At 60.9% G+C, this 55,477-nt stretch carries 55 protein-coding genes, 2 tRNA genes and 2 pseudogenes; 31 read left to right on the top strand and 28 right to left on the bottom strand.

Annotated elements, in window-relative coordinates; all coding sequences use genetic code 11:
• The first annotated feature begins 40 nt into the window (after nt 1–40).
• Complete coding sequence (gene csrA / locus ABIE20_RS19940; protein WP_010223936.1) at nt 41–238, top strand: carbon storage regulator CsrA; 198 nt, start codon at nt 41–43, stop codon at nt 236–238.
• A 78-nt stretch (nt 239–316) separates the two neighbouring features.
• On the opposite strand, the gene ABIE20_RS19935 is transcribed toward csrA, so the two are convergent.
• From ABIE20_RS19935 to ABIE20_RS19925, 3 genes are read right to left on the bottom strand one after another with little or no spacing between them, the layout of a single operon-like run.
• Nucleotides 317–688 carry a response regulator gene (locus ABIE20_RS19935; protein WP_429506781.1) on the bottom strand — a complete coding sequence of 124 codons (372 nt, stop codon included), beginning with the start codon at nt 686–688 and terminating at the stop codon, nt 317–319.
• Nucleotides 689–707: 19 nt separating this feature from the next.
• Nucleotides 708–2,153, bottom strand: a complete 1,446-nt coding sequence (locus tag ABIE20_RS19930) for an ATPase domain-containing protein (RefSeq protein WP_429506897.1) — start codon at nt 2,151–2,153, stop codon at nt 708–710.
• 1 nt (nt 2,154) lies between these two features.
• The gene (locus ABIE20_RS19925; protein WP_429506779.1) at nt 2,155–3,321 is read right to left on the bottom strand and encodes a two-component system sensor histidine kinase NtrB; all 1,167 of its coding nucleotides are present in this window, start codon (nt 3,319–3,321) and stop codon (nt 2,155–2,157) included.
• A gap of 268 nt (nt 3,322–3,589) precedes the next feature.
• Between ABIE20_RS19925 and ABIE20_RS19920 the strand changes: the two genes are divergently transcribed.
• Complete coding sequence (locus tag ABIE20_RS19920; protein ID WP_429506777.1) at nt 3,590–3,784, top strand: hypothetical protein; 195 nt, start codon at nt 3,590–3,592, stop codon at nt 3,782–3,784.
• Here the strand turns inward: ABIE20_RS19920 and ABIE20_RS19915 are convergent.
• Entirely contained in the window at nt 3,778–4,539 is a 762-nt protein-coding gene (locus tag ABIE20_RS19915) for an AraC family transcriptional regulator (protein ID WP_429506775.1), read from the bottom strand. The two genes, ABIE20_RS19920 and ABIE20_RS19915, sit on opposite strands and share 7 nt — an antisense overlap.
• A 109-nt stretch (nt 4,540–4,648) precedes the next feature.
• Here ABIE20_RS19915 and ABIE20_RS19910 point away from each other — a divergent pair, with 109 nt between their 5' ends.
• The 3 genes from ABIE20_RS19910 to ABIE20_RS19900 all read left to right on the top strand — a co-directional run bounded on the left by ABIE20_RS19910 (nt 4,649) and on the right by ABIE20_RS19900 (nt 6,190).
• The gene (locus tag ABIE20_RS19910; protein WP_429506773.1) at nt 4,649–5,443 is read left to right on the top strand and encodes a sulfite exporter TauE/SafE family protein; all 795 of its coding nucleotides are present in this window, start codon (nt 4,649–4,651) and stop codon (nt 5,441–5,443) included.
• A 103-nt stretch (nt 5,444–5,546) separates the two neighbouring features.
• Nucleotides 5,547–5,631: transfer RNA gene (locus ABIE20_RS19905), tRNA-Leu, on the top strand.
• 145 nt (nt 5,632–5,776) lie between these two features.
• Entirely contained in the window at nt 5,777–6,190 is a 414-nt protein-coding gene (locus ABIE20_RS19900) for a DoxX family protein (RefSeq protein WP_429506771.1), read from the top strand.
• A gap of 39 nt (nt 6,191–6,229) precedes the next feature.
• Here ABIE20_RS19900 and ABIE20_RS19895 read toward each other — a convergent pair whose 3' ends face one another.
• The gene (locus ABIE20_RS19895) at nt 6,230–6,433 is read right to left on the bottom strand and encodes a hypothetical protein (protein WP_429506769.1); all 204 of its coding nucleotides are present in this window, start codon (nt 6,431–6,433) and stop codon (nt 6,230–6,232) included.
• Nucleotides 6,434–6,556: 123 nt separating this feature from the next.
• Between ABIE20_RS19895 and ABIE20_RS19890 the strand changes: the two genes are divergently transcribed.
• Complete coding sequence (locus ABIE20_RS19890) at nt 6,557–6,799, top strand: hypothetical protein (RefSeq protein ID WP_429506767.1); 243 nt, start codon at nt 6,557–6,559, stop codon at nt 6,797–6,799.
• Between the two features lie 62 nt (nt 6,800–6,861).
• Complete coding sequence (locus ABIE20_RS19885) at nt 6,862–7,527, top strand: SOS response-associated peptidase family protein (protein WP_429506765.1); 666 nt, start codon at nt 6,862–6,864, stop codon at nt 7,525–7,527.
• Here the strand turns inward: ABIE20_RS19885 and ABIE20_RS19880 are convergent.
• From ABIE20_RS19880 to ABIE20_RS19870, 3 genes are all read right to left on the bottom strand, one after another.
• Nucleotides 7,491–7,823 (bottom strand): hypothetical protein, encoded by a 333-nt coding sequence (locus ABIE20_RS19880; protein WP_429506763.1) that lies wholly within the window; start codon nt 7,821–7,823, stop codon nt 7,491–7,493. The two genes, ABIE20_RS19885 and ABIE20_RS19880, sit on opposite strands and share 37 nt — an antisense overlap.
• Before the next feature lie 128 nt (nt 7,824–7,951).
• On the bottom strand, nt 7,952–8,239 hold the full coding sequence (locus ABIE20_RS19875; protein ID WP_429506762.1) for a hypothetical protein: 288 nt from the start codon (nt 8,237–8,239) through the stop codon (nt 7,952–7,954).
• Between the two features lie 68 nt (nt 8,240–8,307).
• Nucleotides 8,308–9,483: a zinc-dependent alcohol dehydrogenase gene (locus ABIE20_RS19870; RefSeq protein WP_429506760.1), complete on the bottom strand. Its 1,176-nt coding sequence runs from the start codon at nt 9,481–9,483 to the stop codon at nt 8,308–8,310.
• Between the two features lie 173 nt (nt 9,484–9,656).
• Between ABIE20_RS19870 and ABIE20_RS19865 the strand changes: the two genes are divergently transcribed.
• From ABIE20_RS19865 to ABIE20_RS19850, 4 genes are all read left to right on the top strand, one after another.
• Nucleotides 9,657–10,169 (top strand): CinA family protein, encoded by a 513-nt coding sequence (locus tag ABIE20_RS19865; protein ID WP_429506759.1) that lies wholly within the window; start codon nt 9,657–9,659, stop codon nt 10,167–10,169.
• A complete protein-coding gene (locus ABIE20_RS19860; protein WP_429506757.1) occupies nt 10,166–10,675 on the top strand; it encodes a hypothetical protein in 510 nt (169 codons plus the stop codon). The genes ABIE20_RS19865 and ABIE20_RS19860 overlap by 4 nt, the downstream gene beginning before the upstream one ends.
• A gap of 9 nt (nt 10,676–10,684) precedes the next feature.
• Nucleotides 10,685–11,134, top strand: a complete 450-nt coding sequence (locus ABIE20_RS19855) for a DUF421 domain-containing protein (RefSeq protein ID WP_429506755.1) — start codon at nt 10,685–10,687, stop codon at nt 11,132–11,134.
• Nucleotides 11,135–11,234: 100 nt separating this feature from the next.
• On the top strand, nt 11,235–11,705 hold the full coding sequence (locus tag ABIE20_RS19850) for a hemerythrin domain-containing protein (protein WP_429506753.1): 471 nt from the start codon (nt 11,235–11,237) through the stop codon (nt 11,703–11,705).
• A 116-nt stretch (nt 11,706–11,821) separates the two neighbouring features.
• Here ABIE20_RS19850 and ABIE20_RS19845 read toward each other — a convergent pair whose 3' ends face one another.
• The 4 genes from ABIE20_RS19845 to ABIE20_RS19830 form a co-directional block, all read right to left on the bottom strand.
• On the bottom strand, nt 11,822–13,405 hold the full coding sequence (locus ABIE20_RS19845; RefSeq protein ID WP_429506751.1) for a sensor domain-containing diguanylate cyclase: 1,584 nt from the start codon (nt 13,403–13,405) through the stop codon (nt 11,822–11,824).
• A 131-nt stretch (nt 13,406–13,536) separates the two neighbouring features.
• A complete protein-coding gene (locus ABIE20_RS19840; protein WP_429506750.1) occupies nt 13,537–13,893 on the bottom strand; it encodes an I78 family peptidase inhibitor in 357 nt (118 codons plus the stop codon).
• 61 nt (nt 13,894–13,954) lie between these two features.
• Complete coding sequence (locus tag ABIE20_RS19835; RefSeq protein WP_429506749.1) at nt 13,955–14,398, bottom strand: N-acetyltransferase family protein; 444 nt, start codon at nt 14,396–14,398, stop codon at nt 13,955–13,957.
• Nucleotides 14,399–14,426: 28 nt separating this feature from the next.
• Nucleotides 14,427–14,621: a hypothetical protein gene (locus ABIE20_RS19830; protein WP_429506747.1), complete on the bottom strand. Its 195-nt coding sequence runs from the start codon at nt 14,619–14,621 to the stop codon at nt 14,427–14,429.
• Nucleotides 14,622–14,788: 167 nt separating this feature from the next.
• On the opposite strand from ABIE20_RS19830, the gene ABIE20_RS19825 reads away from it, so the two are divergent.
• Nucleotides 14,789–15,121, top strand: a complete 333-nt coding sequence (locus ABIE20_RS19825; RefSeq protein ID WP_429506746.1) for a YceK/YidQ family lipoprotein — start codon at nt 14,789–14,791, stop codon at nt 15,119–15,121.
• Nucleotides 15,122–15,199: 78 nt separating this feature from the next.
• On the opposite strand, the gene ABIE20_RS19820 is transcribed toward ABIE20_RS19825, so the two are convergent.
• The 3 genes from ABIE20_RS19820 to ABIE20_RS19810 all read right to left on the bottom strand — a co-directional run bounded on the left by ABIE20_RS19820 (nt 15,200) and on the right by ABIE20_RS19810 (nt 16,991).
• Nucleotides 15,200–15,628 carry a hypothetical protein gene (locus ABIE20_RS19820; protein ID WP_429506745.1) on the bottom strand — a complete coding sequence of 143 codons (429 nt, stop codon included), beginning with the start codon at nt 15,626–15,628 and terminating at the stop codon, nt 15,200–15,202.
• 104 nt (nt 15,629–15,732) lie between these two features.
• Nucleotides 15,733–16,584 (bottom strand): phage tail protein, encoded by an 852-nt coding sequence (locus ABIE20_RS19815; protein WP_429506743.1) that lies wholly within the window; start codon nt 16,582–16,584, stop codon nt 15,733–15,735.
• Between the two features lie 233 nt (nt 16,585–16,817).
• A complete protein-coding gene (locus ABIE20_RS19810; RefSeq protein WP_429506742.1) occupies nt 16,818–16,991 on the bottom strand; it encodes a hypothetical protein in 174 nt (57 codons plus the stop codon).
• 420 nt (nt 16,992–17,411) lie between these two features.
• Between ABIE20_RS19810 and ABIE20_RS19805 the strand changes: the two genes are divergently transcribed.
• Entirely contained in the window at nt 17,412–20,261 is a 2,850-nt protein-coding gene (locus ABIE20_RS19805; protein WP_429506740.1) for an HD domain-containing phosphohydrolase, read from the top strand.
• 58 nt (nt 20,262–20,319) lie between these two features.
• Here ABIE20_RS19805 and ABIE20_RS19800 read toward each other — a convergent pair.
• From ABIE20_RS19800 to ABIE20_RS19790, 3 genes and pseudogenes are all read right to left on the bottom strand, one after another.
• A pseudogene (locus ABIE20_RS19800) lies at nt 20,320–20,603 on the bottom strand (cyclase family protein); the annotation flags it as partial.
• A gap of 594 nt (nt 20,604–21,197) precedes the next feature.
• A complete protein-coding gene (locus ABIE20_RS19795; RefSeq protein ID WP_429506739.1) occupies nt 21,198–24,824 on the bottom strand; it encodes a transporter substrate-binding domain-containing protein in 3,627 nt (1,208 codons plus the stop codon).
• Nucleotides 24,825–24,921: 97 nt separating this feature from the next.
• Nucleotides 24,922–26,106, bottom strand: a complete 1,185-nt coding sequence (locus ABIE20_RS19790) for an EAL domain-containing response regulator (RefSeq protein WP_429506737.1) — start codon at nt 26,104–26,106, stop codon at nt 24,922–24,924.
• 210 nt (nt 26,107–26,316) lie between these two features.
• On the opposite strand from ABIE20_RS19790, the gene ABIE20_RS19785 reads away from it, so the two are divergent.
• The 10 genes from ABIE20_RS19785 to ABIE20_RS19740 all read left to right on the top strand — a co-directional run bounded on the left by ABIE20_RS19785 (nt 26,317) and on the right by ABIE20_RS19740 (nt 34,580).
• Entirely contained in the window at nt 26,317–26,943 is a 627-nt protein-coding gene (locus ABIE20_RS19785; RefSeq protein WP_429506736.1) for a response regulator, read from the top strand.
• 175 nt (nt 26,944–27,118) lie between these two features.
• Nucleotides 27,119–27,661: a fimbrial protein gene (locus ABIE20_RS19780; RefSeq protein WP_429506734.1), complete on the top strand. Its 543-nt coding sequence runs from the start codon at nt 27,119–27,121 to the stop codon at nt 27,659–27,661.
• A 70-nt stretch (nt 27,662–27,731) separates the two neighbouring features.
• Nucleotides 27,732–28,283 carry a fimbrial protein gene (locus ABIE20_RS19775; protein WP_429506733.1) on the top strand — a complete coding sequence of 184 codons (552 nt, stop codon included), beginning with the start codon at nt 27,732–27,734 and terminating at the stop codon, nt 28,281–28,283.
• Nucleotides 28,284–28,324: 41 nt separating this feature from the next.
• Nucleotides 28,325–30,814: an outer membrane usher protein gene (locus ABIE20_RS19770; protein ID WP_429506731.1), complete on the top strand. Its 2,490-nt coding sequence runs from the start codon at nt 28,325–28,327 to the stop codon at nt 30,812–30,814.
• A gap of 22 nt (nt 30,815–30,836) precedes the next feature.
• Complete coding sequence (locus ABIE20_RS19765; protein ID WP_429506730.1) at nt 30,837–31,595, top strand: fimbria/pilus periplasmic chaperone; 759 nt, start codon at nt 30,837–30,839, stop codon at nt 31,593–31,595.
• Between the two features lie 86 nt (nt 31,596–31,681).
• On the top strand, nt 31,682–32,200 hold the full coding sequence (locus ABIE20_RS19760) for a fimbrial protein (protein ID WP_429506728.1): 519 nt from the start codon (nt 31,682–31,684) through the stop codon (nt 32,198–32,200).
• A gap of 10 nt (nt 32,201–32,210) precedes the next feature.
• A complete protein-coding gene (locus tag ABIE20_RS19755) occupies nt 32,211–32,693 on the top strand; it encodes a fimbrial protein (RefSeq protein ID WP_429506726.1) in 483 nt (160 codons plus the stop codon).
• A complete protein-coding gene (locus ABIE20_RS19750; RefSeq protein ID WP_429506724.1) occupies nt 32,690–33,190 on the top strand; it encodes a fimbrial protein in 501 nt (166 codons plus the stop codon). The genes ABIE20_RS19755 and ABIE20_RS19750 overlap by 4 nt, the downstream gene beginning before the upstream one ends.
• Nucleotides 33,191–33,198: 8 nt before the next feature.
• Nucleotides 33,199–33,732 (top strand): fimbrial protein, encoded by a 534-nt coding sequence (locus tag ABIE20_RS19745; protein ID WP_429506722.1) that lies wholly within the window; start codon nt 33,199–33,201, stop codon nt 33,730–33,732.
• A 5-nt stretch (nt 33,733–33,737) separates the two neighbouring features.
• Nucleotides 33,738–34,580 (top strand): hypothetical protein, encoded by an 843-nt coding sequence (locus ABIE20_RS19740; protein WP_429506721.1) that lies wholly within the window; start codon nt 33,738–33,740, stop codon nt 34,578–34,580.
• 291 nt (nt 34,581–34,871) lie between these two features.
• Here the strand turns inward: ABIE20_RS19740 and ABIE20_RS19735 are convergent.
• From ABIE20_RS19735 to ABIE20_RS19725, 3 genes and pseudogenes are all read right to left on the bottom strand, one after another.
• Nucleotides 34,872–35,093: pseudogene (locus ABIE20_RS19735) on the bottom strand (lysis protein); the annotation flags it as partial.
• Entirely contained in the window at nt 35,083–35,259 is a 177-nt protein-coding gene (locus tag ABIE20_RS19730; RefSeq protein WP_429506720.1) for a glycoside hydrolase family protein, read from the bottom strand. The gene ABIE20_RS19730 and the pseudogene ABIE20_RS19735, both read right to left, overlap by 11 nt.
• A gap of 43 nt (nt 35,260–35,302) precedes the next feature.
• Nucleotides 35,303–35,376 (bottom strand) — tRNA-Cys (locus ABIE20_RS19725).
• 309 nt (nt 35,377–35,685) lie between these two features.
• Between ABIE20_RS19725 and alkB the strand changes: the two genes are divergently transcribed.
• Together alkB and ABIE20_RS19715 are read left to right on the top strand one after the other, a co-directional pair.
• Nucleotides 35,686–36,342, top strand: coding sequence for a DNA oxidative demethylase AlkB (gene alkB / locus ABIE20_RS19720; RefSeq protein ID WP_429506718.1), 657 nt, complete (start codon nt 35,686–35,688; stop codon nt 36,340–36,342).
• A 99-nt stretch (nt 36,343–36,441) separates the two neighbouring features.
• Complete coding sequence (locus tag ABIE20_RS19715) at nt 36,442–37,719, top strand: bifunctional O-acetylhomoserine aminocarboxypropyltransferase/cysteine synthase (protein WP_429506717.1); 1,278 nt, start codon at nt 36,442–36,444, stop codon at nt 37,717–37,719.
• 71 nt (nt 37,720–37,790) lie between these two features.
• Here the strand turns inward: ABIE20_RS19715 and ABIE20_RS19710 are convergent, their stop codons facing one another.
• Nucleotides 37,791–39,641 carry a polyurethane esterase gene (locus ABIE20_RS19710; protein ID WP_429506715.1) on the bottom strand — a complete coding sequence of 617 codons (1,851 nt, stop codon included), beginning with the start codon at nt 39,639–39,641 and terminating at the stop codon, nt 37,791–37,793.
• A 252-nt stretch (nt 39,642–39,893) separates the two neighbouring features.
• Between ABIE20_RS19710 and ABIE20_RS19705 the strand changes: the two genes are divergently transcribed.
• Nucleotides 39,894–41,834, top strand: a complete 1,941-nt coding sequence (locus tag ABIE20_RS19705; protein ID WP_429506714.1) for a DNA topoisomerase III — start codon at nt 39,894–39,896, stop codon at nt 41,832–41,834.
• A gap of 105 nt (nt 41,835–41,939) precedes the next feature.
• Here ABIE20_RS19705 and ABIE20_RS19700 read toward each other — a convergent pair whose 3' ends face one another.
• The 6 genes from ABIE20_RS19700 to ABIE20_RS19675 all read right to left on the bottom strand — a co-directional run bounded on the left by ABIE20_RS19700 (nt 41,940) and on the right by ABIE20_RS19675 (nt 49,931).
• Complete coding sequence (locus tag ABIE20_RS19700; protein ID WP_429506712.1) at nt 41,940–42,764, bottom strand: class I SAM-dependent methyltransferase; 825 nt, start codon at nt 42,762–42,764, stop codon at nt 41,940–41,942.
• Nucleotides 42,765–42,898: 134 nt separating this feature from the next.
• Nucleotides 42,899–44,992, bottom strand: a complete 2,094-nt coding sequence (locus tag ABIE20_RS19695; RefSeq protein ID WP_429506711.1) for a TonB-dependent siderophore receptor — start codon at nt 44,990–44,992, stop codon at nt 42,899–42,901.
• 103 nt (nt 44,993–45,095) lie between these two features.
• Nucleotides 45,096–46,043: a p-hydroxyphenylacetate 3-hydroxylase reductase component gene (locus ABIE20_RS19690; RefSeq protein ID WP_429506710.1), complete on the bottom strand. Its 948-nt coding sequence runs from the start codon at nt 46,041–46,043 to the stop codon at nt 45,096–45,098.
• A gap of 58 nt (nt 46,044–46,101) precedes the next feature.
• Complete coding sequence (locus ABIE20_RS19685) at nt 46,102–47,271, bottom strand: p-hydroxyphenylacetate 3-hydroxylase oxygenase component (RefSeq protein ID WP_429506708.1); 1,170 nt, start codon at nt 47,269–47,271, stop codon at nt 46,102–46,104.
• Between the two features lie 218 nt (nt 47,272–47,489).
• Entirely contained in the window at nt 47,490–48,902 is a 1,413-nt protein-coding gene (locus ABIE20_RS19680) for a DOPA decarboxylase (protein WP_429506707.1), read from the bottom strand.
• An 84-nt stretch (nt 48,903–48,986) separates the two neighbouring features.
• Nucleotides 48,987–49,931 carry a LysR family transcriptional regulator gene (locus tag ABIE20_RS19675; protein WP_429506705.1) on the bottom strand — a complete coding sequence of 315 codons (945 nt, stop codon included), beginning with the start codon at nt 49,929–49,931 and terminating at the stop codon, nt 48,987–48,989.
• 159 nt (nt 49,932–50,090) lie between these two features.
• Here ABIE20_RS19675 and ABIE20_RS19670 point away from each other — a divergent pair, with 159 nt between their 5' ends.
• The 5 genes from ABIE20_RS19670 to ABIE20_RS19650 form a co-directional block, all read left to right on the top strand.
• The gene (locus ABIE20_RS19670; RefSeq protein ID WP_429506704.1) at nt 50,091–51,578 is read left to right on the top strand and encodes an aldehyde dehydrogenase family protein; all 1,488 of its coding nucleotides are present in this window, start codon (nt 50,091–50,093) and stop codon (nt 51,576–51,578) included.
• 139 nt (nt 51,579–51,717) lie between these two features.
• Nucleotides 51,718–53,151 carry a purine-cytosine permease family protein gene (locus ABIE20_RS19665; RefSeq protein WP_429506702.1) on the top strand — a complete coding sequence of 478 codons (1,434 nt, stop codon included), beginning with the start codon at nt 51,718–51,720 and terminating at the stop codon, nt 53,149–53,151.
• Nucleotides 53,148–53,978, top strand: coding sequence for a nitrilase family protein (locus tag ABIE20_RS19660; protein ID WP_429506701.1), 831 nt, complete (start codon nt 53,148–53,150; stop codon nt 53,976–53,978). Before ABIE20_RS19665 ends, ABIE20_RS19660 begins: the two co-directional genes overlap by 4 nt.
• 196 nt (nt 53,979–54,174) lie before the next feature.
• Nucleotides 54,175–55,038, top strand: a complete 864-nt coding sequence (locus ABIE20_RS19655) for a LysR family transcriptional regulator (RefSeq protein ID WP_429506700.1) — start codon at nt 54,175–54,177, stop codon at nt 55,036–55,038.
• Nucleotides 55,039–55,205: 167 nt separating this feature from the next.
• On the top strand, nt 55,206–55,477 hold a 272-nt coding region (locus ABIE20_RS19650; RefSeq protein ID WP_429506699.1), incomplete at its 3' end, for a contractile injection system protein, VgrG/Pvc8 family.

The raw sequence follows: 55,477 nt of genomic DNA, 5'->3' as shown, positions 1-55,477 counted from the left end.
CCACGCCTGCAAGGCAACTTACGTTACCAAGGAGAAATACATGCTGATACTCACCCGCAAGGTTGGCGAAAGCATCGTCATCAACGATGACATCAAAGTCACCATTCTGGGCGTCAAAGGGATGCAAGTGAGGATCGGCATCGATGCACCTAAAGATGTACAGGTGCACCGCGAGGAGATTTTCAAGCGCATTCAGGCCGGCAGCCCGGCACCGGAAAAAGGAGGCGACGAGCACTAAGTAGCCCCCAGCTGACTCAAGCCGCACGGATGCGCTTGATCCTGCTACTGGCAACCCATCCGGTTGCAGTCACAGGCCTCAAGGCGCCTCGGGCGCGCCGACCAGTTCCTTCACTTTGGCAATCAGTTGCTCGATGTCGAAGGGTTTGTCGAACACGGCAGCGAACAGCCCGGGTTTGTCCCGCCCCTTGTGAGCCTGCGCCCCGCTCATCAATATGATCGGCAACTCCTGTAACTGCGGCTGCGCGCGGATACCGGTGGCCAAAGCCTCGCCATCCATCACCGGCATCATGTAATCGGTGATCACCAGCTCCACCCGCTTCTCTTTGAGCAAATCCAGAGCCTTCTGCCCATTGCCGGCCAGTTCGACGTCGAACCCCTCGTCCTCCAGGGCCCAGCCCAGGATATTGGCGATCAGGTATTCATCGTCGACGACCAGAATGGTACTCATGGTGTTGCCAGCCCCGTGCTCATGATCCAGGCACCTGTGAAGGCGTCCCGGACATCACCCCCGTGGCCTGGGTGAAGGCCTTTCGCAAATCGATACCGTGGTCGCTGATGACCAGCTCCAGCAGCGCCGGGTCGTAATAGCTGTCGCGGACCTTGAGGATCGACAGCAACCGCTTGAGCTCGGAGTCCATCTCGACAAAGCGCATCAGCAGCAGGTTGTCGACGATGCTCGAGAGGTCGGGCGCCGGCGCGTTGATTTCCGAACCGAAGATATCGCGCATCTCCCAGGTCGCCAGGACACTGACATCGCGCGCCCGCAGCTCGCCGGTCAGGGCGCGGAAGAATTCGTTCAGCCGCGTCGGGTTGCTCGCCAGGCGGGTGAACGCGCCGAGGCTGTCAATCAGTACGCGCTTGATGTTGTGCTGCTCGACCCGGCGCAGCAGGCGCATGCCGACATCATCGAGCACACCTTCGGTGGTCGGTTGCCAGGCAATGTGCAAGGCCCCGCCGCGCTCCATGGCGGCGAAGTCGTAGCCCAGGGCGCCGGCCTTGAGACGCAGGCGCTGCGGGGTTTCGTAAAAGCCGAAATGCAGGCCGGGTTCTGCCGCTGTTGCCGCACCGAGAAAGCTCACGCCCAGGGAGGTCTTGCCGATGCCCGACGGCCCCATCACCAGGGTCACCGAGGCCGCCGGCAGGCCACCGCCGAGCATGCGGTCAAATACCGGCACGCCGCTGGGGATGCGGGTCAGCTCGCCGGTGCCGTGACCGGTCGGATGGCTGTACAACGACTCCAGCCGCGGATACACCTGCAGGCCGTCTTCGGTGATTTCACATTCGTGAATACCCGACAACGCGCCACTGCCGCGGGTCTTGCGCAGCTGGATACGGCGCACCGAACGGCTGCCGAGCAACTCGTCGCCCAGTTCTACAACGCCATCGACCATGGTGTGTTCGGGGCTGCCATCCTCCAGCCGCGAGCTGGTCAAGAACAGCACGGTGCAACCGGCGAAGGCGGCGTGGCCATGCAGCTCGGCGATGAACTTCTTGGTGTCCAGCGGCGTTTCCGCGCGCGAGCGGGCATTGAGCAGGCCATCGACGATCAGCAGGCTGGCCTGGTGGCGGCTGATCTCGCCGCGCAGCAGTTTCACCACTTCATCCAGGCCCTCTTGCTCGAGGGTGTCGAAGGCGCTGACGAACTGCAGCTGCGCGCCGATTTTGCCCGGGTCGAAAAAGCTCAAGGTCGACAGGTACTGGAACAAGCGCTCGTGGGATTCGCTCAGCAGCGTCGCCACCAGTACCCTTCCGCCCTGGTTCACATGATTGAAGGCCAGCTGGTTGGCGAGGATGGTCTTGCCCGAACCAGGCCGGCCCTGGACGATATAGGAGGCACCGACCACCAGCCCACCCTTGAGCAGTTCATCGAGCCCAGGGATGCCGGTGGCCAGGCGTTTGAGTTGTTCCACGATGCTATGCACCTCCGCATTCAGGGTAGGGATCGAGGCTTGCGGTGTAGACCGGCAGGTAGACACTCATGCAGGTGCCCTTGCCCGGTTCGCTGCTGACGGTGACCGTGCCGTTGCTCTGCTTGGCGAAACCGTAGACCTGGCTCAGGCCCAGGCCGGTGCCCTTGCCAAAACTCTTGGTGGTGAAAAAAGGCTCGAAAATGCGCGGCAGTATCTTGCTGTCGATACCGCGGCCGGTGTCGTTGACGCTGATGCATACATAGCGCCCGAGCAGCCCGTCTGGACGGCCCTCGAGCGTGCAGTTGCGCGTCTGCATGCTGATCACCCCCTCACCGTCGATGGCATCGCGGGCATTGAAGATCAAGTTGAGCAAGACCATCTGCAACTGCCCGGGGTCGACTTCGACCTCCCACAATTCATCCGCCAGCGCCACTTGCAGCTCCACCGAGCTGGGCAGCGTCTGGCCGAGCAGCAGGCGTGTCGACTCGATCAGTTCGGGTACTTTGACGCGGCCCGACTTGAGTGCCTTGTGGCGAGCGAAACTGAGCAATTGCTGGGTCATCGTGCTGCCGCGCTCACCGGCATCGAGAATGTGTTCGAGCAGGCGCCGGGTACGTTGCGGGTCTCGGCTGTTGAGGGCCAGGCGCGCCGAGCCAATGATGATGGTCAGCAAGTTATTGAAGTCGTGAGCCATGCCCCCGGTCAGTTGGCCGAGGGCTTCGAGCTTTTGCGACTGGAACAGCTGGGCACGTACTTCATCGAGTTGCAGCGCCGCCTCGCGGCGGTCGGTAATGTCCCGGGTGATCTTCGCCAGGCCGACGATCTCGCCGTCCGGCGACCTGATCACATCCAGCGCCACCAGCGCCCAGAACAGCGTGCCGTCCTTGCGCTGGCGCCAGCCTTCGTCCTGCGCCCCGCCAGTGCTCAAGGCCCGCTCAAGCAGCCAGGCTGGCTTGCCATCGGCGCAATCTTCGGGGGTGAAGAACAACGAGAAATGCTTGCCGATCACTTCGTCGGCACGGTAGCCCTTGATCCGTTGAGCGCCTGCATTCCAGGACACCACGTGACCGTCGAGGTCGAGCATGTAGATGGCGTAGTCGACAACGGTTTGCACCAGCTGCTCGAAGCGGCTGGCATGCATGACATGAAGTTCGGAATCGGATGAGACCATGGCTGCCCCACGAAGCCGCAGATGGCTTGTCTGGATATGACAGCATACGCTGGAAGCGATTCCCTGCGCTGGTCTAAAAACTAGCCGGATTCTTCGCGAACCGCCAACTGATCGCGCGCCCGCCGAGAACAGCTCTGAGCGTTTTTTGGATCCAACATTAAACAAGCAATGGCCCAATGACAGCAGTGAATCAATTGCTCTATAGTCGCCCCGCACTTCAGACCTGCCATCTACCTCGAGGGAACGACGCGTGGCCGCAGACCTAAGAATGAAAGCCATACACGACGACCTGCAGGCTGCCGCTGCCGATCTGGAGCGGGTCTCGCTCGACCTGCGCGGGCACGTACTGTACCTGCAGCACTCGATTCACCAGGCCGACGCCGCAGCCGTGCTGGGCAGGATTGCCGGCCTGAGGACCTCGGTGGACGACTTGCGCGGCGTCGCTGATTCGATCAGCTACTGATCACGCAAGCTGCGCGGTGTCTGCCCCAGGGTACGACGGAACATACTGGAAAACGCCGCTGGGCTGTCATAACCAAGGTCCAGGGCAATCCGGGTGATCGCCTCGCCCTGGGCCAGCCTGGCCAGGGCCAGCACCACACAGGCACGCTGGCGCCACTGGCTGAAGCTCATCCCGGTTTCGACTCGAAACCAGCGCCCGAAAGTGCGCAGGCTGACATGCAGTTCACCCGCCCAATGCGCGGGCGACTGGTGCACATCAGGCATGCGCAAAAAAGCCTGGCAACGCATGAGCAGCGCCGGGTCACGCGGCAGCGGGATATGAAACGGCAAGCTGGCCGCTGCCCGCAGCTCATGCAACAGCAGGTTGACCAACGCCCCGTCCCTACCCTGCAGGTCGTACTCCAGCTCCATCTCCACTGCCGCCAGCAGCAGTTGGCGCATCAGCGCTGAAACCTCCAGCACCTGGCACTCGCCCGTCAACATCAGCGCCTCGGCTTCGATGTACAGGCTGCGGGTGCTGACGCCGAGCATCAGCACTTCATGCTCCACCCCCGGGGCTATCCATACCGCGCGTTGCGGCGGCACCACCCAGTCGCCGGCAGGCGTACGCACCTGCATCACCCCGGTCGCGCCGTACAGCAATTGCGCACGCCGATGACTGTGACGCGCCAGAAGAAAGCCGTCGGGGTAATCGGTGCCGATGGCGACCACGGCACGCGGTGTGGCATCGAGCAGGTTGATCGAAACGTTGTACATGGGACAGATCCGTGGCCGATTCACGATCATTATTGACCGTTTTGCTCACGCAGGCCAAAACCCTGGTACTTACCCTGTCGCTCCTGATCAACTGAAGGACGACCTTTCCATGCTCTTTTTGCTCCTGGCCCTGTTCGGCTGCCTGAGCGGCATCACCACCGTGCTGTTCGGCTTTGGTGGCGGCTTCGTCGTCGTGCCGCTGTTGTATCACCTGCTGCGCTCAGATCCTGATACCGGCGGTTCGGCCATGCAGATCGCGGTGGCCACCTCTACCTGCGTGATGATCGTCAGCGCCGCACTGGCCACCCTCAAGCATCGGCGCGCCGGCAATCTCAAGCGTGAATACCTGTGGCCGCTGGCGGCATACATTGCTGTCGGCGCAGTGTTCGGCGCCGCCCTGGTGGGCGCCCTGGCCAGTGAATGGCTGCGCTGGGGGTTTATTTTCTACCTGGCCTTCACCCTGCTCGACTGTCTGCTGCGCAGGGGTTTTCTGCACCACGACGGCCAGGCCCCGGCGCGCCCGCTCGGGCCCATGAAAAGCGTCGGTTGCGGCGTATTGATCGGCACCGTCGCAAGTAGTTTGGGGGTAGGCGGCAGCGTCATGAGCGTGCCGTTGCTGCGCCGCCGCGGGTTGGGCATGACCCAGGCCACGGCCATGGCCAGCCCGCTGACCTTGCCGGTGGCGCTGGCGGCGACAGCGACTTACCTGATGACTGCCAGCCGTGATCTCGGCACGGGGTTTGTCGCTTACGTCGATCTGTCGGCGTTTATTCTGCTGGCCCTGGGCGCCTGGCTCGGCACCCGGCTGGCGGCGCGCTGGATCGGCAGGATCGATGACCGCAAGCACGCGCAGGTCTATCTCGGGCTGCTCGCCCTGGTGCTGCTGAGCATGCTCTGGAGTTAGCCTGAGGCGCCGCCCAGAGCCCTGCGCGCGGTTGACTGGAATATAACGATGGGTTATAAAGCTCGCTTGATTGAGGGAACAAATGCATTTTCCTCAAGCCAGTGCGAGTGTGGTGGAATTGGTATACACAGCAGACTTAAAATCTGCCGGCGTGAGCCTTGCGGGTTCGAGTCCCGCCACTCGCACCATTTTTTGAAAAGGCGCCTTGATGGCGCCTTTTTGCTGCCTGGCGTTTGCCCAGCGCGTCCCTTATGCCCTTTTTGTGCGGGTACAGCCGCAAATCCTTCCGGCAGCTGCTAAGGTAAAATTGCCCAATAACGAAGGAAGGCCGCCATGCGCTATACCCTGTTCGACAACCAGCGCGACGTTATCATCCTGCTGGCGCGGATTCTGCTGATGATCCTGTTCGTGATGTCCGGCTGGAGCAAGCTTACCGGCTTCGAGGGCACGGTCAGCTACCTGGCGTCCCTCGGCGCCCCGGCGCCCACGGTGGCTGCTGCGGTGGCGGTGATCATGGAGTTCTTTGTCGCCATCATCCTCATCCTCGGTTTCTACACCCGCCCGCTGGCGTTCCTGTTTGCCCTGTTCGTGATCGGTACCGCGCTGATCGGCCATCCGTTCTGGACCATGGTCGAGCCGGCAAAAGCGGCCAACACCGTGCAGTTCTTCAAGAATATGAGCATCGTTGGCGGCTTGCTGTTGCTGTCAGTCACCGGTGCCGGGCGCTTCTCGGTAGACGGGCGCTGACCTGAAGCGGCCTCATGGTGTCAGCCCCACGGCTGGCGCCTAGAGGTCGTCGAGGGTATCAACGCCCTCGTCCCAGAAAGCATCGTCATCCCCCGCACCTTCGCGGGTTTCCTCGTCATCGTCATCCTGCGGATCGAACAACGGGTTGACCTCGTCCTGCGGCTCGTAATCGTCTTCGGCAAACTCATGGTCAAGCAGGTGATCATGTTCGGGTTCGTGAATGTCCAGATTGTCGTCGTTCATCTCAGGGTCCTGTAGCATCGGGAACGTGGGGGCGCCTGTATAAGCCCAGAGGTGCGCGCCGTCAATCCCAGCCTGTGCTGGAAGCCCATGCTGAAAAGGGAAGCAACCTGCCAAGGAGCGACAGTGAAATACCTGCTGATCTTCATCGCCAGTTATGGCACCACCTACTTCGTCGTCGGCTCGGTCATCGAGGCCCGGCTGCAGGACCTGGCCGAGCACCTTCGCTACCGCGAACAGGCACCGACCAAGGCCCAGTACCTGCGCGAGGTCAGGCCCAGCGTGCAGCGCTCCAAATTTGAGGCCAGCGCCTGGCTGGGAACCTTGTTGGCCCTGGGCGCATCGTTGTTGGTCTGGTCGCTGAGTTGAACGGCCTCTGCCCGCGCCAACGTCTATCCTCCATCGGTAGGCACCTCGCGGAGCAACACGCCATGTGCGGCAGGTTATCCCAGTACCGTGGCATTCACGATTTTGTCGACGCCCTGGGCATGTCCGACGCCCTGGTCAACAACGTCGGCGATCACCCCCTTGCTCATTACAACGTGGCACCGACCACCGGTGTGGCGCTGCTGCATATCCAGGCAGGTACCCTGCAGGCTGACCTGCTGCCTTGGGGCTGGCGCCCGCACTGGGCCCGGGATCGCGCCGCGCCGATCAATGCGCGGGTGGAGAAGGTCGCCCATGGTCCGTTCTTTCGCGCCATCTGGCCGCAGCGGGCCATCGTGCCGATCGACAACTGGTTCGAATGGGTGGATGAAGGGGCTGCGAAAAAGCAGCCCTACCTGATTCGCCGCAGCGATGGCCGCCCTGCCCTGTGCGCCGCCATCGGCCAGTTCAGCGGCGAGCATGCCGGGTTTGTCATTCTCACGGCAGATAGCGAAGGTGGCCTGCTCGACGTGCACGACCGTCGCCCTATCGTGCTGGCACCGGCTGTCGCCCGGCAATGGCTGGACCCGGCCACCGCTGGCGAGCACGCCGAACAGATGGCCTTGAACCTGGGCGAACCGGCCGCACAGTTCGAGTGGTACCCGGTCAGCGCCGCCGTCGGCAATGTGCGCAATCAGGGCGTCGAGTTAATTACCCGCAAATCGCTGTAGGCATTGCGCGAGGGTAATGCCTGTAGCTCGATGACTTCAGCAGCAATCGCCCGGCAGCGTTTTACGCCCCAGACCATCGCCCGCGTCAGCGTTACTTCGTCGAGACGGTCATGGTATTCCTCGACCACAGGCAGACCGGCACTGGTATAAACCCCGAGAAACAACTGAGTACAACCACTGCGCGAAAGCCGCGCCTTGACATCAAGCGTGATTCCGGACTCCAGCGATTCGATATGCTCCTGGCTGTGCAGTTGGCAGTCTGCCCAGGCCCAATAGTGCGCGCCTCTGTACCTCATTATTATTTTCCTTGGTGAGTCGGCAGCACACGAAAGATATATAAAAAAAGTATGAAACAGAAGAACTCAATTGGCTGTTGAACAGGGAGCAATAGAGCCAGTCGCTATAAAGCGTTAATGCCTGGACTTTACAGTAACGACACATACCAACCCATAAACGCAAGCAGCCCGATGCCCTGCAAAATCAATAGCGTAGCGGCGCCGGCTGGCTTGCCGGCAAGGTACCAGTAAGTGCCGACCAGCGGCAGGCACACACCATTGGTGATACCCAGGGTTAACACTGCAAGTGCGCTGCCCAGGCCGGGAAACGGACCACCTGGGCTGGCCAGGATAACGATGAAAATACCGCCGCCAATTGCCGCAACAATAATGGCCACCGCTGCAAACAAACGTTGCGCCAGAAAAGGGTCGTCCATGATCAATCCTTTGCAGAGTTGAGGCGGGCATCTTACCCATGCGCGACAGCTTTATCACCCACCATTGCTCAACGGGCGCCGGGCACCAGGATGACTTTGCGACAATCCTCCTGCTGCTTGTCGAACAACGTGTAGCCTTGCGCTGCCTCTTCCAGCGGCAAGGTGTGGGTAACAATATCCTGTGGCTGCAGGCGCCCGGCTTCGATATGTTCGAGCAACTCGGGCAGGTAGCGCTGAACATGGGTCTGGCCCATCTTGAAAGTCAGCCCCTTGTCGAAGGCATCGCCAAACAAAAAGCCGTGGATAAACCCGGCATACACTCCCGGCACACTGACTACCCCAGCTCTTCTGACCGCCGCGATGCACTGGCGCAGGGCCTTGCCGCTGCTGCCTTCTATCTTCAGGGTAGTCAGCACGGTTTCGGTGGCACTGCCCTTGGCTTCGAACCCTACCGCATCGATTGCCGCATCCACGCCACGCTTGCCCGGGGTTTGCTGGATGATGCTGTCGGCCGGGTCATCATCCTTGGCAAAGTTGATCGGGACCACGCCATAGGCCTGTTGCGCATAGGCCAGCCGATATTCGCACTCATCGACCATGAAGATGGTCTGGGCGCCGAGCATGCGAGCACACGCCGCGCTGAGCAAGCCGACCGGGCCAGCACCGTAAATGGCCACGCTCGAGCGTTGGCCAATCTCGGCATTGAGTACCGCTTGCCAGGCCGTTGGCAGGATGTCGGATAAAAACAGCACCCTATCGTCACTCAACGCCTGCGGGACCTTGAAAGGCCCGACATTGGCCTTGGGCACGCGCACGTACTCCGCCTGACCACCTGGAATGCCACCGTACAAGTGGCTGTAGCCGAACAGTGCAGCGCCTGGGGGGATGCCCTTTTTGTTGATGATCGCCCCGCGCCCGGTATTGGTGGTTTCGCAGGCGGCGAACAGCTCGTGCTGACAGAAAAAGCAGGCGCCGCAGGCGATCACAAAGGGAATCACCACCCGGTCACCCCGTTGCAGGCCACTGACCTCACTGCCGGTCTCTTCAACGATGCCCATGAACTCATGGCCAAAGATGTCGCCATGCTCGACCGCTGGAATCTTGCCGCGGTACAGGTGCAGGTCCGAGCCGCAAATAGCCGTGGCGGTAACCCTGAGGATCACATCGTCTGCTTGCTCAATGCGAGGATCGTCGACGGTCTCGACCCTGACGTCATGAGCCCCGTGGTAAGTGAGTGCGCGCATGGTGTTCTCCAGAAAAGCCTGCGGGAATCGGATGTCTCTGAACTAGTGAATGTCGCGCTGCTGCACGAGTTCAGATAATCGGCGACGGCGCAGGACCAACGGTGCGCCCAGGCCGATAGAACCTACTGCTCGCCTCAAGGGTCCACCGCATACCAACCCGGCGGGAGTGCGCCATGGACCAGCTCAAGGAACACGTGCAAGGCGTCTGCGATTACCTGCAGGCCCACGGGCTGATGCTCACTACGGCCGAGTCCTGCACCGCCGGTTGCATCGTCGCGCTGCTGTCGCAGATTCCCGGCAGCGGCTGCGTGCTGGAAAGCGGATACGTGGTGTATTCACCCGAGGCCAAGCAGCGCCTGCTCAAGGTCAGCGCGGACACCATCGCCCGCTTCGGCCTGACCAGTGAGGCGGTCGCCCGGGAGATGGCCCTCGGTGCCTTGCGCAACAGCCAGGCCAATAGCGCTGTCGCCACCACAGGCGTCGCCGGCCCCGAGCCCATGGACGGCATCCCGCCGGGTACGGTGTGCCTGGCCTGGGTGTTCGCCGAGGGTGGCGAGCAAGCGGTGTTTACCCGCACGGTGCGCTTTTACGGCGAGCGCGAAGAGGTCATGCAGCAAGCTGCGGTGCACGCCTTGAGCGGCATCGAATACTTTCATCAGCGCTACCAGGAGGGTGAACGCGCATGAGCACATCGGACGAGTTGCACAGCCGTACGGCACCGGTCAATGAAGACATGGCCCTGCAACGCAAGGTCTGGCGCTTCGAACGCGCGGGCTGGTACGCACTGGTGGTGATCATGGTGCTGGCACTGGCGGGGCTGTTCGCCGACGGTCCCTTGAGCAGCCGGCACATCCGCAGCGCCGACGGCCGACTGGACCTTCGCTACGAGCGCTTCAGCCGCAATGGCGCCACCGAAAGCATGCTGCTGCGCGTTCGCGGCGGCGCCGACAGCACAGTCGAGGTGCTGCTCGGTGGCAGCCTGCTCAGCGGCTTGAATATCGAGACCCTGCACCCACAGCCGCTGCGCTCCGCCTCCCAGGGCAAAGCACTGCTGTTGCAGCTGCGGACCGACCATCAGGGCATGGCCACCCTCTACCTGACCCTTCGCAGCAACAACACCGGCAGCTACCGCGGGCACGTGCGCATCGGCCCGAACTCAGCGCTGGACTTTCGCAAGTTCATCTATCCCTAGGGGGCCGCCATGGATTCCGTGTTCCGCGCCGCCGCGATGTACCTGGCCCTGCTGGTGCTGTTCAAGATCGCCGGCCGGCGCTCACTGTCAGACCTGACAACCTTCGACCTGGTGCTGCTGATGATCATCGGCGAGGCTACCCAGCAAGCGTTGCTGGGCGATGACTTCTCGTTCACCAATGCAGTGCTGGTGATCGTCACCTTGATTGCCCTGGACGTCGGCATGTCCCTGGCCAAGCAACGTTCACGCAAGCTGGCGCGGGTGATCGACGGCAATGCCACCCTGGTGGTCGAACATGGGCGGTTCTTGCACCAACGCATGCGTGAAGCACGGTTGACCGAAGAAGACATCCTCGAATCGGCGCGGGCAAACCAGGGCCTGGAGCGGGTCAAGCAAATCAAGTACGCCATCGTCGAACGCAATGGCAAGATCTCGATCATCAGCGAAGAGCCCGGCTGAAAAGTACTGTTCGGCAATCCGGTTGAATCCCTGGCAATGGGCCGAGTCACTACTTACGCAAGGCCCCTTTTCAACCATCCGCTTTATCGAGGATCCACTGATGAATGCCATCGACCTGCTCAAAGCCGACCACCAAACCGTCAAAGCTCTGTTGACGCAATTGAGCGAATCTACCGAGCGCGGCATCAAGAAGCGCTCGGAACTGCTGGCCAAACTGGAAATGGAAGTGGCTGTGCACACCCGCCTTGAAGAGGAGATCCTCTACCCTGCCTACAAGAAAGCCGGCGCCAAGGAGCAGGTGATCATGTACCACGAGGCCAAGGAGGAACACCGCACCGTCGATTCGCTGGTGCTACCCGACCTGAAAGTCACCGACCCCGGCACGCCCGAGTTTTCCGGGCGGGTCAAAGTGCTCAAGGAGCTGCTGGAGCATCACATCGAGGAAGAAGAAACCGAAATGTTCCCGCAAGCCAAGAAGCTGCTCGGCAAGGACGTTCTCGACGCCATGGGCGAGCAAATGGAAATGATGAAAGCTCAGTACAGAAAGGACATGGCCAAGCAAGCGGCCTGAGGTTTCTCCTGACGGGCGTTGTGCTCGTAGCCCGCTTCGGCGGGCTTTTTTGTTGCCCGCATCACGGGCCAGGCCCGCTCCCACAGGGCATCGCGTGCCATGCGCGCGACGGATGGCTAGCTGCTGGCGCTCGCCCGCCATTCGCTCAGGCCATCGATCAGGCACCAGCCATTGCGGCCTTTATCCTTGGCCCGGTACAGCGCCGAATCGGCGGCGCCCATCAGCGTGTCGGCCGCCACCGGCTCTTTGACCGGGTAGCCCAGGGCTATACCGGCACTTGCCGTGACGCGCCCCGTGGGACTTTTCTCATGCTTGATCGCCAGTGAGCGGATGGCCTCGAGGATATCCTCGACAATACTGCTGGCCCCCGCGGCATCGGTGTTGGGCAGCAGCAGGGTGAACTCCTCGCCACCGTAGCGCACGGCCAGATCCCCGGGCCGCTTAAGGCTGCCTTGAATGGCCGCGCCCACCGCTCGCAGGCAATCGTCACCCGCCGGATGCCCATAGTTGTCGTTGAACAGCTTGAAATAATCCAGGTCCATCATCACCAGCGCCAGCGGGTAGCGCTGACGCTTGGCCCGGCGGATTTCTTCCGCCAGGGCATTGTCGAGCCGGCGCCGGTTGCCCAGGCCCGTAAGGCTGTCGCTCAAGGCCAGGTCGCGGACTGTCTGGTGCGCACGGCGCAAGGCCGCCTCCATCACAATGCGCTCGCGCAGTTGCCTGAGCACCAAGGCGCCAAAGCTGCCCAGGCCAACCAGCAGCAACAGCAGGACCACCGCAGTCTTGATCAGGTCTTCCCGCCAGGGGTCGACGATCGATGCCCGCGACAGCCCGACCTCCACCACCAGCGGATAGGCATCCAGGGCTTTGTAGGCATAGAGGCGCTGAGTACCGTCGACCACTGCCGTGGTTTCGACGACACCTTCGGGAGCTAACGGAAGGTAGTCCTGGAAAATCTCGCTGCCGGCCAGGCTGCCGCCAATGACCCGTTCGACAAATGGCCGACGGACCAGGATGGTGCCGTCACGCTTGGCCAGTACCAGCGCGCCACGGTCATCAATCTTGAACGCGCCGTAGAACTCGACGAAGTAATCGACTTTGACGGTGCCCAGCAGCACCCCGAAAAAAGACCCGTCGGGGTTATCGAGGCGCCTGGAGATGGGAATGATCAGATCGCCGGTCGATCGACTTTTGACTACCGCGCCGATGTACACACCGCGACTCTTGTGGGTGCGGTGGTACTCGAAATAATCGCGGTCGGCATTATTGGCATTGGTGGGTGTATCGCTCTTGTCAGTCACAATCCAGTGGCCGTCCGTGCCGTACACGAACAACCCGTGCAACTGCGGCATCAACCTGGCTTGTTGCTTGAGCAGGCGGTGCAGGCGCGGGATGTTCATCCGGGTAAAGCCGTCACCTTCGAGCCGTTCGCCAAGCATGGCGGTGACTACATCGACCTGGCGGATGGCGTCTTCGGCATGTTGGGCAGTGGCGCTGGCAAGGTTGGTCACCGAATCATGGGCGCTGGCGAAGGCGTGCCGGTAGTCACGCCAGATGCGCCAGCCCTCGATGCCGACGAACAACAGCACAACCACCAGCATGAAGCTCAGGATCAAGCGGAACAGCGGTGCCGAACGCCCTTCGCGTGGCGAGAACGACTCAGCGGTTTCTTGCCCGTTCAGGTCATCGGATGGGTGCATACAGGTCCCTGTTCCATAAAACTCCCACCACAGTAATAAACCACCTCCGGACCGACTGATAACGCTTGCCGTTTAACATAGACCACCAAGGCCCGCGCACCTAGCAGCGACGTGCAAAAAGTACTCTGATGCTAGCCACAGAACGCCGAATAGATCCGCTGCTGCTCATTGACCTCAAGGTTCAGCCGATCAGGTACATAACTCAGGTCGCGACCAGGCGTCGACAGCACGCGTACCGAACTCACGCCCGACAGCACCTTGGCAACCAATAATACTTCCTTGCCAACTTCCTGGCCGAACAGGATCTGCACGGGCTCTGACGAGCACGCCTGAACGTCGCTGGTGTAAGCACTGGAGTCTTCGCTGATGGCATCGGCGAGCTCGACGATCACCACGTTGAATACCAGCCAGCCAACCAGCACCAGGGCGAGACCGAGAATGAGGGTGGGGAGCGCATCGAGCACACCCCGTGCTGCACTGTTGTCCATAAAGAGCGCCTTGAAAGCCAGCTCAGACCGATCAGACAAAAGCGAGTTCCCTGGCCGCAGGTCACCGGTGGACGTGTTTGAAATACACCAGTTCCGGGTCGTGGTCGTCGAGGTTCTCGATCACACCGCTGGGCACAAAGCCCGCCTTGAGGATGAGCTTGCGCGAAGCAAGATTGGATTGGTTGGTCGATACGAACAGCTTTGCGGTTCTGCACGCCGCCTCGGCGGCAGCCAGAAGCTGCGTGGCTACGCCCTGGCGTTGATGGTCAGGTGCCACGACCACCAGGCTGACAAAGCCGTTGTCAAAAAAATGGTATGTAAGCACGACGTAGCCGATCACTGTACCTGCGCGCAATGCCACCAAACACTGCTGCTTGCCGACCGACGCTTCAAGCAAATGCCCTCGCTCGGGGTGCGTGCTGGCGTAGGAATCGAATGCGAGCATTGCACTCACATCCTCTAGCGTAGCCGGGCGAATCAACGGGGGATATTGCACGCTGTTCATGTGGCCTCCTGCCTGTCGTTTGCGCTGTTTAACCCTGGCCCAGCAGTGCCGCGTTCGCCTGGCGCACCATCGCGACCCACTCCCCCGGGCTAACCCGACCAGACTGCTCGAGTTGCTGCGCGGCCATCAGCGCCTGATCATACTCTGCTTCCTGCAATCTGCCGTCCCCCAGGAAGCGGGCCCGCCATTCCAGAATCGCCGCCGTCCCTTTGTTCGTCTCCATCCCCGCCCCCAAGTGCACTGAAAACAGGTGCGCGACCGGGTCGCCACCTGAGCGGCGGCGAGATTACAGGAGAACGATAGTTTTGAGAATGCTTCGTAATACCGTTTGTCGTCGAAATTGGCAGGCAACAGCAGTACAATCCTCTCACTTGAGCATGGATGCACATAATGAAATTCGTGAACTTGTTTTTGCTGTCAGTGATGCTGACCGGGTGCGGAACAATCGATACGGTCTTCAGGGATGACCGGGTAACAAGCCAAAAACTTGCCCATTGGCAATCACATTGTGATTCCGTCCCTCGGGTCTACAGCGGCGCTGTGCTGGACTTCTGCGCCCTGCATGCACCGCCCTGGCAGCAAACAGGCCTCGAAGGCCAGCCGTCGACTTCATTGATGCTGCTAGACCTGCTGCTCTCAGCTGTCTCCGACACCCTGGTGCTGCCCTATACGATCTACCTGCAAGACAGGGATGGATCAATTCCGAAGTCGCGGCTGCAGTGAAGCCCCATGCAGACCGTTCTGGTAGGTGAGGCAGCAATTCTACCTCACCCCCCTGAAACCCCATCCAGGGACTATCGGTCACTGCTTCGGTGGTGGACACTCAGCTTGCAGATAAGCCATCGAATACGTGAAATGCCTGTCGAAAGTAAAGGGTGCCGTACCAGGCGCAGTCCATTCGGCGTAATTGCCAGTCATGCTGGCAGGGCTGTCCAGCCTACCCATTGCGATAGTCGCGACATTGCCGATGCGTGAGATAGGAACGCTTCCGTACCAGTGCACATCTTTTTCATTCTTGAACCAGCTGCCCTTCCAGTTTGGCTCACTGGTGGAGTACCAGGTGTTATCGGCTGTGAGGCAGACAGTCTGCACGGTCGCTGCAGCACCACCCGGAACGGTAAATGTCGACATTCGCCAGAGGCCAACCGGCGAACTATCAGCGTGTGCTGCGCCAACAGATCCTGCGGCGAGGCCGAACAAGAGTGCAAAACGCGTAAAGCTTCCCTTCATGATGTTTCTCCATGGATACGTGCGGTTTCGGATTGAGCCCCGGGAATTTGCCGCGTCTGCATGTCGTCGCGAAAAAACGCCAGCGCTCAACCCGAGCAATCTATTCAGTACTTGATGAGTGCGAGCATTGCGACGTTACGTGGACGCGTCACCCCCGAATAGCCACGGTCAAGGCCAACTCCAGGCAAGGGGAAGTTGTTGATCGCATCGGCGCCGCCGATGGTGACGGTTGCGTAGTCGTTGACCTCGTATGGGTCGACGCCCATAGCCACTTGCGAAGCCGCACCGGTTTTCAGTGAAGTACAGGCACTCCAGACGCCGTTAGCCTTGTTGTACTCCGTGGTGTCGTAGGTCTGCAGGGTGCCTTTCTGCCGCGAACCGAACACGCGGCCCGCATCCACCCCTCTGCCGCCGTCAAAGCCGCGGATGAACTCGCCACGCAAGTCAGGCAGTGTGAAGGTAGAGGTACCATCGCCTTCGCCGTAAGTCGTGCCGATGGCGGCAAAAAGCGCCGCATAGGTGCAACGCGATACCGCTGCGCCATCGGCCTTTAGCCAGCCGGCAGGAACGGTATTGGCAGCCGAGTATTTCACATCACCCGGCGCAGCTCCCGACGCGATGGAGATCTGCCCCAGGGTTACTGCGTGATGGCTACGGGTTGCATTGGCGACCTGTTGCGCGCCGCCGTCACAGCTGAGCAATACCCAGCACAACGCGCCGCCATTGAGCAAAGGGCCGATATGCGAGACCAGCGTGACGTTGCCGCCAGCAACGATCTCGTCACCCTGCAGCGGTTGCCCACCCAAACCAAAAATAGGGGCCGCCGCGAGCCCATCAGGGGCATAGGTCGCATCGGCCGGGTTGGTCATCGAGGCGCGAAAATACTGAACCACGCCGTTGGTGGTAGGCAGAGCTGGAAAAGGAAGCGAGTTTGAAGCGGTGTAGATAATTGTCATCTGACTTTCCTTGTTAGTTGACATGAAAAATGGGGACGCGCCTGGCGTTTTTCGCCCTTGCAAGGGCAGCCTTGGCTGCGTCAAAACACTGTATGTACATACAGTATTATTGGCAAGCAAAAAATCACGCGCGCACAAAAAAGCCCCGCAGATGTTGATGTGCAGGGCTTCACTTGATAAATGCGGCAACGCTTGCCAAGGTCGGGGCGCCTTTGCAATGCCCGCTGCCGCCTTTAATTTTTGGGTTGTTCCGCTGGGTCCGCAGGCTTGCTTGGCGAGTCAGGTTGCTGCATCTGTAACGAGGGTTTGCTTCGGTCAGTGTCCTTGTCAATGTGCTTGGGCTCGTCAAAGCACCCCTGGAGCAGGACCAGCGCCGCTGTTGTGACAAATGCTTTGATGATGTTCATCTTCTTACCCTCCGGGCTGAACGCTTGTCGTGCGTGTTACGGCCTGTTGCGACCTGTTGCCGGGTGCGTTCTCGTCAATATCCATGGCGGCTCTCCTTTCTGATGCGCGGGATATCCGTGCTTAAAGTTGAGAGACGGCAAAACAAGGCAAGTGCCACGCAGTGGACGAATGGGCACTTGAGGATAGAACTATCGGAGCGCTATCCGCATGGCCTGAACGGTTGTGAGCTGAGCAACAATGACTTCAAGGCAGACCTGATCTGGCGCGAGCCGCCCAGACCCGGGGCGGCCGCCAGGCTGCTGACGGGAGTCGTCAGGCGCCGAGCCCAGCCTGCGCGGATTAGCAGCTAAGCTTTTCGCGATTGGGCTTCAAGTTCCTGCTACCTGTCGATGAGTGCCAAGAGCGCAAGGTCAACCGCCATGAATGAACAGAGGCGCAGCTTCTCCCTGCAATGGATGGTGGCGCTGGCCATCATGCTGGGGCTGTTGTTGCTCGGTGCAGGCCTCGCCTGGCAGGGCTATCGGGGGATCCAGAAAGCACTGGTGGCAGCCGCGGGCGATTCCGCCCAGCAGCTTGGCAAGACCATCGACGAACGGGCCCGGCGCCTGCTCGACCCGGCGCAGAGCAGCATTCGACTGCTGGCTTTCAACCCGGCCGCAAGCTCCCTGGCCGAGCGCCTGGAGCAGGTACCGCAGTTGATCGACAGCCTCAACGCCAACAAGATGCTCAGCGCCGTTTACATCGGCTACCCCAGCGGCGAATTCCTGCTGGTGCGCCGTTTACGCGATCCGCACCTGCTGCAGCGCTTCAGCGCACCGGCCGGCAGCCGCTACCTGGTACAGAGCGTCAGTAAAGCCGGTGACGGCGCGCTGCAGGGCGAATGGCGTTTCTATGACCAGCAAATGACCCTGCTGCAGACGCAGGCAAAGCCGGACTATCGCTACGACCCGCGTCCGCGCCCCTGGTTCATCAAGGCCTCGGGGCAGTCCAGCACCGTGCTGACCCGGCCCTATGTGTTCTTCACCACCCGCGAGGTCGGCGTCACCCTGGCCCAGCGCAGCATCGACGGCGCAGCGGTTATCGGCATGGATGTCTCGGTCGATGACCTGGCCAGCGAGAGCCGGGACCTGCGCATGACCGCCGGTACCGAGACGGTGGTGATCGACCCGCAGGGCAATGTGGTGGCGTATCCGGATTTGCAGCGGGTTATCGTCCACGAAGCTGAGGCGGTGCGCCTGTCACACATCGCCGAGTTAGGGGTACCCAGCCTTGAACGCTTGTATGCCAATCCGGACCAGGGCGCCGAGCCGCAGCCTTTGCAGGTGCAAGGCAAGACCTGGTACGGCATGCGCATCCCGCTGACGACCCTGGCCGGGCAGGACCTGCAAGTGCTGATCGCGGTACCTGGCAACGAACTGCTTGCCGACGCACGCAAAGTGCTGTGGGAGCAGTTGCTCTGGACAGCCGTACTGATGGCCGTGCTCCTGTTACTGGGGGGCGTGCTTGGCCAGCGCATTGGCCACTCGCTGCACCTGCTGGCCGAACAAGTACGAGGCCTGGCCGGTTTTGATTTCACCCGCGAGGTGGGAGTGGATTCGCAAGTGACCGAGGTGCGTGAGCTGAGTCGAGTGTTGAGCCAGATGTCCGCAACCATCCTCAACTTCCAGGCAATCACCCTCACGCTCAGCCGCGAAAGCCACCTGGAGCGCATGCTCGACGGGGTGCTTAGCCATCTGGTGGACGCCTCAAGAGCAAGCGCTGGCGCGGTCTACCTGTTCGATGCCGAGCATGCGTTACTGCGCCTGGCCGCCTCCTGCCGAAGCGGGGATTACCCTGGCGAGCTGGCGATCGTCGAGGGCGACCATGAGGATCTGCCCGCCACCGTGATGCGCGCCCTGAAGCTGGGCGAACGCAGCCATGCAGTAGTGCTCAGGGACCGCAGCCAGGCGCTGCTCGGCATTCTGCTGTTGCAACTGCACGATGAGCAACCCAGCGAAGGGATTAACCAACCCTTCCGCCGCTTTGTCGAGCAATTGTCCGGCGCTGCAGCTGTGGCCATCGAGACGCGCCAGTTGCTCGAGGCCCAACAACAGCTGCTGGATGCCATGATCAAGCTGCTGGCTGATGCCATCGACGCCAAGAGCCCCTATACCGGCGGCCATTGCGAGCGGGTACCACAACTTGCGCAGATGCTGCTCGACCAGGTCGCGCAGGCCGACAGCGGCCCCTATGCCGATTTCAGCATGACCGAAGCCGAGCGCTATGAGTTCCGCGTCGCCGCCTGGCTTCACGATTGCGGCAAAATCACTAGCCCCGAGCATGTGGTGGACAAGGCGACCAAACTTGAAGCCCTGTACAACCGTATCCACGAGGTGCGCATGCGTTTCGAGGTGCTCTGGCGCGATGCCGAACTCGCGTATTGGCAAGGGATCGCCAACGGCGAACAGCCGCACCTGTTGCAACGAACACTGGAGGACAGCCAGGCCCGATTGCAGGAAGATTTCGCCTTCGTCGCCAGATCCAATATCGGTCGCGAGTTCACGGACGAGGCCGACATCGAGCGATTGCACCAGATTGGCCAGCGCCGCTGGCGACGGCATTTCGACAACCGGCTGGGCATTTCCCGCGACGAAGAAGAACGCTTCAAGGACGTGCCGCCGGCGCAGTTGCCAGTGGACGAGCCACTTCTGGCCGACCGACCCGAGCACCGGCTACCCTGGGGCCTGCGCAAGCCGCCGGTGGTCAAGGGCGACCCGGGCAACCGCTGGGGCTTCGACATGCACCTGCCGGCCAACGCCAGCAACCTGGGCGAACTGTACAACCTGTCGATCCGGCGTGGCACGCTGAACGACGAGGAGCGCTTCAAGATCAACGAACACATCGTGCAGACCATTGTCATGCTCAACGCCCTACCGTTCCCGCGCCACCTCAAGCGCGTACCGGTCATTGCCGGCAACCATCACGAGAAGATGGATGGCAGTGGTTATCCGCGTCGGCTGGGCAAGGATCAGCTGGGCATTGCCGAACGGGTGATGGCGATCGCTGACATTTTCGAAGCACTGACCGCCGCAGACCGACCGTACAAGGCGCCGAAGACCTTGTCAGAGTCGGTGAAGATCATGGTGTCCATGGCCCGCCACAACCACATCGACGGGGAACTGTTGCGGCTGTTCCTCAGTAGCGGGGTCTACCGGCAATATGCCGAGCAGTTCCTGCGGGCCGAGCAGATTGATGAGGTGGATGTGGGGTACTGGTTGGGGCAGATATAGTGGCGCACCACGCTGCCCAGCAGCGCGGGGTGCCTGAAACCGGTGGAACGCAATACCCTCAGTGAATTGGCAAGGCCATTGGGCGCATCGGCGCCGCATCCGCTCCACGCAGTTTCAAAGAGGCTCCCACGAAAGCGAATTGGTAAACCTGGTCCTTGGAAAGCCCTTCCAGATTCACCTGCTCGATAATCGGTGCGCCCTGCATTGCCAACAGATAGGTTTGCAGCGGCAGGTAGTTACCCTCGACCTCCGAAGGAAAGGTCTCAAAACTCAGGTTATCGGCACCGACAACCATCGCGCCGCTGTCCTCACCAGAAATTTCGCAGCATCCAGGCTCAGGCCTGAGATTCGGCCTCCAGGCGCAGGCGTTCGATTTGCCGAATCAGCGGCTCGCCGGCCTCGACAACACCTTCCAGGGTCTTCTTCAAGCTCTACCACTCCAGCCATTGGTCAAGGCAGTATATGCCTCACATAGCCTCCGCTGATGCTCCAACAGAGATTGGGTTCGGATTTCGAATCCGTTTTGGCCACATTTGTAATTTAGGTTATCCAAAAAAAACAATAATATCAGTGGCTTCAACGCAGCTTGACGCAACAGCACTCCACACCATTCGGGGCACCTATTCCCCCAATATTCCCCCAAGATTTCTGCTTGAGCTTTGTCCAAAGCTTCGAACCATCTCGGCTCATATTCAAGCGTTCGTGACGCCTGACAGACCGACTTCGCATCCATTCAAAGCGCCTGACCGGTTCTACCCGATGGTAGCCCCGTCAGTGGCCGCTGTGACTGGAGGGGGTCAAGGAATAGGCGACTCCACTACAGCTGTGGATGAGACGTATACACGCTGCTCAACGTAAAGCAGTTGCCATCGCAAACACTATCAACAGAGACGCCTGATCAAGGCTCATCAAAAGGCTATGATTGTTGGCTCAGCGCTACTTGTAAGTCATAAGCGCCTGCTCCAGGGCATCGATAGCAGCTTGAACCTCTTCCACCGCATGGCTGATCTGGCTCTGATATATCTCCGGTTTACGGCACAAAATCTCCAGTTGATGACAACGTTCAACCAGTTGCTCAGCTGTTACCACCCTTGCAGCGCCCTTTATTCGGTGTGCCAGCTCCGCCAGCTTTTCGAACTGATCTTCCTGCAAAAAGATAGCAAGAGCTTTACGATCCTTACGGTTGTTATTGATCAGCTCGTCAAGAATCTGTCTAAACTTCTCGGGCTCGCTGCTGATCAATATTTCTAAGGGACCAAGATCGACCAAGCTCGTTGAATAAGGCGTAGTCTCTAGTCGTTCCGTATACCGCAAGTCGATCTCAGGGGTTTCGTTCTTAGAGCACTGCAACAAGCGAGCGTCCAATTCATCCAAAGCAATCGGTTTAATAAGACAGTCATTCATGCCAACCTTGAGACAATGCTCTATCTCCTCAGGTTGCGCATCGGCGGTCAACCCTATGATTATGGAAGCTTCCGACCCTTGCTCCTGCTCCACCTGCCGTATTGCCTGGGTTAATTCGGCACCGCTCATTACTGGCATGTGGCAATCGGTGATTACAATATCGAAAGCGTGATCACGCCAGCATTCAAAAGCCAGCTTGCCGTTTTCTGCTTCGCTTACATCGTGACCTAGAAAGTTCAGCTGCTGACGCAGCACTTGTCGATTGACCTGATGATCATCGACTATCAAGACTTGCAAGCGATACCGCTGCTGGATTACCGGCTGCACTGACAACGGTGTCCAATTGACATGCTCAAGGATCTGCAGGTGTAATTCGACTTCGACACGAGTTCCCCTGCCTAAAGCGCTGCTCAGACTCATCTGACCGCCCATCATTTCGCAAAGCGAGCGACTAATCACTAGCCCCAACCCGGTCCCTTCGGTTTGTTGTAGGTTGCGCTGAGCCTGGACAAATGGACGGAATAAGCGTTGCTGATCTTCAGAGCTAATGCCCACCCCCGTGTCTTCGACACTGAGTCTGACCTTGAGCTGGTTTGCTTGGTTCAATATGCCACTGATACTGAGTTTGACTGATCCCGCTTCAGTAAATTTGATTGCGTTGCTGACTAGGTTTGAAAGGATTTGCTTGAATCGCAATGCGTCGATCAGTACATCACAGCTGATACTCGAATCCATATCGAGAATCAGGTTTAAGCGTTTCTGCCTGGCAAGCCCCTCGAACACCCTCGCCACCGACTCAACCAGTTCACGCAGGTTCGCCCGCTTGGGCGACAGACTCAGACGTCCCGACTCGATTCGGGCGATATCGAGGATATCGCCGATTAACTCCAGCAGGCTTTTTGCCGATTTATGAGCGATCTCAATGCTAGCGCGATCGATCGGCTGGCTGTCGGCGCGCTTAAGTGCAAGCTCGAGAATGCCGATCACTGCGTTCATCGGTGTTCGGATTTCGTGACTCATGGTGGCCAGGAAGCTGGTCTTGGCGCGGCTTGCGTCATCCGAATGGGCCTTCGCTTCGCGTAACTGCGCCACCAGCTGGCGGTGCTCTGTGATGTCCAGCCAGCCACAGATGACGCCCTTTGTCACCCCTTTGGAGTCCTGAAACGGTTGCACCCAGTGGTTGATCCACGCCTCCTTGCCCTGGAGCTGCACGGCATGTACCGACTCGATCGTCTGCCCATCGCGCATCGCCTGAAAGTAGTTGCGATGAAAGTCCGGGATGCTCTCGAAGTTTTCCTTCGGTAACTGGCGAACCGTTTTATGCAGCACCTCGTCGGCGCTCAAGCCAACGCTTTTGAGGTAGCTGCGGTTGCACGAAAGCATCCGCCCCTTGGTATCACGGACATAGAGCGGCGGCGGCATGCAGTCGGTTAGGGTCTCGACAAACTGCAACTGATCGTTGAGCATACGTTCGGCCTTGAGCCGGGCCTTGATCTGCCTACGCAGGTAAAACACCCACACCAGCGACAGCAACAGCAACAGCGCTGCAGCGGCGACAATTTCAGTGATCAGGCGCTCGTAATCGACCCAGGTCTGACCACTCATGCCCGGTGGCGAACGCCAGCGGTTGGAAATCGCATTGAGCTCGTCCGGTGCAATGCTCTGCAAGACGGTGTCGATGATCGACTGCAGCTCTACATCACTGCGGCGCATTGCGAAATTGACCGTAGCCGGCCCAACATCCACTATCTGGTTGATGGCAAGTTTGTCGCGGAACAACCGCTCGATGTAATAGCGCGCAGCAGGCAACGCCACCATCGCAGCATCAGCATTGCCTTCATAGAGCATGTTCATTGAATCCAGCGAGCCTCCCGCCTCCACCACCCTGGCTTCGGGGTAACGCTTGCGCAGTTGTTCGATGGCCACATGACCTGTTGGAACCGCCACACGCTTGTCGATCAAATTGCCCAGCTTGCCTTGCCGGTCAATGTTGCTGAGCAATACAAAGGGACTGTTGAGAAGTGGCCGGGAAAAGCGCAGGTATTCCTCGCGCTCGGAGCTAGCCGTCATCAGTGCCAGATCTGCCTTGCCCTTTTGCACCGCTTCGATAATCTGGGGGAAGCCACCACTGCGGGAAACCACTTCAAAATGCAGACCGGTACTGAGCGTAACCACTTCAAGAATATCGGCGATTCCTCCTGAAAACACCCCGCTAGCATCGAAATACGCGCCCGGCGCCAGGTCATCATTGATCACCAGGCGTACCACCGGATGCCGCTGTATCCAGCGTGTTTGCTCTAAGGTGAGGCTAACGGGGTCTTCACTAGGGATGAAGCTGTTGCCCACCCATCGCTTGGCTAAATTGCGCAACTGATCTTCGCCGATGGATGTGAGGGCAACATTGAGAAGCCGTTGCATACGCGTGTTATCGACCTTCAGCGCATAACTGTAGTCGCCCCCGCGAACGTCCGAGAAACGCTCAAAACGGACAAAGTTGTAAAATGCACGATTGATTAGGTAATAGGCGCTGTATAGGTCGTCCAGGTAAACATCCGCCTGCCCAAAGGCGGCAGCGGCAATCGCTTTGTCGTGGTCGGCGTACACCCTAACATCGGCCCGCGGGTAGCGGTGTTTGAGCTCAGCGCTATGCTCATGGGTGATCGCGACACGCAAGCCGGCAAGATCAGGGGGTGAATGCCGGGGTTCGGCACTGCGCTTGAACACCGCCAGCTGGTCCTTGGCGTAGGGAATGCTCAACAGCAGGTCGGGGCGAGGCTCAGTGCTGCCGTGAACACTGATGACATCGACACTACCGGCCTGTAATGCATTGCGCGCGTCCTGCTCATTGGCAAAGGGAACTACCTTCACCTGCAAGCCCAAAAGTTGAGCGACTAGAGCGGTTGCATCGGCGCTGATACCTTCGTACAGGTTATCTTGGGCATAGACTGAAAACGGCGCGGACTCGGTTGCATACACACCAACCTTGAGCTCGGCCTTGTGCCGCAGCCAATGCCAGTCTTCAGTCGAGATCGCCATATCGTGACGATCGATACGCAGCTGGCTGGACAGCACCTGCGGGGCCAAAGGCATGGTGGCAGCCAGCACCGGCAAGCTGCTCAACAGAAGTCCGATGGACAGGCAGAAAGAACGTAGATACATGCGAGATAGAAAACCGAAAGAGCCTGGGGGATCGCCGCTAGTAGCGGCGCAATAGTAGTTCAAAGCGGGTGCCGTCGCTCGTTCATGAGGACCTGCTTCACAACCTGCGCTGCGTGCAGAAGTCGAGGAAGTGGCTTTCCGGCATCGGCCGGGCAAACAAAAACCCTTGGGCAAGGGTGGCGCCCAACTCAATCAGGTGAGCCTGTTGCTCGACGGTCTCTACACCTTCGATAACCAGCGAGATGCCTAGCGCTTGGGCCAGCGCCACCGAACAACTGATGATCGCAGCGCTTTTGGGCTGGCTTTGCAGCTTGCGCACGAACGCCCGGTCAAGCTTGATCTGGCTGAATGGCAACTCACTGAGTCGGTCCAGCGAAGAATAGCCGGCGCCAAAATCATCCATCGCCAAGCCACAACCAAGCATACGCAACCGCACCAGACTCTCTAGGCTGCTGGCCGGTGCACAGATAAGCCCAGACTCGGTGATTTCGAACATCACGCTGGAAGAGGGCACATGCGAACGCTTGATCAGCATCGTGATGCGCTCGGTCAGCGCGATGCAGGCCAGCTGTGATGGATGCAGATTGAACGCCAAGTTGATCACATGCCCCTGCGCAGCCAACTTTTGCTGCAGGGCCAGGCCCTGCTCGAACATCTGCCAGAACAATCGGTTGATCAGGTTGTGCTCTTCCATCACCGGTAAAAAATGAGCGGGCGGCAGCAACCCCCATTGTGGATGGGTCCAGCGCGCCAGCACTTCTGCGCCCGCCAGCAGCTGATCCTTCAGGGTGACCTTGGGTTGGTAATAGGCCTCGAACTCACCGTTGTCCAGGCCCTGCTGCACCTCGCTCAAGGTCGGTAGCTCGGAAGGCGACAACTGCCTGGGGGCGGCGCTGCAGTGTTCCCGGTAGCGTTTGACCACCTGGCTGAACCCCTCGAGATTGAACGGCTTGCCCAGATCGCCCAAAAAGGTCAGCCCCAGGCAGTGAATCATTGCCACCGTGGCCTGGCGCAACACCGGGTCCAGTTCGCTGCACAGCACCACAGCGCCGATTTTGCCGCTGCTACTGGCATGCCGAAGAAACGCCAAGCCGTCCATGCCGGCCATTTTCAGGTCACAGAGGACAATATCCACAGCCTCGCAGGCGGACAGCAAAGCAACCGCCTCATGGCCATCCGCCGCTTGCAGAATGGGCCCCGGCAGCACTTTTTCCAGCGCAGTCACGGTGACCAAGCGCTGGAAGGGTTCATCCTCCAGCACCAGAACAGTCAAGTCTTGCATCGCAGGTTTACACGCACGCAATTGAAGGAGACCCAGTGTGTAAGGCGCACTCCTACACCTCTATGGGAGATTTCCTCTACTCTCTAAGAAATTTCCGAAGCTGAGCTGGCAGCAAGTCCAGCACTGCCCTATACCACTAATGGTGTTAACCTTCTGCCGACAAAGCTGTACCGTTCCGTAACAAGCGCATTCTCAAGGTAAATTCACACTATGCATAGCGTTCTGATAGTTGACGATCATCCGGTCATTCGACTTACCGTCCGGTTCCTGCTGGAAGAGCACGGCATGCGCGTGGTAGGTGAAGCGGACAATGGAGTCGATGCGGTTCAACTGGTACGCGATCTCACCCCGCAAGTGGTCATTCTCGATATCGGTATTCCCAAGCTGGACGGGTTTACCGTTATTTCCCGGATCAAAGCGCTAAAGGTGCGTAGTGAGATACTCATTCTGACCTCACAACATGCCGATTCGGTGTGCCGACGCTGCATCCAGCTAGGTGCTCGTGGTTTCGTCAACAAAGAAGAAGACCTCGGCAGCCTGATTACCGCGATCAAGGCAGTAGATGCCGGCTATAGCTTCTTCCCCACCCTGACGTTTGACAGTGTCAATACTGCCGAACAACTATCAGAGCTTGAGCAGATTCGATCGTTGACCGACCGGGAGGTGACGGTATTGCAGTATCTGGCCCAGGGTTATTCCAACAAACAAATTGGTGACATGCTCTTTCTCAGTAATAAAACTGTCAGCACCTACAAAACCCGTCTACTGCAAAAGCTGGGGGCCGCGTCCTTGGTTGACCTGGCCGAGTTCGCCAAACGCAATGCACTGACGCCCTGATCGGAACTTTACTGATCTGTAGGAAATTTCCTAGGCTGGCGTCGGCAACGTCCTACTCACTTCTTCCCTCTCCACTCCTAAACTAACTCCAGCTCAACGGTACACAGATGCCCGAGCGGAGAGAGTGTTCGATTGAGTCCCTTCAAGCACTTCGCTATCAATCTAGGAGTATGAAATGAAAGTTAGTTCGTTGGCTGGCGCGATGATGGCAGTTGCACTGACAGCCACCTCGGCTGTCAGCTTTGCCAAAGATCAGGGTCACGGTGTTATTACCTTCAAGGGCGCGATTATTGATGCACCGTGTTCCATCGCTCAAGAGTCTCAGTACCAGACCGTCGATATGGATCAGATCGCCAGCGTTGCCCTGAAAAACGGCGGCAAATCTAGCCCGACCACCTTCAAGATCGAATTGCGCGGGTGTGAATTGGATGCCCTTAAGGCCGCTACTGCAACCTTCACTGGCTCGCCTGCGTCCAACCCCGACCTGCTGGCGCTTAAAGGGCAAGCCCAAGGCGCCAGCCTGGCCATTGCCGACCACACCGGCGCGCTAATCAAACTCGGCAGTGCTTCGCCAGCCCAGTCTCTCTCTAACGGAAATACCTACCTGCAGTTCAATGCTTACCTGCAGGGCGACAAAGCCGGCGCGGAAGGAGCAGCTCCTGAAATCGTACCGGGTAACTTTGAGACTTTCGCCAACTTCACCCTCGCCTATCAGTAACGTCGTTCGATACTGAGGTGCCCCACAGTACGCAGTGTCCGCGTACTGTGGGGAGATTGGGGAGGTCTTGATGATTCACTCAACCGCACTGGGGCTGATCTCGCTGATACTGTTCGGACTGGGCGAACCCGCTCAAGCTACTGAACCATTGCGTGGTGATGCGTTTAAAGGGCGCGTGCAGCTGGCTGGAAGTATCGTCGACACCGCTTGCACCATTCGTGTGGGCAATGAAAGCCAGACGATTGCATTCAAACCTATGGCACTTAATGGGTTGGTAAGCGGCAACGCCACATCCCAGCAACCCTTGACCATCTACATTAGTGACTGCATTACATCGGGAAAAAATCATAATAAAACTGATCCTTCACAGCGCTTCAAGCTCACATTCGAAGGACAACCTTATGGCAAATACTTCGGCATTCAAGGCGGCGCAAAAGGTATTGCATTACAAATAAAAGATAACCAAGGGAGATTAATCTCCCCAGGTATGTCACTAGAACATAGCGCACTTTCTATCGACAGTCTAATGCTTGATTATTCAGTCACGATCGTCGGTAGCGGACATGCGCTGGAAGCGGGCGACTATCACGCCACGATCAAGCTGAATATTCAGCACTTCTGAACTGCAATCATTCTCGCAGTTTCGTTCAAGGATTTAGTCACGTGGATCACCGTAAGGTATTGGCTACCACGGCGTTGTGTTTCGTCGCGACGTGGGCAAGTGCGGCCGAAGAATTCCAATTCAACACCGATGTACTGGACCTCAAGGATCGCGAGAACCTTGATCTTGGGGTGTTTGCTTCGGCCAACTTCATCATGCCCGGCCAATACAGCCTGATGGTGCACGTGAACCGCGATACATTGACGGAGTTTAGCGTCGACTATCTTCCGGCCAAAGACGATCCGAAAAGCAGCGTCGCCTGTCTCTCGCCGGCGCTGGTCAATGAACTGGGTCTGAAAGAACAGGTTATCAACTCGCTGACCTGGTGGCACGATGGCGCCTGCCTGGACCTGGCTAGCGTTCCCGGCATGCAGGCCCGAGGAAATCTGGGCACTTCGGCGCTGTACGTGAGCATTCCCCAGGATCAGCTGGAATATACCGCACCGAACTGGGACCCGCCGTCTCGCTGGGACGAAGGCATTTCCGGGGTGCTGTTCGATTACAACTTGAACGCCCAGACCACCGAGCGCGCACGGGGCAAAGGCCGCAGCGACAACCTCAACGGCAACGGTACCGCTGGGATCAACCTCGGCGCCTGGCGCTTGCGCGGCGACTGGCAGACCCAGATGCAACGCAGTGACGACCAGCCGTCACAAAACCAGTTCGCCTGGAGCCGTTTCTATGCGCTACGAGCCGTGCCGTCCCTGCGCTCGAATCTAATCGTTGGCGAAGACTACCTCGATTCCAACCTATTCGGCAGCTTCCGCTACACCGGCGTCAACCTGAGCAGCAACGACAACATGCTGCCCCCCAACTTGAGAGGTTATGCCCCGGAAGTCAGCGGTGTGGCCCGCACCAACGCGCGGGTGGTCATTCGCCAGCAAGGCCGGGTGCTTTATGACACTCAGGTGCCGCCAGGGGCGTTTCGCATCCAGGACCTCAATGACGCGGTCTCTGGCCAGCTTGACGTGCGCGTCGAGGAACAGGATGGCAGCGTCCAGGAGTTTCAGATAGATACCGCCAGCATCCCCTATCTGACCCGTCCGGGCACGGTGCGTTACAAGCTAGCTACCGGCAAACCCTCCGACTGGGAACATCAGCTCGATGGCCCCGCGTTCGCAACCGGCGAATTCTCCTGGGGAGTGAGCAACGGCTGGTCGCTGTATGGCGGCAGCCTCGATGCGAAGGATTATGGATCTCTCGCCGTGGGCGTGGGCCGCGACTTGATGGCCTTCGGTGCGCTGTCGTTCGACGTCACCCAATCACGGGCCACGATCCCGGAGCGCGACACACTCAGTGGTAAGTCCTACCGGGCCAGTTATTCCAAGCGCTTCGACGAATACGATAGCCAGGTCACCTTTGCTGGCTATCGGTTCTCCGAGGAAAACTACATGAGCATGAACGAATTCATCGAAGCCCGGCGGGGCAACCGGCCGTTGAACCAAAGCAAAGAGCTGTACACCGCAACAGTAAGCAAACAGTTTCACGATTCAGCGCTCAGCGTGTACTTCAATTACAACCACCAGACCTACTGGAACAGCCAGGCAAGCGACCGCTACAGCTTGTCAGTGTCGCGGTATTTCGATGTCGGTGGCTTGAAGAACCTCAGTCTGTCGCTGACTGCCTATCAGAACAAGGGCAACGGCACTTCCGATGATGGTGCCTACATGTCGGTCACTATCCCCTGGGACGGCACCGGCTCCTTCAGTTACAGCTCCTCGGTCAATCGCGGCGACACCTCCCATAGCCTTAGCTATTACGACCGCATCGATGACCGCAACCATTACATGCTCAGCGCCGGCAGAGCCACCAACGGTAACAATGTCAGTGGATTCCTTTCCCATGACGGTGATCGAGCACAGATTGTGGCCAGCGCCAGCTACCAGGCCGGCGAGTACTCTTCGGCCGGGCTGTCCCTGCAAGGTGGCGCCACGCTGACCGCTGAAGGCGCGGCCCTGCATCGCAGCAACATAATGGGCGGTACTCGGCTGATGGTCGACACCCAAGGCGTGGCCGACGTCCCGGTGCGAGGTAACGGCGCGATAACCCGAACCAACCGTTACGGCAAGGCCGTGGTGACTGACGTCAACAGCTACTACCGCAACCAGGCCAGCATCGTGCTGGACGACCTGGCCGACGATGTCGAAGCCACCCAGTCCATTACCCAGGCGACACTGACCGAAGGCGCCATCGGCTACCGCCGTTTCGATGTGATCGCCGGCCACAAGGCTATGGTCATGATTCGCATGGCTAACCACCGTGCGCCACCCTTTGGCGCCAGCGCCCGGAACAGCCGCGGGCAGGAGACCGGCATTGTGGGTGAAGAAGGATTGACCTACCTGAGCGGCATGAGGCCGGGCGAGACCATGTCGCTGCAATGGGACGGCAGCGCGCGCTGCCATTTCACCCTGCCCGAGCAGGTGGTGCCGCCTGAACGACAACTGGAGCTGCTGTGCCAGCCCCTCAGCGATGCGGACGACTCCGCCGCATAATCAATTTGCAATAGGTATCTCTATGAACATCCGCTTCTCACGCAAAACCCTGACCCTGCTCGCCCTCTGTTCCATCTGTGCGGCGCAAACCAGCCTGGCCGCCGTATCGCTGGACCGTACCCGGGTAATTTTTACCGGCAGCGAGAAGTCAATCAGCCTCAGCGTGAGCAACCAGAATGCCCAGTTGCCCTACCTGGCCCAGGCTTGGATAGAGAACGAGCAGGCCGAGAAAATCACGAGCCCACTGGTCGTGGTGCCACCGATCCAGCGCTTGGAAGCCGGCGCCAACAGCCAGGTAAAAATTCAGGGCCTGCCCGAGCTAAACCTGCTGCCCCAGGACCGAGAATCGTTGTTCTACTTCAACCTGCGCGAGATTCCTCCACGTAGCGACAAGCCCAACACCTTGCAAATTGCCCTGCAAACGCGGGTGAAGCTGTTCTATCGACCGGCGGCGATCGCCCCCAGAGCGGGTATCAACGAAGCCCCCTGGCAGGAAAAACTGATCCTGACCCGCCAGAACGACCGCTACCTTGTGAACAACCCGACGCCCTACTACGTCACACTGATCGATGCCACACCCAATCTAAAGGCCGCCAGCGCAACCGACTTCAAACCTCTGATGATCGCCCCCAGAGGCCAGCTAGACCTAGGCGTAAGCAGTAAGGCGCTTGGCGATAACCCAGTGCTGACCTACGTCAATGACTTTGGTGGCCGCCCACAATTGCAGTTCAGTTGCGCTGCAGACAACTGCAGTGCCAGCCCCGTTGCCAGCGAACGCTGAAACCCGACGACCTATTACAGTGAGGGCAAATCATGAAGCCTGGACTCCCTATCTGTCTTGCTGCCTGGCTCTGTAGTACCAGTGTCTTGACTCACGCCGCCGGCAACCTAGCGCAGACGGCCGAGTTCCAGGTCACCGGCACCTTACTAGAAAGCGCCTGCTACCTCGACCCCAGCTCCTCCTATCAGACCTTGTCACTGGGCGATTTGAGCACTGCCCATCTGGTGCGTACTGGCGATCAGGGCGTGCCTGTAGCCCTACATCTCAAGCTGCAAGGCTGTGTACGCGTCAACGGCGGCCGCCAGGATGAACAGCAAGGCACTTTGGTCTGGAGTGCAATTGAGCCAGTGGCCGCACTGGCCTTCAACGCCGTCGCCGATGCCGATACGCCCGCGCTGATCCGGGTGACCGGCGCCGAGGGGTTTGGCCTGCGCCTGCTCGATGTCCAGGGCAACGATGTACGCCTTGGCCGCACCACCCCCGGGTGGTTCGTGTCCCCAGGTGACAACCAGCTTACCTACTACATCCGCCCAGAACGCACAGCAGCCCCGTTGCGCCCAGGGACCTTCCGCGCCAGCCTCAATGTGAGCCTTACTTATGACTGAGGGCCCTGCAATGACCGTGGTACGCCCCGCATTGCTAGCCATGCTGCTTGGCTGTGCATTTATGAGTCACGCTGACGAGCAGCAGGTGGTGACGATCAAAGGTGTCGTCTATGCGGCCATTCCGTGCGTGATCAATAAAAACGCGCCTATCAATGGGCCCTTTGGCGATGTGCAGACAGCGCGTATCGATGGCAGTTACAAGACTATCACCCTGGACTACACCCTTGACTGCAGCCGCTCGGCGACCAATGAACTGCGAATTCAGGTACGCGGCATCCCGGCTTTCGATCCCGCACTGCTGGAGGTGCAAGGATATGACAACCTTGGCATCGCCCTGAAGAAAGATGGTGTGCCGCTTGCGCTCAATACTTGGGCTGACTTCGACACTCGCAAGCAGCCAATCATGCAAGCCGTGTTGGTCAAGCGCGAAAACAGTGAGGTCCAAGCCGGCAAACTGAATGCTAGCGCAAGCCTGGTGGTGGATTACCGATGAACACTTTGCACCGCACATTGGCAGTATTGTCGACCGCCATGCCCCTCATCTGCGTGGGCGCGGACAACCTGCAGTTCACCGGCAACCTGTTGGCGCCGCCTGGTTGCACCGTCAGCGACAAGGGCGGACATATCAACGTGCGCTTCGAGCGCAATATCGCCGTCAACCGCATTGATGGCGAACGCTACCGCCAGGCAATTCCCTATCAGATCGATTGCCAGGGTGCAGCCGGTACCGGCATCACCTGGCACATGCGCCTAACCCTCAAGGGGGCATATACCCATTTCGAACCAGCCGCGCTCGAGACCTCGGTAACGGATCTGGGCATCAAGGTACTGCTCGGCGGCACTCCACTGATTCCCAATCAGCCTCGTGATATCGATGTCAACGCATCGACCCCGCCCGTGCTGGAGGCCGTCCCAGTGAAGCTGACCGGCGCGCAGCTCCCCAGCACGGATTTTACCGCTTCGGCGCTACTGATGGCCGAACTCTATTAGGAGGTTCTATGGGCAAGTGGGCCATAACCTTGAGCGCCTGGATCACCGCCGGCCTGTGGTTGCCGGTGCTACAGGCAGCAGATGACAACCTGTACTTTTCTGGAACGCTGGTGAATGAGCCGTGTGTGCTGGATGAGAGAGATGAGTTGATCAATATTGACTTCCAAAGTGTGGTCGACAAGGACCTTTATCTCAACGGCAGAACTAAGGGGCGTCCCATTCAACTGCGATTGAAAAACTGTGATCTGGATGTGGGCAAGCGCATGGTCAGCATCGTCTTCAGCGGTAACGAAAGCAGCGAATCACCGGGGTTGCTGGAGCCGCAAAGTCCCACTGTGCAAGGCCTGATGGTAGGGCTGGAGACGACGACCGGCACGCCCCTCCCGTTGAACAAATCCCACGCCATGGGCGAACTGACCAGTGGCTACAACGCCCTAAACTTCAATGCCTACCTGCAAGTAGCACATCAGGCGCTAGCTAATCGCAACCTAGGGTTAGGCGATTTTGAGGCGTCCCTAACCTTTGCACTGAGTTACGAGTAATCACCATGAAAAATCCGTACACGACTAAATTACGCCGCGCCTTGATCTCGGTACTATTGTGCTCTGCTGCTGCACAAGCACAAGCCTTTAATATTACCTCAACGGATAGTCGTTATGAGTTGAACGGCGTACGTTACTACTTCATTGTAAGCAACTGGACAACGGCCGACCAGACTGCTGGCCCTTGCAGTAAACCAGGCCCGGAATGGTCTATTTGTATAATAGGCTTGACGGCAAACCGGTCGGCTAGCTATTACGATGGCGTTGGAACATACGCAGAATGGCGTATCCCCCTAGAGAATCAACGTCAAAGTATGGGCCAAATATTGACGGCGCTTCAGAAAAAAGGTTTCAGCATTCCGTTAAGCGGTTCGATTCTGGTACCTTTCAGTGACAATAGCAATAATATCTGCATCTCTTTCACCTACTCAGTTGTTGGTGCTCACGTAGGAGGCGCCATTAATCTTTTCGGTCCATGCGCCCGTGTTATTGCCCCGGCACTGCAATGCGAGATTACGGGCGATACCACTGTTAACCACAGAGAACTTCCCGACAATAAGGTTGACGGGGCTAAGGCTTCGACTCAGCTGGCTATTAAGTGCCGGGGGGCGACTAGCGTGACCGTCTCTGCATCTAGAACAGATTCTTCGGGTGTGCAACTCACTAGCGATGGCAGCTTGTACTCAAAGATCACGGTCAATGGCAAGGACGCCACGACGGGCATCAACGTGGCAATTTCAAATGGCCAGGCCACTCCACTGAACATTGAATCGACCCTTGCCGCCCACGGGACCGTAACTCCCGGAGCCTTCTCCGGCTCGACAGTTATTACCATCTCACCGCCTTAAATTTAGTGCAACCGCTTGCATTATCTTCATCGGACATTCGCAATATCGGGCAATGGGAAGCCAGTTCGAACGGATGCCTTCTTCACTCGAAACCTCCTCGGACGACCGGCCGATAGACGGCCTTTAGCAATAGGTGGATTTGATATCGTATGCAGCTTGGTCGGCCGAATGAACGTAGGTCGCTGACGCAAGCGTCCGGCCAATAGTGTCAACGAGCGTCGATGGACCACGGCTTGAAAAGGGAGCTGACAGGGGGGATGACAGTTGACCTATCAAGTTGAAAACCGGAGGTTAGGCCTGGCAGGCCTTGAGGGCAACCAACCCTTGATCGCCGTCGTCGGTGATGGCGACAATTCGTTGAGCAGCCGCTGGGTCAAGTTCGCCTCGCGCGGCTCCATGAACCACGCCGCCGGCGCTGGAGGCGGCTGGCACCCCACAGCCACTACCCTGGGCCGGGGCGGCGAGTAAGACTGACAGCCGGAGATCAGAAGTAGCAAGGCGATCACGCAGATGATTCGAGGTTGGCCGCGCCCAGGTTGTAGGTAAAGCTGATCAAGGCATCATGTTGGTTGGTGGTTAGCCATGAAGCGCAGTTTGCCGATGCGCTGCGGGACACGCAATTTCCATCGGTGTCCCAAATTTGTCCCAAACTGGTGTCCCTACGACAATCCGCAGGCATGAAAAAAGCCCCGCAACCTCAATGATTGCGGGGCTTTCAATAATGGAGGCCGAGGTCGGAATCGAACCGGCGTAGACGGATTTGCAATCCGGAGCATAACCACTTTGCTACTCGGCCTCAAATGCCCGAGACCCTGAAACTGCGATCTCAAACATGTACAACTCTTTAAGGAAACAACTTGCTAAAACTGCTATCTCCTTGAAAACGCTAGGCTTTTTTCGTGCCTCGTTTTCGATGGACGCAATTATGTACTCATTCCCCTGCTCTGGCAACCCCTTGAATTCAAAAAGTTTTATTTTTTTGTGCGAGGGGGCCGCGGCACCCTGCAGGGCGGGCTTTGCGCGCAAGTAACAGGGTGACAGCACAGACGCCAAAGCGCGTTACTATACAGACTCTGCACCCCGCCCGCCGCCTGAATCGCCGCTTATGATGCAAACCGAACTGGACCTGTTCAACCCCGCCAGCCCCGCCGAGCCGCAATGGATCGGCAAGCAGGCGGTCGTGTTGCCCGGCTTTGCCCTGGCCTGGGTCGAGACCCTGCTGCCTGAGTTGCGGCGGATCATCGCTCAGGCGCCCTTTCGCAACATGGTCACCCCTGGTGGCCTGAACATGGCGGTGGGTTTGACCAACTGTGGGGCGCTGGGCTGGGTCAGTGATCGCCGCGGTTATCGCTATAGCCCGCTCGACCCTCTCAGCCAGCAACCCTGGCCAGTGTTGCCAGGGGCATTGAGCGAACTGTCAGCCCTTGCCGCTGCGGCCGCGGGCTTTGCCGATTTTCAGCCCGATGCCTGCCTGGTCAATTGCTATAAACCCGGCACTCGCCTGAGCCTGCACCAGGACCGCGATGAACGCGATTACAGCCAGCCGATTGTCTCGGTGTCGCTGGGTTTGCCGGCGGTGTTCCAGTTCGGCGGCCACACCCGCAGCGAACCCACGCAGCGCGTCGGCCTGCGCCATGGCGATGTGATGGTCTGGGGCGGCGCAGACCGCCTGCGCTTTCATGGCGTGCTGCCGCTCAAACCGGGCAGCCATCCGCTGCTGGGCAGCCGGCGGATCAACCTGACCTTGCGCAAGGCGGGCTAAGTAGATAGAGATCGCGGGAAGCCCGCTCTCACCTTGACCGTTACGGGCTCGGCGCTCCATGCTCTAGCGCCTTCTCCCCGACTTTCAAGGAACGATTGCATGAAGCTGGAAACCCTGGCCATCCACGCGGGCTTCAGCCCCGACCCGACCACCAAGGCCGTCGCGGTACCGATCTACCAGACCACCTCGTTCGCTTTCGACGACACCCAGCACGGTGCCGACCTGTTTGACCTGAAAGTCGCCGGCAACATTTATAGCCGGATCATGAACCCTACCAACGACGTGCTCGAACAGCGCATGGCAGCGCTGGAAGGCGGCGTCGGCGCCCTGGCCGTGGCCTCGGGCATGGCCGCGATCACCTACGCAATCCAGACCGTGGCCGAAGCCGGTGACAACATCGTCTCGGTGGCCAAGCTCTACGGCGGCACCTACAACCTGCTGGCCCATACCCTGCCGCGTTTCGGCATCCAGACCCGCTTTGCCGCTCACGACGATATCGCCGCCCTCGAAGCGCTGATCGACAGCCGCACCAAGGCGGTGTTCTGCGAGTCGATCGGCAACCCGGCCGGTAATATCGTCGACCTCCAGGCCCTGGCCGATGCCGCCCACCGCCACGGCGTGCCGCTGATCGTCGACAATACCGTGGCCACGCCGATCCTCTGTCGCCCGTTCGAACACGGCGCTGACATCGTCGTGCACTCGCTGACCAAATACATCGGCGGCCACGGCACCAGCATCGGCGGCATCGTCATCGACTCGGGCAAGTTCCCCTGGGCCGACAACAAAGAGCGCTTCGCCCTGCTCAACACCCCCGACCCGTCTTACCACGGCGTGACCTACACCGAAGCCTTTGGCCCTGCCGCCTTTATCGGCCGCTGCCGGGTGGTGCCGCTGCGCAATACCGGCGCGGCGCTGTCGCCGTTCAACGCCTTCCTCATTCTCCAGGGCCTGGAGACCCTGGCCCTGCGCATGGAACGTCACACCGAGAACGCATTGAAGGTCGCCCACTACCTGCAAGGCCATGAGCAAGTTGCCTGGGTGAAGTACGCCGGCCTGCCCGATCACCCCGAGCATGAACTGGCCCGGCGCTACACCGCAGGCAAGCCGGCGTCGATCCTGTCGTTCGGGATCAAGGGTGGCCAGGAGGCTGGCGCGCGCTTTATCGATGCGCTACAACTGGTGGTGCGCCTGGTCAATATCGGCGACGCCAAATCCCTGGCCTGCCACCCCGCCTCCACCACTCACCGCCAGCTCAACGATGAAGAACTCGAGCGCGCCGGCGTGCCGCGGGACATGGTGCGCCTGTCGATCGGCATCGAGCACAGCGATGACATCATTGCCGACCTGAGCCAGGCGCTGGAGGCCAGCCGCGGGTGATTCAGCCCGGCTGATATCGCCGCGATCCGAGTAGGCATGATCGCTTGAGGCTTACCGGGCGCACCGGATACTCAAGCGATGATGACCTGCGCCGCACTCAGGCTATCTGCCGACACGCCTACCAGGGTCACGCTATCGCGACCAAAGCTCAGCAGCGTATCGTCGCCCACCTGGCTCAGGTGCTGGCGAAAGTCCGGCTGTGCAGTGCCACCCTCGACGCCGATGAACACCAGCCGGTCATCGGCGTTGAAACCCTGCACCTGATCCTGGCCGAAATGGCCAGTGAACAGGAAGGTGTCGCTGCCGCCGCCTGAAACCAGCACGTCGTTGCCGGCGCCACCGACCAACACATCGTTACCACGTCCACCCTGCAGATGGTCGTTGCCGTCCAGGCCAAACAGCCAACTGCCCTGGGTACTCGCGACCAGGCTGTCATCGCCCGCCGTACCGTTCTGGCTCGCGGCGTAAGCGTGCAGCTTGCCACTGCTCAGCAGCCCCGCCGGGTCGATCTGGTGGCTGACTTCCTTGCTGAAGAAGACCAGTTTCGATTCCCTGCTGACCAGGGTTTCGACCTGGTTGACCAGGCTGATGCCGCCGCTACTGTCGCGCAGGTACAGGGTGCCATTGCCATCACGGGCGACAGCGAAATTGTCCAGTGCCCTGTCCAATTTGAGGGTGTCGTGGCCAGTGCCGCCGTCGATCAGGTTATAGCCGCCGTCATCACGAAAAGTATCGTTGCCGCCGCCTCCTTCCAGGTAATCATTGCCGCGCCCGCCATGAATCAGGTCGCCGGCGTCGGAGCCGATAATAAAGGTGCTGCCCTTGTGCGCTTCGGCGTTGCGGTTCAGGTCCTCGACCCAGGTCGAGCCACGGCGAACGTCGGACAGGTTGCTGACGACAATGGTCGAGTCCTTGGCCGTCCATTCATAGAATGCCGAGTCCAGCACCCGCCCCAGGCCGTCGCCGTAGGCACTCGGCAAGTGCGAGAGCCAGGTGGCGATGTTGCCGATCGAGTACGGCAGCAGGTTCCAGGCATCAGAGGCGTAGTGGTCGTTGAAATTGACGATGTTGTCGGTGCTCGAAGGCTTGGCCGCATCGTGCACACCGAAGGTTGCCCAGTCGGTTTTCGAGCCATTGAGCGCGCGGAACACAGGGTCGTTCTCGTAGCCGATGTTCAGCACCTTGCTGCTGTCGCTGGCCTGGGTGGGTGAGGCAAAGGCCACGTAGCGGGCGTCCTGATAGAACCCACCCCAGGTGTCATTACTGAGCTCGGCCAGGCTGTTGACCCCGAGGCCGCCGAGGCTGTGGCCGCTGACGGTGATGTCGCTGCCGCTCAGGCCGTTGGCCTGGGCGAACCGGGCGACATCATCGAGCAACCGACCGAAGGCATTGGCGGCGTAGTTCTTGGCAAAGTCAGCCGGGCCGAAGGCGGCCATCAGGTCGTGGATGGCATCGCTGAGGGTATCGCCGATCAGGTTTTCCCGCGGCCCACTGGTGCCGCGAAAGGCGATGCCCAGGCCGCTCAACTGGCCGGCGGCGTCGTACTTGCCAAGTATCTCGACCTGGGCGCTGGTGTAACCGCGGGTTTCACCATGGAAGGTGCCGCGAAAATCCGTATTGCCCTGGTAACCCAGCTGGCTGGCGCTGATCGGCGTCCAGCCGGATGCCTTGACCGCAGCCAGGGCCTGGGCTTCGGCATCGGGGTTCCAGGGGATGCCGGGGATCGCGCCCTGGCTGTCAGTGCCGCCGATCAGGGCCTTGATCAAGGTGGCCGGCAAACCGAGGCCAAAACCGTGCTGCTGGTAGCCAACGGCAAAGCCGTTGTCGATGCCGTGGTAGGCATATAAAGTCAGCGCCATGGCGTCGCTGTACAGGGCTTTGGAGGCGGCGCTGTCGAGGTTGCGGTAATCGAAAACAGGCATGGGCATACATCCTTGTGCAGGTGGCAGAAAACCCTGGCGACATCGTCCGCTGACACACCCTTGGGCAAGTCCAAACGCTGCCACAGGGTCAATTGGCCCGTCCATGGCAACATCGATGGCAAGCTGGCCAAATGCGAGGGGGTTTGGTTACCAGCGCCGGCAACATCAAGCTGTATATCCATACAGATAAAACTTGCCACGCCCCTCAATCCTGCGCATCCTATGGCCTTTCCCAGCTATCGATAAAACGGCATGCGCCTGTTTCTCTGCGAAAAGCCTTCCCAGGCTAAAGACATCGCCAAGGTCCTCGGTGCCAATCGCCGCGGCGACGGCTGCTGGGTCGGCACCGACATTACCGTCACCTGGTGCATCGGCCATTTGCTCGAGACCGCTCCACCCGACAGCTACGACGCGCGTTACAAGCGCTGGGTGCTGGCCGACCTGCCGATCGTGCCCGAAAAATGGAAGATGCTGGTCAAGCCCAAGACCGCCAGCCAGTTCAAGGCGGTCAAGCGCCTGCTCGGCGAGGCCCGCGAGCTGGTGATCGCCACCGACGCCGACCGCGAAGGCGAGATGATCGCCCGCGAGCTGGTCGAGCATTGCCGCTACCGGGGGCCGATCAACCGCCTGTGGCTGTCGGCACTGGACGACGCCTCCATCCGCAAGGCCCTGGCGGCGCTCAAGCCCGGTAGCGAAACCTTCAGCCTCTACCATTCGGCCCTGGGCCGCTCGCGGGCCGACTGGCTGATAGGCATGAACATGAGCCGGCTGTTCACCTTGCTCGGTCGCCAGTCCGGCTACCAGGGCGTGCTGCCGGTGGGCCGGGTGCAAACGCCGACCTTGCGCCTGGTGGTCGACCGCGACCGCAGCATCGCCAACTTCGTGCCGGTGGCCTACTGGGCCATCGACGTGCAGTTGCAAAGCACCGGCGAGCAATTCACCGCGCAGTGGCGCGCAGCCGAAGATGCCTGTGACGACCAGGGCCGCTGCCTGAACCAGGCCCTGGCCCAGCAGGCGGCCGCAGCCATCAGCGCGGCCAGCAGTGCGCGGGTGGTCAAAGTGGCCACCGAGCGCGTGCGCGAAGCAGCACCGCTGCCCTTCGACCTGGGTACCTTGCAGGAGCTGTGCTCGAAGAAGTTCGGCCTCGGCGCCCAGGAGACCCTGGATATCGCCCAGGCGCTGTACGAAACCCACAAGCTGATCACCTACCCGCGCAGCGACTGCGGTTACCTGCCATTGAGCCAGCACAGCGAAGCACCAGCCATTCTCGCCGCCTTGCAGCGCGCCGACGCCAGCCTTGCGCCGTTGCAACCGCACCTGCAGGCCCAGCGCCGCTCACGGGCCTGGAACGACGCCAAGGTCAGCGCCCACCACGGTATCATCCCCACCGCAGCCGCCAGCGACCCGTCGCGGCTGCCGGCCAAGCACAAGGCGGTCTATACCCTGATCCGCGCCCGCTACCTGGCGCAGTTCCTGCCCAACCACGAATACGATCGTACCCAGGCCGAGTTCGAATGCGCAGGCCAGGCATTGCGCGCGGTGGGCAAGCAGATCGTCGAGCCTGGCTGGCGCCGCGCCCTGCCCGAGGCCCTGACCCCGGCCAAAGGCCGTGAAGCGCCGGTCGCCCAGGTGCTGCCGCTGCTGCGCGAAGGCCAGGACTGCACGGTGGCCGGGGTCAACCTCAAGGACCTCTGGACCCAGCCGCCCAAGCCCTTCACCGAGGGCGACCTGATCAAGGCGATGAAGAACGTCGCCAAACTGGTGGACGACCCGCGCCTCAAGCAAAAGCTCAAGGACACTACGGGCATCGGCACCGAGGCCACCCGTGCCGGGATCATCCAGGGCCTGCTCGATCGCGGTTACCTGGTCAAGAACGGCAAGGCCCTGAGCGCCACCCCGGCGGCCTTCAGCCTCATCGATGCGGTACCCAGGGCAATTGCCGACCCGGGCACCACGGCGATCTGGGAGCAGGCGCTGGACATGGTGCAAAGCGGCGAAATGAGCCTGGAAGAATTCGTCGCCAAGCAATCGGCATGGATGAGCAAACAGGTGGAGCGTTGTGCCGGCCTGCGCCTGACCATCAGCGGCCCGGCGACCCCGGCCGGGCGCGGTGGCACGCCGTGGAAGAAAAAGCGCAAGAGCAGTGCGGCGGCGGGCAAGCGAACGCGTAAACCAAAGGCGAAAGCGCAGTGAGATTGCTGGCCTCATCGCTGGCAAGGCCAGCTCCCACAGGGCCGGCGTCTACCTCGCCATTGTGGGCCGGCCTTGCCAGCGAAGAGGCCCTCACGGTCAACACCCCTACCCCTGCTTGACCGCCTGCAAGGTATAACTCAACGGCAAGCGCCAGCGATCCTTGTCCAACGACCACTCGCCGCCTTCGTCCTTGCTCATTTGCCCCGGCAGCGCCTCCCAGGGAATGCTGTCATGCTCGACCAGAGCGGTAATCTGCAGCCCATGTTTGAGCAAGGCGCTGATGATCTCGCCAAGGCCATGGTTCCATTCGTGGGTTACCGTCTGCTCCAGCACCCCGTCGGTCTCGACATAGGTCTCGCCACTGTCCCACACCGTCGGCGCCTCGCGCTCAAAGTACGGGTACTCGATGACCAGCTTGTCCTGATGGCCCTCGTTCACCGCCAGCAGCATCGGGTGGCCTTCGCGCAGGAACAGCCGCCCGCCAGGCTTGAGCAAGGCCGCCACGGTGCGCGCCCAACGCTCGATGCTCGGCAACCAGATCAGCGCACCGATACCGGTATATACCAGGTCGAACGAAGCCGGTGCCAGCACCTGTTCAGCGGCATACACATCCGACTCGACATAGTCGATCCGCGCCCCGCAGCGATCAGCCAGGGCTCGTGCCTGGGCCAAAGACTGCGCAGAAAAATCCAGGCCGCTGACTTCAGCGCCCAAGCGCGACAGCGACAGGGTGTCGGTGCCGATGTGGCACTGCAGGTGCACGGTGCGCAGGCCACGAATATCACCCAGGCGCGGCAGGTCGAAACGCACCACTTCAGACAAGTGCGCGGGGTCGGCGACGAACGTTTCCACTTCATAGTCGCTGGAAGCGGCATGCAGTGGCGCACGCTCATCCCAGTTGCGTCGATTGAGTTCGATCGGGTCGGTCATCTTGGCGCTCCTTTGCAGCCGCAACCTTAGCGGCGTACCCAAGGCCTGGGCAAGTGCTGTATAAACCGCCCACGCCCTCCCCCGATGGCACCCTGGTGGAGCTGTGCACGCCAGTTGGCATCTGATCGCAGGCGTTACAGCGCCAGGCTCAGGCTGACCATCAAGTTACGAGGCTCCCCCGGCATGTTCCACGCCGCGTTGTAACCGCGCTCGTAGTACTTGCGATCGAACAGGTTGTTCAGGTTCAGGCCCACCGTGGCCTGTTCGCTGACTTTGTAATGGGCCAGCAGGTCAACCGTGCTGTAACTCGGTAATCGAAAGCTGCTGCCGGCCTGGCCGGAGCGCTCACCGACGTAGTTGGCTGCAGCGCCAATGTCCGAGCCGAGCAATGGCCCGCTCTGGAACTCGTACACCGCCATCAGGCTGCCGCTATGCTGCGGGATGCCCAACAAGTCGCTGCCTTTGGGCAAGGCGGCATCGCCCTTGATCACTTCAGCATCGATATAGGCATAGGCGCCGATCAACCGCACGGCATCGCTCAACTGGCCACTGAACTGCAGGTCGACACCCTGGCTGCGCGCCTTGCCGGCAGCGATGCTGTCGCCCAAGGCATCGGTGGTGATGACGTTTTCCTTGTCGATCTGGAACAGCGCAATGGTCGCCCCCAGGCGGCTGTCGAACAGGTCCAGCTTGAGCCCGGTTTCATAGCCCAGGCCTTTTTCCGGTTTGTAGATCTGGCCCTGGGTGCCGATGCTGTTGGGCTTGAATGAGGTCGAGGCATTGGCGAACACCCCGACTTCAGGTGTGAGCTGGTACAGAAGGCCCACGCGCGGAGTGGCGACGTCCTTTTCCTGGGTGTTGCTGACGCGCGTACTGCGGTTCTGCGCGGTCTGTTCGATATGCTCAAGGCGCACGCCCACCAGGCCGCGCAAACGGTCTGTAAAGGCGATCTGGTCCTGCAGGTTGAGCGCGTAGCTTTCAGTACGCTCGAAAAAATCATTGGGATTGGTCAGCGGCGGTTTCGCCTGGCCGTACACCGGGTTGTAGATGTCCAGGCCGTAGCCGAGCGAGGTGGCGCTCTGCGGGTACTTCTGGCTGTTGCGATAGTTTTCGTACTCAAGGCCCACCAGGCTCTGATGCTCCCAACCGGCGAACTGGAACTGGCCGTGCAGCTCGGCCTGGGTAATGTTGTCGTTCCACTCGAAATCGCGCTCACGGTAGAAGCGGCTGATGCTGGTGCCGACCACTCGCGACGGTTCCGAGCTGTTGCCCTTGAGCCGGCCCTGGGTGTAGTGGTTGGCCAGGCGCAGCTTCCAGCTGTCGTTGAGGTGGTGCTCCAGGGTCAGGTCGAGGGTCTGGTTGTCGTTGCGGATGCGCCCGTCGTTGGGCTCGCCGAGAAAGGTCGAACGGCTGACCGAGCCTAGCTCGTTGTTGACCGCCGGGATGCCGCGATCGAACACCGACTCGGTACGCGAGAACTCGGTGTCGATCGACAGAAGAGTCTCGGGGCTCAACTGCCAGCTCAGCGACGGGCTGACGATTCGCCGCTCACTGCCGACGTAATCGCGAAAGCTGCCGTTGTCTTCGACCGCCATGTTGACCCGCGACAGCACCCGGCCGTCTTCACTGAGCGGCGTGTTCACATCCAGGCTGCTGCGGTAACGGTCCCAACTGCCGGCGCTGGCCTTGAACCGAGTGAAGGCTTCGGCTTGCGGGCGCTTGGTGACGATGTTCACCAGCCCGCCGGGGTCGCCGCGCCCATACAAACTGGCGGCCGGGCCCTTGAGCACTTCGATACGCTCGATGTTGGAAGTGTCGGGGGCGCTGTAGCTGCCGCGGTTGACGGCAAAGCCGTTCTTGTACAGCTCGCCGGTGGTGAAGCCGCGTACGCTGTAGTTGAGGAAGGTCAGGCCACCGAAGTTGTTCTGCCGGCTGACCCCACCGGCAAAGTCCAGGGCGCGGTCAATGCGCGTGCTGTTGAGGTCCTCGAGCACCTGGCTGGGCACCACGGCGATGCTTTGCGGGGTGTCGCGGATGTCGGTGTCAGTCTTGGTCGCAGTGCCCGAGCGGGTTGCACGATAGCCCTGCACCGGGCCGGTCGCGCTTTCTTCATAGTGGCGCTCGTTGACGTTGAGGGCATCGAGCAACACGGCATCGGCAGCGGCGACTGGCAGAGCGAGCAGCGAGGCGGACAGGCCTAGAGATAACCTTCCTACGGGATAGTTCATGGGGGCTCCTTAAAATTATGTAATAACATAACAATTTAAGGAGAAAGATAAAAGCAGCACAGCGCAAGCCCCTGTAGGAGCGGGCTTGCCCCGCGATCACCCCTCAACAGCTACGAATCACCGCCTGCAACACGGTCTTGAAGGACGCGATCTGCTCTTCGCTGAATTGCCCGAACACCTTGTCCTGCTGCTCGCGGGCGATGCTCCACAGGCCTTCGGTCTGGTCGATACCGGCAATGGTCAGGCGCACATGCCCGGCCGCTTCGCTGTCGCACACCAGGCCCTTGCGCTTGAGGTTGGCCACTGCCTCGTCGATTTCCCGCGCCGGCATCGCCACTTCGCGCTGCAGGTCGGTGAGGTTCAGCCCGGCGTCGTTCTCCAGCACCATGAGCATCCGTGCCTCGCTGGTGCGCAGGCCGCTGGACAATTGCCGTGGCTGATAGCTGCCCTGGTAGGCGCGCAGGGCCTGGGTCATCAGGTAGTAGAGGTTGTGGCTCAGGCGCCCCTGGAAGTGGCTGCTCGGTGGCTGGCCTTCTTCGCGGCGGGTCATGCGCGTGTGCGGCAGCACCATGGAGTACGCGCCCTGGTGATAGAGCAACGGCGAACGGCCGCAGTCATCGAAGGCCACCACCTTGCCGAGCATGATCCAGTGATCGCCACCGTCGAGTATCTGGTGGGTTTCGCATTGAAAGCACGCCGAGCAATCGGCCAGGACCGGCGCCCCGCCCTCGCCTGCCTGGTAGCAGATACCGGCGAAGCGATCCTCCTTGGGCTTGGCGAAGTTGTTGGACAGGTCGATCTGGTCGGCGGCGAGGATGTTCACGGCAAAATGGCTGGCGGCCTCGAACACCGCCAGGCTGCTCGAGCGTTTGTCCAGGCTCCAGAGAATCAGCGGCGGGTCGAGGGATACCGAGTTGAAGCTGTTGGCAGTAACACCGACCAGGTTGCCCTGGGCGTCGGCGGCAGTGACCACGGTGACGCCGGTGGCGAAGTTGCCCAGGGCGCGGCGAAAGGCGCGGCTGTCGAAGGCCGTAGCGGTTGCGGTAGACATGCAAGACTCCCCGGCTGCTTTGTACGGCAGCCGTCATTGTTGTTATTGGCGAGGCCCTTCAGACCATGCTCGGATCAGGCTCCAGGCCCATCAGCTCGCGGCCGAGGATCTGCGCGCAGACGTCGTAGTCGGTATAAGCATGGGCGCCGGTCATGTGCGCATCGCGCCACAGCCGCTGCATCTCGTTGCTGTCGAACCAGGCGGTGCCGCCAGCAGCTTCGAACAGGCGATCGACCGCCTGGATGCACATTTTCACCGCATAGCCCTGGTTGGTGCGCCAGAACGCCAGGGTCTCGCGTGATGGGTACTGGTGACGTTCGCTGTGCTCGGCGTGCTCCTGCCAGGTCTTCTCCAGAAAGGCCCGGGCGGCGGCAACCTGGTGGGTGGATTCGGCCAGGCGCATCAGCGCAGGCGTAGCGGCGCCGACATTGACTCCGGTATAGGCGCGCACACGGTTCCTGGCTTTTTCGCGGAAGGCTTCGAGCATGCGCTCGGCAATACCGAGGCTGACGGTCGAGAAACCACTGGCGAAGTACGGCCGGTACGGCGAGTAGAACACCTTGCTGTCCGGGTACAGGCCAAAGCCTGCCGACTTGCCCTCCATCATGTCCTTGGCTTTCTGGATGCGATGCGCGGGGACGAACACCTTGTCGATCACCAGGGTCTTGGTCCCGCTGCCCTTCATGCCGGCGGCGAACCAGTCGTCGCGAATCTCGTAGTCGCTGCGCGGCAGCACCGCGAAGCAGTAATCCTGGGTGCCTTCGGCGTTGGCCCGACGGCAGCCGACAATCGCCCATTCGGCATGGTCGCTGCCGCTGCTCCAGCCCATCTCGCCGCTGAACAGCAAGCCGCCTTCGACCTCCTCGACCTTGCCGAACGGGGCGATACTGCTGCTGGCGGTGGCATCGGGGTTGTCTCCCCAGATTTCTTCCTGCAGCTTGGCCGGGAACATCGCCAACTGATGGCTGTGGGTACACAGTAGGCTCATGGCCCAGGAGGTGCTGGCGCAAGCGCCGGCAAGCAAGGCGATGCAGTCGGCAAATTGCGGCAGGGAGATTTCCAGGCCGCCGTAGGGCTTGGGCAAAAAGGCACGGTGCAGGCCGATGCTTTTCAGCAGAGCGATGTTTTCGTCCGGGACCTTGCGGTCCTGTTCGGCACGGGTGGCGTTGGCGGCGATGGCAGGCAGAATCGAACGAAGGTCTTCGAGCAGCGGGTTTGGCTTTTTCATGAGGGGCCCTGCTTATTATTGGATGTCCGCCAGAGCCTGCGAAGCGGCAGGTGGCGGCGGATGCAGGGGCCAGTATGGGAGGCTTGGCTCAGGGGGAAAATGCAACTTCCATAGGCAAGATTGTACTTTTCACAGGATTTTAAAAGCATCGCGGGTCAAGCCCGCTCTCACAGAGAACACCATCAATACTGTGGGAGCGGGCTTGCCCCGCGATAAATTCACCCCGCCACGACGTTCTGCAAATTGCGCCAAAGCTCAACCACATGTGCCCGCTCGGTCGGCAACGCCCCCACCGACACCCGCACCATCCAGCGGCCATTCAAGGTCGCCGGGGTAACATAAGCCACACCCGAAGCATTGAGCCGATCCGCCCAGCGCCGGGTATGCGCATCCAGTGCCTCACCCTCCAGCCCCTCACCCCGATGGCGAATGCACAAGGTCTGCAACTGCACCGGCGCCAGCAACTCCCAGCCCTCGGCTCCGCGCACCTGCTCGGCCAGCCACTGGGCGTTGTCCAAGTCGCGGCGCAAGCGCTGCTGCAGGTTCTCGATGCCCTCGCTGCGCAGCATGAACCACAGCTTCAAGGCACGGAACCGCCGCCCCAACGGGATACCCCAGTCGCGCAGGTTCTTGACCTTGCTGTCGACCGCCGATTGCAGGTAGCTGGGGTTGGTGCTCATGACCCGGATCAGGTGCTGCGGATCGCGGACGAAATACAGCGAGCAATCAAAGGCAACGCCCAACCATTTGTGCGCATTGACCACAATCGAGTCGGCCTGCTCGATGCCGTCCCACATCCAGCGGCATTCCGGCAGGATCATCGCCGAACCGGCCATGGCCGAGTCCACGTGCAACCACAAGCCATGCTCGCGGGCGATCTGCCCGATCGCCTGCAGCGGGTCGAGGGCGGTGGTTGCCGTGGTGCCGGTGGTCGCCACCACCGCGCAGGGTTGCAGGCCGTTGGCCAGGTCCTGCTCGATGGCTGCGGCCAGCGCTTGCGGGCGCATGGCGAAGTTGTCGTCGGTGTCGATGTAACGGATGTTGTCCTTGCCAAAGCCTGCCAGCAGCGCGGCCTTGTCCACCGAGCTGTGGGCCTGGGCGCTGGTGTAGATCATCAGCGGCTTGCCCTGCCCCTGCAGGCCGCCCTTGGCCAGGGCGTAGTCGCTGCTGCGCTCGCGGGCGCTGATCAAGGCGACCAGGGTGCTGGTGGACGCGGTGTCCTGGATCACCCCGCTCCACTGCGCCGACAAACCGACCATCTGCCGCAGCCAGTCCACGGTGGTTTCTTCCAGTTCGCTCAGGGCCGGGCTCGATTGCCACGACAGGCCAAGCACGCCAAGGCCGGTGCTGAGAAAATCACCGAGTACCGACGACAAAGTGCCGTTGGAGGGGAAGTAGCCGAAAAAGTCCGGGTGCTGCCAGTGCGACAGGCCGGGCATCACCAACTGGTCTACGTCCTTGAGAATGTTCTCGAACGGCTCGCCCTGAACCGGCGCCGAGTTGGGCAAGGCCGCCTTGAGGTAACCGGGCTCGACCTGGGCCATCACCGGCAACTCACCCACACCCTGGCGGTAATCGGCGATCAGGTCGATCAGTTGGTGGCCATGTTTGCGAAATTCTTCCGGGCTCATGCAGCGGCTCCTGTTGTTGGCGGTAAGTGGGCCTGAGTCTAGGCCCTGGCTGACCTGCAAAAAACGCCGCCCGGCGCATAGCTGCTATGGCGAATGCGCATGGCCGCCGAGCACGCCGAACTGCGACTGCTGCCACTGCTCGAACACCAGGTTGCGCAACCAGCGGTGCTCGGCCGAGCCGTGCAGGCGCTGGTGCCAGACCACCCAGTAACGCTGGCTGTGCTCGACAAACGCCAGCGGTCGCCAGGTCAGTGGATGCAGGCGGCTGAGCTGGCGGGCAATGTGCTCGGGCACGGTGACCAGCGCCTGACTGCTGCCCACCACCTGCACCGCCGCCGAATAGAACGGCACCTGCAGGCTGATGCGCCGGCTCAGGCCCTGCTCGCGCAGGTGGCGGTCGATGAAGCTGTCCTTGTCGCCACCGCCGGAAATGCGCACATGGTTCCAGGCGCGGTAGTCGTCCTGGCCCAGTTCGGTTTTGCTCGCCAGCGGGTGCTCGCGGTGCATCAGGCACACCGCGCGGTCTTCACCGAGCATGCGCCCGTGCAGGTTGGCCGGGGCGTCGTCGAACAGCGTGGTGGCCAGGTCAACTTCGCCGCTGGCGAGCAATTGGTACTGCCCCGGTTGCCAGGTGCGGTACTCGATCGACACCCCCGGCGCTTCGCGTTCCAGGGTGCTGACCAGCAGCGGCAGCATGTGCTCGGCGATGTAGTCCGAGGCCGCCAGGCAAAAGCGCCGCTCACAGCGCTTGGGCTCGAAGGCCTGCGGTTGGCGCAAGGCTTCGAGCTCGGCCAGCACCTGGCCCAGCGGCAGCAGCAGGCTTTCGCCACGCTCACTCAAGACATAGCCGCGGCCCTGGCGCACCAGCAGCGGGTCGTCAAAGGCTTCGCGCATGTGCGCCAGCTGGCGGCTGAGCACCGACTGGCTGCTGCCCAGGCGCTCGGCGGCATGGCTGAGGTTCTTCAGTTGCAGCATGCTCTGCAACGCGCGCAGGTGGGCGATGCTCAGGGAGGCGAAAATCGGGTTCAAGGGACGCTCCTGCACAGGCGGATGCCGCAGCCTAAGGCCAAAGCCGGCAGATTACAAAGTGCCTGGCAGGCCGGTGCATGGCCGGCGGCAGGCTCAGTCAAGCCACTGCCGGTGCCCTGCGCTAGGGTCGAGACTTTGCTTTCCCTTGAGGTACGTCCCATGAGCAACATCAGCCTTTTGCCCCAGGTGCGCGTTTTTTTGCAACGCGAGCACAGCAGCTTCATCGACGGTCGCCAGCAACCACAGGCCGATGCCCGCTACCTGGAGGTGATCGACCCGGCCAGCGACCAGGTCATCAGCCGCGTGGCCGACGCCACCGCGCAGACCGTCGACGATGCCGTCGCCTCCGCGCGCCGTGGTTTTGCCCAGTGGTCACAAACCGCTCCCGCCGTGCGTGCCAGCGTGCTGCTCAAGCTGGCCGATCTTATCGAGCAACACCGCGAAGAACTGGCGCAACTGGAGACCTGCCAGTCGGGCAAGCTGATCAACCTCTCGCGCAACTTCGAGGTCGATCAGGCCGCGCATTTCTTGCGCTACTACGCCGGCTGGGCGACCAAACTCAGCGGCCAGACCCTCACCCCGTCGCTGCCCTCGTTCCACGGCGAGCGCTACACCGCCTTCACCCTGCGCGAACCGGTCGGCGTGGTGGTGGGCATCGTGCCGTGGAACTTCTCGACCATGATCGCCCTGTGGAAGCTCGGTTCGGCGCTGGTGACCGGTTGCAGCATCATCATCAAGCCCAGCGAATTCACCCCGCTGACCATCCTGCGCATTGCTGAGCTTGCCATCGACGCCGGCCTGCCCGCTGGCGCACTGAATGTGGTGACCGGCGCCGGCCCGGCCGGCAAGGCGCTGGTCGAGCACCCGGGTACCGACAAGGTCTCGTTCACCGGCTCCGTGCCCACTGGCCTTGCCGTCGGCCAGAGCGCCATGGCCGCCAGCCTGACCCGCACCACCCTGGAGCTGGGCGGCAAGAATGCGGCCGGGTTCCTGCGTGATGTACCGCTGCACACGGCGGTGGACGGCATCATCGAAGCGGGTTTTTTGCATGCCGGGCAAATCTGCGCGGCAGCCGAGCGCTTCTATGTACACCGCTCGCAGATCAAGGCGGTGACCGGCGCCTTGAGCGAGCGCCTGGCCCAGCTGAAGATCGGCTCGCCGCTGGATGAAACCAGCGAATTCGGCCCGGTCAGCAACAAACAGCACCAGGCCAAGCTCGGCGCGCTGTTTGCCAAGGCGCGCAGCGAGGGCAGCCAGATCATCCATGGCGGGCGCCTGCTCGAGGGCCCGGGCTGCTACGTCGAACCGACGGTGATCCTGGCCAACTCGGTGGACGACAGCCTGCTCAATGAAGAGACCTTCGGGCCGGTGGCGACCTTCTTGCCGTATGACGATGAAAAGCAACTGATCGCACTGATGAACGCCAGCCCCTATGGCCTGAGCGCCAGCCTGTGGACCAACGACCTGAGCAAGGCCTTGCGCCTGGTACCGCAAGTGCAGGCCGGTACGGTGTGGGTGAACATGCATACCCTGCTTGACCCGGCGGTGCCGTTTGGCGGGGTGAAGGCCTCGGGGATAGGCCGTGAATTTGGCGGGGCATTTATCGAGGATTACACCGAGCTCAAGTCGGTGATGATTCGCTACTGACACTGCCAGCGATGGGCTGCGCCGCAGCCCATTACTTCTGAATTCCATGAAGTAATTTTTTGATACCAACGATTCCCCTCACCCAGCGTCTGTCGGACCATCGGCCAGTTACCCCATAAAAACAACACGAGGTACTGCCGTGGACAACGCCAACAAGGCAGGGGCTGCACGCCCGCGCATCGAGGTTCGCTCAATCGACTATGTGCCGCGCAGCGAGCGCCACGGCAAGGTCTGGCACCAGGCGCCGTTCTGGTTCACCGGCAACTTCGTGCTCACCACCATGGTCACCGGCTTCACCGGCCCGGCCCTGGGCCTGGGGGCGCTGTATTCGATCCTGGCGATCGTGCTCGGCGTGTGCTTTGGCACCTTCTTCATGGCCTTTCACGCCAACCAGGGCCCGCGCATGGGCCTGCCGCAGATGATCCAGTCGCGCGCACAGTTCGGCCTCAAGGGCGCCATCGTGCCGTTTGCCGCCGTGGTCTTCGTCTACATCGGCTTCAACGTCTTCAACGTGATCCTCGCCACCGATGCGATCAACACCGTGCTGCCTGGCCAACGCACGCCCTGGTACCTGGGCCTGATCGTCATCGCCGTGCTGCTGGCGGTGGTCGGCCACGACCTGCTGCATACCGTGCAGCGCTGGCTGACCTACGTGATGATCCTGGTGTTCGGCGTGCTCACCGTCAGCGCCCTGCTGACCCTGCAGGCCGATGCCGCGTTGCAGGACCCGCAGTTCTCCTGGGGCGCCTTCCTGGTGCAACTGTCGGCCGCCGCCGGTTACCAGATCAGCTATTCGGTGTACGTCTCCGACTACTCGCGCTACCTGCCCCATGACACGCCGACGGCGAAAGTGGTGTTCTGGACCTACCTGGGTGCGGCCGGCTCGGCCCTGTGGCTGATGTCCCTGGGCGCCTTTCTCGCCTCGGCCCTGCCAGCGCCTGACGCCATCGCCAGTGTGCGCGAGGTGGGCAACCAGTTCCTGCCGGGCCTGGGCACCTTCACCGTGCTGATCTCGGTACCGGCGCTGGTGGGCATCATGGCGGTCAACTGCTACGGCGCCATGCTCACCAGCATCAGCGCGATCGACTGCTTCAAGCAGGTCACGCCGTCGCTGAAGATCCGCGTGGCCGGCATCAGCGTGATCGCCACCATTGTCTTTATCGTTGCCCTGGCCATCCCCGAGAGCTACCTGGGCAGCTTCAACACCTTCGTGCTGCTGATGCTGTACTTCCTGGTGCCGTGGACCGCGGTCAACCTGGTGGACTTCTACTGCGTGCGCAAGGGCCACTACGTGATCAGCGAAATCTTCAACCCCGACGGCATCTACGGTGCCTGGGGCAAGCCCGGGCTGATCGCTTACGGCCTGGGTTTGCTGGCGATGGTGCCGTTCATGGCCTTGAGCTTTTACACCGGCCCCGCAGCCGCCGCGCTGGGCGGTGCCGACATTGCTTTTGTCATCGGTCTGCTGGTCACCGGCAGCCTCTACGCCCTGCTCTGCCGCTCGCTCGACCTGCCCGGCGAACAACGCCTGGCAGCGGCCAGCGAGCGCCTGCTTGAGGAAGCCCACGCATGAGTCCAACCCTGATCCAGGTCGCCTGCTGCCAACTGGCGCCGCAGGTCGGCGAACTGAAGTACAACCGCGAGCGCGCCCTGCAGGCGATCCGCAGCGCCGCCGGGCAAGACGCCCAGGTGGTGGTGCTGCCGGAGCTGGTGCAAAGCGGCTACGTGTTCGCCGACCGCAACGAAGCCCTGAGCCTGGCCGAAACACCCAACGGCGAAACCCTGCGCCAGTGGGCAGCGCTGGCGGCGGAGCTGGACATCGTCATCGTCGGCGGTTTTTGCGAACGCACCGAACGCGACGAGCTGTACAACAGCGCCGCCCTGGTCGATGCCGACGGCGTGCGCGCGGTGTACCGCAAGGCGCATTTATGGAACGACGAAAAACGCATCTTCAGCCCCGGCGGGCAGCCGCCGCCGGTGATCGATACGCGCTTCGGGCGCATCGCGGTGATGATCTGCTACGACCTCGAATTCCCCGAGTGGGTGCGCTTGCCAGCCCTGGCCGGGGCCGAACTGCTGTGCGCCCCGGTGAACTGGCCGGACGGCCCGCGACCGCTCGGCGAGCGGCCCGCGGAAGTGGTACGGGTGCAGGCCAATGCTTCGGTCAACCGCTTGTACATCGCCGCCTGTGACCGCAACGGCCATGAACGCGAAGTGGATTGGGTCGGTGGTTCGGTGATTGTCGATGCCAACGGCTACCCGCTGGCCGGACCGCTGCATGAAGCGCCGGCCGGCACGCAAATCATCCATGCCCGCCTCGACCTGAGCGAGGCGCGGGACAAGCGCATCAGTGCCTTGAACGATGTGCACCGGGATCGCCAGCCGGTGCTGTACGACTGATTCTTCGGGGCTGCTGTGCAGCCCACCGCTGGCAAAGCCAGTTCCCACAAGGTCAGATGTACACAGTACCTGTGGGAGCTGGCTTGCCAGCGATCGAGCCCGCAGGGCTCGCAATCCGGGACAAAAGCCACCACAGCCACGCCCCAAACCCGTGCAAAGCCACTAGAATAGGCCACCGCAAAAACCAGGCTGCCCCATGGATATCGAGCTCGCCCGCACCTTTCTGGAAATCGTCCGCACCGGCAGCCTGGTGTCCGCTGCCGAGCGCCTGCACGTTACCCAGACGGCCATCACCGCGCGGGTGCAAAAGCTCGAACAGCAGCTCGCCTGCCGGTTGTTCATCCGCAGCCGCAGCGGCGCCAGCCTCACCGCCGACGGCGAGGCCTTCGTGGTGTATGCCAACCAGCTGGTGCAAACCTGGGAGGCCGCGCGCCGCGACCTGCCCTTGCCCGAAGGCTGCCACCAGGTACTGCACATCGGCGGCGAAGTCAGCCTCGGCAACCCCATGGTGCTTGGCTGGGTCAGCGCCCTGCACCGGGAAATGCCCGGCCACGCCATTCGCAGCGAAGTCAGCGACGGCGAGTCGTTGCTGCACAAAGTGGAAATGGGCGTGCTCGATGCCGTGCTGGTCTATCAGCCCACCTACGGCCCGGGCCTGCAGGTGGAGCAATTGATGGAAGAAAAGCTCATCCGCATCCGCCGCAAGAACAAACCCGAGCCCTACGTGTACATCGACTGGGGCCAGGCCTTCCGCCGCCGCCACGACGCCGCCCTGCCCGAATGCGCGCGCCCGGCGCTGAGCTTCAACCTCGGGCCGCTGGCGCTGCAGTACATCCTCGAACACGGCGGCAGCGGCTACTTCCGTACCCGCGTGGTGCAGGCCTACCTGGACAGCGGCGTATTCGAGCGCGTGCCGCAAGCGCCCGAGTTCACCTACCCCACCTACCTTGTCTATGCCCGCGAGCGCGACAGCGAGGCGCTGCAACAGGCGTTCAGGGTGCTGCGCGAAGTGGTCGCCGGTGAGAGCGACTGGTCACAGCGCTGGGATCCGGTGATCTGAAGCAACGGCATCTGTCCGACACATCTGACAGACAAAGGCGAAGGACGCTGTAGGACCTCTCTTGATTGCAGTTCATCCCTTGAGGCGTGAGCTGACACCTGCCTAGATTTCCCGGGGTTGCCTGTATGGCATCCCGCCATCTGCCGGTCTAGTCAAGAGAGCCCCCCATGCCCCGCAAAAGCGACCTGCGCTTCACCTTCGAGCCCCTGCAGGGCGACGTCTTCGAAGTGGTCGAGTTCCATCTCGAGGAAGGCCTGTCCCGGCCCTTTCGCCTAAGCCTGGAGCTGGCCAGCCACGACCCGGCCGTCGACTTCAACCGCGTGCTCGACCTTGCCGCGCTGTTAACCCTGTGGCGGGGCGACACCCCGGTGCGCTACGTGCACGGCCTGGTCAGCCTGTTCAGCCAGGGCGACACCGGCTTTCGCCGCACCCGCTACCG

This window comes from Pseudomonas sp. 2835, from assembly GCF_050435905.1.
Classification (GTDB): Bacteria; Pseudomonadota; Gammaproteobacteria; order Pseudomonadales; family Pseudomonadaceae; genus Aquipseudomonas.
This window is presented reverse-complemented; position numbering and strand designations above follow the sequence as displayed.

Coding starts and splice junctions, on each gene's coding strand:
- csrA (WP_010223936.1), top strand. CDS start 41: ATGCTGATACTCACCCGCAAGGTTGGCGAAAGCATCGTCATCAACGAT.
- ABIE20_RS19935 (WP_429506781.1), bottom strand. CDS start 688: ATGAGTACCATTCTGGTCGTCGACGATGAATACCTGATCGCCAATATC.
- ABIE20_RS19925 (WP_429506779.1), bottom strand. CDS start 3,321: ATGGTCTCATCCGATTCCGAACTTCATGTCATGCATGCCAGCCGCTTC.
- ABIE20_RS19920 (WP_429506777.1), top strand. CDS start 3,590: ATGAAAGCCATACACGACGACCTGCAGGCTGCCGCTGCCGATCTGGAG.
- ABIE20_RS19915 (WP_429506775.1), bottom strand. CDS start 4,539: ATGTACAACGTTTCGATCAACCTGCTCGATGCCACACCGCGTGCCGTG.
- ABIE20_RS19910 (WP_429506773.1), top strand. CDS start 4,649: ATGCTCTTTTTGCTCCTGGCCCTGTTCGGCTGCCTGAGCGGCATCACC.
- ABIE20_RS19900 (WP_429506771.1), top strand. CDS start 5,777: ATGCGCTATACCCTGTTCGACAACCAGCGCGACGTTATCATCCTGCTG.
- ABIE20_RS19895 (WP_429506769.1), bottom strand. CDS start 6,433: ATGAACGACGACAATCTGGACATTCACGAACCCGAACATGATCACCTG.
- ABIE20_RS19885 (WP_429506765.1), top strand. CDS start 6,862: ATGTGCGGCAGGTTATCCCAGTACCGTGGCATTCACGATTTTGTCGAC.
- ABIE20_RS19880 (WP_429506763.1), bottom strand. CDS start 7,823: ATGAGGTACAGAGGCGCGCACTATTGGGCCTGGGCAGACTGCCAACTG.
- ABIE20_RS19875 (WP_429506762.1), bottom strand. CDS start 8,239: ATGGACGACCCTTTTCTGGCGCAACGTTTGTTTGCAGCGGTGGCCATT.
- ABIE20_RS19870 (WP_429506760.1), bottom strand. CDS start 9,483: ATGCGCGCACTCACTTACCACGGGGCTCATGACGTCAGGGTCGAGACC.
- ABIE20_RS19865 (WP_429506759.1), top strand. CDS start 9,657: ATGGACCAGCTCAAGGAACACGTGCAAGGCGTCTGCGATTACCTGCAG.
- ABIE20_RS19860 (WP_429506757.1), top strand. CDS start 10,166: ATGAGCACATCGGACGAGTTGCACAGCCGTACGGCACCGGTCAATGAA.
- ABIE20_RS19855 (WP_429506755.1), top strand. CDS start 10,685: ATGGATTCCGTGTTCCGCGCCGCCGCGATGTACCTGGCCCTGCTGGTG.
- ABIE20_RS19850 (WP_429506753.1), top strand. CDS start 11,235: ATGAATGCCATCGACCTGCTCAAAGCCGACCACCAAACCGTCAAAGCT.
- ABIE20_RS19845 (WP_429506751.1), bottom strand. CDS start 13,405: ATGCACCCATCCGATGACCTGAACGGGCAAGAAACCGCTGAGTCGTTC.
- ABIE20_RS19840 (WP_429506750.1), bottom strand. CDS start 13,893: ATGGACAACAGTGCAGCACGGGGTGTGCTCGATGCGCTCCCCACCCTC.
- ABIE20_RS19835 (WP_429506749.1), bottom strand. CDS start 14,398: ATGAACAGCGTGCAATATCCCCCGTTGATTCGCCCGGCTACGCTAGAG.
- ABIE20_RS19830 (WP_429506747.1), bottom strand. CDS start 14,621: ATGGAGACGAACAAAGGGACGGCGGCGATTCTGGAATGGCGGGCCCGC.
- ABIE20_RS19825 (WP_429506746.1), top strand. CDS start 14,789: ATGAAATTCGTGAACTTGTTTTTGCTGTCAGTGATGCTGACCGGGTGC.
- ABIE20_RS19820 (WP_429506745.1), bottom strand. CDS start 15,628: ATGAAGGGAAGCTTTACGCGTTTTGCACTCTTGTTCGGCCTCGCCGCA.
- ABIE20_RS19815 (WP_429506743.1), bottom strand. CDS start 16,584: ATGACAATTATCTACACCGCTTCAAACTCGCTTCCTTTTCCAGCTCTG.
- ABIE20_RS19810 (WP_429506742.1), bottom strand. CDS start 16,991: ATGAACATCATCAAAGCATTTGTCACAACAGCGGCGCTGGTCCTGCTC.
- ABIE20_RS19805 (WP_429506740.1), top strand. CDS start 17,412: ATGAATGAACAGAGGCGCAGCTTCTCCCTGCAATGGATGGTGGCGCTG.
- ABIE20_RS19795 (WP_429506739.1), bottom strand. CDS start 24,824: ATGTATCTACGTTCTTTCTGCCTGTCCATCGGACTTCTGTTGAGCAGC.
- ABIE20_RS19790 (WP_429506737.1), bottom strand. CDS start 26,106: ATGCAAGACTTGACTGTTCTGGTGCTGGAGGATGAACCCTTCCAGCGC.
- ABIE20_RS19785 (WP_429506736.1), top strand. CDS start 26,317: ATGCATAGCGTTCTGATAGTTGACGATCATCCGGTCATTCGACTTACC.
- ABIE20_RS19780 (WP_429506734.1), top strand. CDS start 27,119: ATGAAAGTTAGTTCGTTGGCTGGCGCGATGATGGCAGTTGCACTGACA.
- ABIE20_RS19775 (WP_429506733.1), top strand. CDS start 27,732: ATGATTCACTCAACCGCACTGGGGCTGATCTCGCTGATACTGTTCGGA.
- ABIE20_RS19765 (WP_429506730.1), top strand. CDS start 30,837: ATGAACATCCGCTTCTCACGCAAAACCCTGACCCTGCTCGCCCTCTGT.
- ABIE20_RS19755 (WP_429506726.1), top strand. CDS start 32,211: ATGACCGTGGTACGCCCCGCATTGCTAGCCATGCTGCTTGGCTGTGCA.
- ABIE20_RS19750 (WP_429506724.1), top strand. CDS start 32,690: ATGAACACTTTGCACCGCACATTGGCAGTATTGTCGACCGCCATGCCC.
- ABIE20_RS19745 (WP_429506722.1), top strand. CDS start 33,199: ATGGGCAAGTGGGCCATAACCTTGAGCGCCTGGATCACCGCCGGCCTG.
- ABIE20_RS19740 (WP_429506721.1), top strand. CDS start 33,738: ATGAAAAATCCGTACACGACTAAATTACGCCGCGCCTTGATCTCGGTA.
- ABIE20_RS19730 (WP_429506720.1), bottom strand. CDS start 35,259: ATGCCTGCGGATTGTCGTAGGGACACCAGTTTGGGACAAATTTGGGAC.
- alkB (WP_429506718.1), top strand. CDS start 35,686: ATGATGCAAACCGAACTGGACCTGTTCAACCCCGCCAGCCCCGCCGAG.
- ABIE20_RS19715 (WP_429506717.1), top strand. CDS start 36,442: ATGAAGCTGGAAACCCTGGCCATCCACGCGGGCTTCAGCCCCGACCCG.
- ABIE20_RS19710 (WP_429506715.1), bottom strand. CDS start 39,641: ATGCCTGTTTTCGATTACCGCAACCTCGACAGCGCCGCCTCCAAAGCC.
- ABIE20_RS19705 (WP_429506714.1), top strand. CDS start 39,894: ATGCGCCTGTTTCTCTGCGAAAAGCCTTCCCAGGCTAAAGACATCGCC.
- ABIE20_RS19700 (WP_429506712.1), bottom strand. CDS start 42,764: ATGACCGACCCGATCGAACTCAATCGACGCAACTGGGATGAGCGTGCG.
- ABIE20_RS19695 (WP_429506711.1), bottom strand. CDS start 44,992: ATGAACTATCCCGTAGGAAGGTTATCTCTAGGCCTGTCCGCCTCGCTG.
- ABIE20_RS19690 (WP_429506710.1), bottom strand. CDS start 46,043: ATGTCTACCGCAACCGCTACGGCCTTCGACAGCCGCGCCTTTCGCCGC.
- ABIE20_RS19685 (WP_429506708.1), bottom strand. CDS start 47,271: ATGAAAAAGCCAAACCCGCTGCTCGAAGACCTTCGTTCGATTCTGCCT.
- ABIE20_RS19680 (WP_429506707.1), bottom strand. CDS start 48,902: ATGAGCCCGGAAGAATTTCGCAAACATGGCCACCAACTGATCGACCTG.
- ABIE20_RS19670 (WP_429506704.1), top strand. CDS start 50,091: ATGAGCAACATCAGCCTTTTGCCCCAGGTGCGCGTTTTTTTGCAACGC.
- ABIE20_RS19660 (WP_429506701.1), top strand. CDS start 53,148: ATGAGTCCAACCCTGATCCAGGTCGCCTGCTGCCAACTGGCGCCGCAG.
- ABIE20_RS19655 (WP_429506700.1), top strand. CDS start 54,175: ATGGATATCGAGCTCGCCCGCACCTTTCTGGAAATCGTCCGCACCGGC.